Origin of the sequence: Rhodococcus sp. NPDC060176 (genome assembly GCF_042728675.1) — a bacterium.
Classification (GTDB): domain Bacteria; phylum Actinomycetota; class Actinomycetes; order Mycobacteriales; family Mycobacteriaceae; genus Rhodococcus_F.
In genome coordinates, this window is record NZ_JBHWYS010000003.1 from 334,630 (window position 1) to 390,803 (window position 56,174).

The 56,174-nt window shown below is 61.3% G+C and carries 55 protein-coding genes and 2 pseudogenes (2 of these 57 only partly in view); 21 read left to right on the forward strand and 36 right to left on the reverse strand.

Annotated features, from left to right (window positions below; genetic code table 11):
• Positions 1–104, reverse strand: the beginning of a protein-coding gene (locus ACFWEM_RS16480) for a TetR/AcrR family transcriptional regulator (RefSeq protein WP_378448893.1). It extends 460 nt beyond the left edge of the window; only the first 104 of its 564 coding nucleotides appear in the window; the start codon lies at positions 102–104; its stop codon lies beyond the left edge, outside the window.
• Between the two features lie 242 nt (positions 105–346).
• Between ACFWEM_RS16480 and ACFWEM_RS16485 the strand changes: the two are divergent.
• Both ACFWEM_RS16485 and ACFWEM_RS16490 read left to right on the forward strand, forming a co-directional pair.
• Positions 347–1,324: pseudogene (locus ACFWEM_RS16485) on the forward strand (amidohydrolase family protein); the annotation flags it as partial.
• A gap of 100 nt (positions 1,325–1,424) precedes the next feature.
• A complete protein-coding gene (locus tag ACFWEM_RS16490) occupies positions 1,425–2,297 on the forward strand; it encodes an alpha/beta hydrolase (RefSeq protein WP_378535100.1) in 873 nt (290 codons plus the stop codon).
• A gap of 165 nt (positions 2,298–2,462) precedes the next feature.
• Here ACFWEM_RS16490 and ACFWEM_RS16495 read toward each other — a convergent pair whose 3' ends face one another.
• A complete protein-coding gene (locus ACFWEM_RS16495) occupies positions 2,463–3,773 on the reverse strand; it encodes an NAD(P)/FAD-dependent oxidoreductase (RefSeq protein ID WP_378535102.1) in 1,311 nt (436 codons plus the stop codon).
• Positions 3,774–4,025: 252 nt separating this feature from the next.
• On the reverse strand, positions 4,026–5,366 hold the full coding sequence (locus ACFWEM_RS16500) for an MFS transporter (protein ID WP_378535104.1): 1,341 nt from the start codon (positions 5,364–5,366) through the stop codon (positions 4,026–4,028).
• Positions 5,367–5,785: 419 nt separating this feature from the next.
• Between ACFWEM_RS16500 and ACFWEM_RS16505 the strand changes: the two genes are divergently transcribed.
• Positions 5,786–7,003 (forward strand): PucR family transcriptional regulator, encoded by a 1,218-nt coding sequence (locus tag ACFWEM_RS16505; RefSeq protein ID WP_378535106.1) that lies wholly within the window; start codon positions 5,786–5,788, stop codon positions 7,001–7,003.
• Positions 7,004–7,043: 40 nt separating this feature from the next.
• On the opposite strand, the gene ACFWEM_RS16510 is transcribed toward ACFWEM_RS16505, so the two are convergent.
• Together ACFWEM_RS16510 and ACFWEM_RS16515 are read right to left on the reverse strand one after the other, a co-directional pair.
• On the reverse strand, positions 7,044–7,388 hold the full coding sequence (locus ACFWEM_RS16510) for a hypothetical protein (protein WP_378535108.1): 345 nt from the start codon (positions 7,386–7,388) through the stop codon (positions 7,044–7,046).
• A gap of 258 nt (positions 7,389–7,646) precedes the next feature.
• Positions 7,647–9,071 (reverse strand): hypothetical protein, encoded by a 1,425-nt coding sequence (locus ACFWEM_RS16515; protein WP_378535110.1) that lies wholly within the window; start codon positions 9,069–9,071, stop codon positions 7,647–7,649.
• A gap of 251 nt (positions 9,072–9,322) precedes the next feature.
• Here ACFWEM_RS16515 and ACFWEM_RS16520 point away from each other — a divergent pair, with 251 nt between their 5' ends.
• Together ACFWEM_RS16520 and ACFWEM_RS16525 are read left to right on the forward strand one after the other, a co-directional pair.
• Positions 9,323–9,922 carry an RNA polymerase sigma factor gene (locus ACFWEM_RS16520; protein ID WP_378535112.1) on the forward strand — a complete coding sequence of 200 codons (600 nt, stop codon included), beginning with the start codon at positions 9,323–9,325 and terminating at the stop codon, positions 9,920–9,922.
• Complete coding sequence (locus ACFWEM_RS16525) at positions 9,922–11,043, forward strand: CU044_5270 family protein (RefSeq protein WP_378535114.1); 1,122 nt, start codon at positions 9,922–9,924, stop codon at positions 11,041–11,043. The genes ACFWEM_RS16520 and ACFWEM_RS16525 overlap by 1 nt, the downstream gene beginning before the upstream one ends.
• A 64-nt stretch (positions 11,044–11,107) precedes the next feature.
• Here ACFWEM_RS16525 and ACFWEM_RS16530 read toward each other — a convergent pair whose 3' ends face one another.
• The gene (locus tag ACFWEM_RS16530) at positions 11,108–12,409 is read right to left on the reverse strand and encodes a TrpB-like pyridoxal phosphate-dependent enzyme (RefSeq protein WP_378535116.1); all 1,302 of its coding nucleotides are present in this window, start codon (positions 12,407–12,409) and stop codon (positions 11,108–11,110) included.
• 227 nt (positions 12,410–12,636) lie between these two features.
• On the reverse strand, positions 12,637–13,095 hold the full coding sequence (locus tag ACFWEM_RS16535) for a PaaI family thioesterase (RefSeq protein ID WP_378448905.1): 459 nt from the start codon (positions 13,093–13,095) through the stop codon (positions 12,637–12,639).
• 85 nt (positions 13,096–13,180) lie between these two features.
• Between ACFWEM_RS16535 and ACFWEM_RS16540 the strand changes: the two genes are divergently transcribed.
• The 3 genes from ACFWEM_RS16540 to ACFWEM_RS16550 all read left to right on the forward strand — a co-directional run bounded on the left by ACFWEM_RS16540 (position 13,181) and on the right by ACFWEM_RS16550 (position 15,614).
• Positions 13,181–13,756: a TetR/AcrR family transcriptional regulator gene (locus ACFWEM_RS16540; protein ID WP_378535118.1), complete on the forward strand. Its 576-nt coding sequence runs from the start codon at positions 13,181–13,183 to the stop codon at positions 13,754–13,756.
• A 72-nt stretch (positions 13,757–13,828) separates the two neighbouring features.
• The gene (locus ACFWEM_RS16545) at positions 13,829–14,332 is read left to right on the forward strand and encodes an SRPBCC family protein (protein WP_378535120.1); all 504 of its coding nucleotides are present in this window, start codon (positions 13,829–13,831) and stop codon (positions 14,330–14,332) included.
• 31 nt (positions 14,333–14,363) lie between these two features.
• On the forward strand, positions 14,364–15,614 hold the full coding sequence (locus ACFWEM_RS16550) for an NADH:flavin oxidoreductase/NADH oxidase family protein (RefSeq protein WP_378535122.1): 1,251 nt from the start codon (positions 14,364–14,366) through the stop codon (positions 15,612–15,614).
• On the opposite strand, the gene ACFWEM_RS16555 is transcribed toward ACFWEM_RS16550, so the two are convergent.
• Together ACFWEM_RS16555 and ald are read right to left on the reverse strand one after the other, a co-directional pair.
• Entirely contained in the window at positions 15,615–16,490 is an 876-nt protein-coding gene (locus tag ACFWEM_RS16555; protein ID WP_378535124.1) for an aldo/keto reductase, read from the reverse strand.
• A gap of 38 nt (positions 16,491–16,528) precedes the next feature.
• Positions 16,529–17,629: an alanine dehydrogenase gene (gene ald / locus ACFWEM_RS16560; protein ID WP_378448910.1), complete on the reverse strand. Its 1,101-nt coding sequence runs from the start codon at positions 17,627–17,629 to the stop codon at positions 16,529–16,531.
• Positions 17,630–17,738: 109 nt separating this feature from the next.
• Between ald and ACFWEM_RS16565 the strand changes: the two genes are divergently transcribed.
• Positions 17,739–18,260: an Lrp/AsnC family transcriptional regulator gene (locus ACFWEM_RS16565; protein WP_378448911.1), complete on the forward strand. Its 522-nt coding sequence runs from the start codon at positions 17,739–17,741 to the stop codon at positions 18,258–18,260.
• 19 nt (positions 18,261–18,279) lie between these two features.
• Here ACFWEM_RS16565 and ACFWEM_RS16570 read toward each other — a convergent pair whose 3' ends face one another.
• Genes ACFWEM_RS16570 through ACFWEM_RS16580 form a run of 3 tightly spaced genes read right to left on the reverse strand, consistent with a single transcriptional unit; the run spans position 18,280 to position 20,669 of the window.
• The gene (locus ACFWEM_RS16570; protein WP_378535127.1) at positions 18,280–19,344 is read right to left on the reverse strand and encodes a maleylacetate reductase; all 1,065 of its coding nucleotides are present in this window, start codon (positions 19,342–19,344) and stop codon (positions 18,280–18,282) included.
• Position 19,345: 1 nt separating this feature from the next.
• Positions 19,346–20,134, reverse strand: a complete 789-nt coding sequence (locus ACFWEM_RS16575; RefSeq protein WP_378535130.1) for a pirin family protein — start codon at positions 20,132–20,134, stop codon at positions 19,346–19,348.
• 37 nt (positions 20,135–20,171) lie between these two features.
• On the reverse strand, positions 20,172–20,669 hold the full coding sequence (locus ACFWEM_RS16580; protein ID WP_378536160.1) for a VOC family protein: 498 nt from the start codon (positions 20,667–20,669) through the stop codon (positions 20,172–20,174).
• Positions 20,670–20,816: 147 nt separating this feature from the next.
• On the opposite strand from ACFWEM_RS16580, the gene ACFWEM_RS16585 reads away from it, so the two are divergent.
• A complete protein-coding gene (locus ACFWEM_RS16585) occupies positions 20,817–21,287 on the forward strand; it encodes a MarR family winged helix-turn-helix transcriptional regulator (RefSeq protein WP_378535132.1) in 471 nt (156 codons plus the stop codon).
• Positions 21,288–21,349: 62 nt separating this feature from the next.
• The gene (locus tag ACFWEM_RS16590) at positions 21,350–22,168 is read left to right on the forward strand and encodes an HAD family hydrolase (protein WP_378535134.1); all 819 of its coding nucleotides are present in this window, start codon (positions 21,350–21,352) and stop codon (positions 22,166–22,168) included.
• A 1-nt stretch (position 22,169) separates the two neighbouring features.
• Here the strand turns inward: ACFWEM_RS16590 and ACFWEM_RS16595 are convergent, their stop codons facing one another.
• The 8 genes from ACFWEM_RS16595 to ACFWEM_RS16630 form a co-directional block, all read right to left on the reverse strand.
• Positions 22,170–23,057: an alpha/beta fold hydrolase gene (locus ACFWEM_RS16595; protein ID WP_003945464.1), complete on the reverse strand. Its 888-nt coding sequence runs from the start codon at positions 23,055–23,057 to the stop codon at positions 22,170–22,172.
• 225 nt (positions 23,058–23,282) lie between these two features.
• Positions 23,283–23,948 (reverse strand): hypothetical protein, encoded by a 666-nt coding sequence (locus ACFWEM_RS16600; protein ID WP_378535136.1) that lies wholly within the window; start codon positions 23,946–23,948, stop codon positions 23,283–23,285.
• 121 nt (positions 23,949–24,069) lie between these two features.
• Entirely contained in the window at positions 24,070–24,834 is a 765-nt protein-coding gene (locus tag ACFWEM_RS16605; RefSeq protein ID WP_003945543.1) for an SDR family NAD(P)-dependent oxidoreductase, read from the reverse strand.
• 145 nt (positions 24,835–24,979) lie between these two features.
• Positions 24,980–26,032 carry an acyl-CoA dehydrogenase family protein gene (locus ACFWEM_RS16610; RefSeq protein ID WP_378535138.1) on the reverse strand — a complete coding sequence of 351 codons (1,053 nt, stop codon included), beginning with the start codon at positions 26,030–26,032 and terminating at the stop codon, positions 24,980–24,982.
• Positions 26,029–26,994: an acyl-CoA dehydrogenase family protein gene (locus ACFWEM_RS16615; RefSeq protein WP_378535140.1), complete on the reverse strand. Its 966-nt coding sequence runs from the start codon at positions 26,992–26,994 to the stop codon at positions 26,029–26,031. Before ACFWEM_RS16615 ends, ACFWEM_RS16610 begins: the two co-directional genes overlap by 4 nt.
• Entirely contained in the window at positions 26,991–28,151 is a 1,161-nt protein-coding gene (locus ACFWEM_RS16620; RefSeq protein ID WP_378448920.1) for an acyl-CoA dehydrogenase family protein, read from the reverse strand. Before ACFWEM_RS16620 ends, ACFWEM_RS16615 begins: the two co-directional genes overlap by 4 nt.
• Positions 28,151–29,023, reverse strand: coding sequence for an enoyl-CoA hydratase (locus ACFWEM_RS16625; protein ID WP_230814834.1), 873 nt, complete (start codon positions 29,021–29,023; stop codon positions 28,151–28,153). The genes ACFWEM_RS16620 and ACFWEM_RS16625 overlap by 1 nt, the downstream gene beginning before the upstream one ends.
• Positions 29,020–30,561 (reverse strand): FadD3 family acyl-CoA ligase, encoded by a 1,542-nt coding sequence (locus ACFWEM_RS16630; RefSeq protein ID WP_378535143.1) that lies wholly within the window; start codon positions 30,559–30,561, stop codon positions 29,020–29,022. Before ACFWEM_RS16630 ends, ACFWEM_RS16625 begins: the two co-directional genes overlap by 4 nt.
• Positions 30,562–30,616: 55 nt before the next feature.
• Between ACFWEM_RS16630 and ACFWEM_RS16635 the strand changes: the two genes are divergently transcribed.
• The 4 genes from ACFWEM_RS16635 (at position 30,617) to ACFWEM_RS16650 (ending at position 34,549) form a co-directional block, all read left to right on the forward strand.
• On the forward strand, positions 30,617–31,846 hold the full coding sequence (locus ACFWEM_RS16635) for an acyl-CoA dehydrogenase family protein (RefSeq protein WP_378535145.1): 1,230 nt from the start codon (positions 30,617–30,619) through the stop codon (positions 31,844–31,846).
• Positions 31,846–32,658 carry an SDR family oxidoreductase gene (locus ACFWEM_RS16640; RefSeq protein ID WP_214886906.1) on the forward strand — a complete coding sequence of 271 codons (813 nt, stop codon included), beginning with the start codon at positions 31,846–31,848 and terminating at the stop codon, positions 32,656–32,658. The genes ACFWEM_RS16635 and ACFWEM_RS16640 overlap by 1 nt, the downstream gene beginning before the upstream one ends.
• 74 nt (positions 32,659–32,732) lie before the next feature.
• Positions 32,733–33,389, forward strand: a complete 657-nt coding sequence (locus ACFWEM_RS16645) for a TetR/AcrR family transcriptional regulator (RefSeq protein ID WP_378535147.1) — start codon at positions 32,733–32,735, stop codon at positions 33,387–33,389.
• 11 nt (positions 33,390–33,400) lie between these two features.
• On the forward strand, positions 33,401–34,549 hold the full coding sequence (locus ACFWEM_RS16650; RefSeq protein ID WP_378535149.1) for an acetyl-CoA C-acetyltransferase: 1,149 nt from the start codon (positions 33,401–33,403) through the stop codon (positions 34,547–34,549).
• A gap of 53 nt (positions 34,550–34,602) precedes the next feature.
• On the opposite strand, the gene ACFWEM_RS16655 is transcribed toward ACFWEM_RS16650, so the two are convergent.
• Together ACFWEM_RS16655 and ACFWEM_RS16660 are read right to left on the reverse strand one after the other, a co-directional pair.
• Positions 34,603–34,920, reverse strand: a complete 318-nt coding sequence (locus ACFWEM_RS16655; RefSeq protein WP_283307079.1) for a DUF4333 domain-containing protein — start codon at positions 34,918–34,920, stop codon at positions 34,603–34,605.
• A gap of 97 nt (positions 34,921–35,017) precedes the next feature.
• Complete coding sequence (locus ACFWEM_RS16660) at positions 35,018–36,418, reverse strand: cytochrome P450 (protein WP_378535152.1); 1,401 nt, start codon at positions 36,416–36,418, stop codon at positions 35,018–35,020.
• A gap of 95 nt (positions 36,419–36,513) precedes the next feature.
• On the opposite strand from ACFWEM_RS16660, the gene ACFWEM_RS16665 reads away from it, so the two are divergent.
• On the forward strand, positions 36,514–37,101 hold the full coding sequence (locus tag ACFWEM_RS16665) for a TetR/AcrR family transcriptional regulator (protein WP_214886909.1): 588 nt from the start codon (positions 36,514–36,516) through the stop codon (positions 37,099–37,101).
• A 48-nt stretch (positions 37,102–37,149) separates the two neighbouring features.
• Here ACFWEM_RS16665 and ACFWEM_RS16670 read toward each other — a convergent pair whose 3' ends face one another.
• Both ACFWEM_RS16670 and ACFWEM_RS16675 read right to left on the reverse strand, forming a co-directional pair.
• Positions 37,150–38,139, reverse strand: a complete 990-nt coding sequence (locus ACFWEM_RS16670; RefSeq protein ID WP_378535153.1) for an ABC transporter substrate-binding protein — start codon at positions 38,137–38,139, stop codon at positions 37,150–37,152.
• A gap of 103 nt (positions 38,140–38,242) precedes the next feature.
• Positions 38,243–39,121, reverse strand: a complete 879-nt coding sequence (locus ACFWEM_RS16675; RefSeq protein WP_378535154.1) for a bile acid:sodium symporter family protein — start codon at positions 39,119–39,121, stop codon at positions 38,243–38,245.
• A gap of 132 nt (positions 39,122–39,253) precedes the next feature.
• Between ACFWEM_RS16675 and ACFWEM_RS16680 the strand changes: the two genes are divergently transcribed.
• Genes ACFWEM_RS16680 through ACFWEM_RS16690 form a run of 3 tightly spaced genes read left to right on the forward strand, consistent with a single transcriptional unit; the run spans position 39,254 to position 41,468 of the window.
• A complete protein-coding gene (locus ACFWEM_RS16680) occupies positions 39,254–39,526 on the forward strand; it encodes a DUF2277 domain-containing protein (protein WP_003945457.1) in 273 nt (90 codons plus the stop codon).
• A gap of 5 nt (positions 39,527–39,531) precedes the next feature.
• The gene (locus ACFWEM_RS16685; RefSeq protein ID WP_378535156.1) at positions 39,532–40,953 is read left to right on the forward strand and encodes an alpha/beta hydrolase; all 1,422 of its coding nucleotides are present in this window, start codon (positions 39,532–39,534) and stop codon (positions 40,951–40,953) included.
• Between the two features lie 23 nt (positions 40,954–40,976).
• Complete coding sequence (locus tag ACFWEM_RS16690) at positions 40,977–41,468, forward strand: NUDIX domain-containing protein (RefSeq protein WP_378535158.1); 492 nt, start codon at positions 40,977–40,979, stop codon at positions 41,466–41,468.
• 368 nt (positions 41,469–41,836) lie between these two features.
• Here ACFWEM_RS16690 and ACFWEM_RS16695 read toward each other — a convergent pair.
• The 11 genes and pseudogenes from ACFWEM_RS16695 to ACFWEM_RS16745 form a co-directional block, all read right to left on the reverse strand.
• Positions 41,837–42,163 (reverse strand): annotated as a pseudogene (locus ACFWEM_RS16695) (transglycosylase family protein); the annotation flags it as partial.
• 490 nt (positions 42,164–42,653) lie between these two features.
• The gene (locus ACFWEM_RS16700; protein WP_378535160.1) at positions 42,654–43,559 is read right to left on the reverse strand and encodes an oxygenase MpaB family protein; all 906 of its coding nucleotides are present in this window, start codon (positions 43,557–43,559) and stop codon (positions 42,654–42,656) included.
• Between the two features lie 24 nt (positions 43,560–43,583).
• Positions 43,584–44,141 carry a mce associated protein mas1a gene (locus ACFWEM_RS16705; protein ID WP_378535162.1) on the reverse strand — a complete coding sequence of 186 codons (558 nt, stop codon included), beginning with the start codon at positions 44,139–44,141 and terminating at the stop codon, positions 43,584–43,586.
• Complete coding sequence (locus ACFWEM_RS16710; RefSeq protein ID WP_378535164.1) at positions 44,128–45,348, reverse strand: MlaD family protein; 1,221 nt, start codon at positions 45,346–45,348, stop codon at positions 44,128–44,130. The genes ACFWEM_RS16705 and ACFWEM_RS16710 overlap by 14 nt, the downstream gene beginning before the upstream one ends.
• Positions 45,345–46,409, reverse strand: a complete 1,065-nt coding sequence (locus tag ACFWEM_RS16715) for an MCE family protein (protein ID WP_378535166.1) — start codon at positions 46,407–46,409, stop codon at positions 45,345–45,347. Before ACFWEM_RS16715 ends, ACFWEM_RS16710 begins: the two co-directional genes overlap by 4 nt.
• Positions 46,406–47,503, reverse strand: a complete 1,098-nt coding sequence (locus ACFWEM_RS16720; protein ID WP_378535168.1) for an MCE family protein — start codon at positions 47,501–47,503, stop codon at positions 46,406–46,408. Before ACFWEM_RS16720 ends, ACFWEM_RS16715 begins: the two co-directional genes overlap by 4 nt.
• On the reverse strand, positions 47,500–48,555 hold the full coding sequence (locus ACFWEM_RS16725) for an MCE family protein (RefSeq protein ID WP_378536162.1): 1,056 nt from the start codon (positions 48,553–48,555) through the stop codon (positions 47,500–47,502). The genes ACFWEM_RS16720 and ACFWEM_RS16725 overlap by 4 nt, the downstream gene beginning before the upstream one ends.
• On the reverse strand, positions 48,555–49,586 hold the full coding sequence (locus ACFWEM_RS16730) for an MCE family protein (RefSeq protein ID WP_378535170.1): 1,032 nt from the start codon (positions 49,584–49,586) through the stop codon (positions 48,555–48,557). Before ACFWEM_RS16730 ends, ACFWEM_RS16725 begins: the two co-directional genes overlap by 1 nt.
• A complete protein-coding gene (locus ACFWEM_RS16735) occupies positions 49,583–50,806 on the reverse strand; it encodes an MCE family protein (protein WP_378535172.1) in 1,224 nt (407 codons plus the stop codon). Before ACFWEM_RS16735 ends, ACFWEM_RS16730 begins: the two co-directional genes overlap by 4 nt.
• Positions 50,807–50,809: 3 nt before the next feature.
• Positions 50,810–51,667, reverse strand: coding sequence for an ABC transporter permease (locus ACFWEM_RS16740; protein ID WP_095970985.1), 858 nt, complete (start codon positions 51,665–51,667; stop codon positions 50,810–50,812).
• A complete protein-coding gene (locus ACFWEM_RS16745) occupies positions 51,667–52,476 on the reverse strand; it encodes an MlaE family ABC transporter permease (RefSeq protein ID WP_378535174.1) in 810 nt (269 codons plus the stop codon). The genes ACFWEM_RS16740 and ACFWEM_RS16745 overlap by 1 nt, the downstream gene beginning before the upstream one ends.
• 538 nt (positions 52,477–53,014) lie before the next feature.
• Between ACFWEM_RS16745 and ACFWEM_RS16750 the strand changes: the two genes are divergently transcribed.
• Both ACFWEM_RS16750 and ACFWEM_RS16755 read left to right on the forward strand, forming a co-directional pair.
• Complete coding sequence (locus ACFWEM_RS16750; RefSeq protein ID WP_378535177.1) at positions 53,015–54,277, forward strand: TetR/AcrR family transcriptional regulator; 1,263 nt, start codon at positions 53,015–53,017, stop codon at positions 54,275–54,277.
• A 34-nt stretch (positions 54,278–54,311) separates the two neighbouring features.
• Positions 54,312–55,517 (forward strand): winged helix-turn-helix domain-containing protein, encoded by a 1,206-nt coding sequence (locus tag ACFWEM_RS16755; RefSeq protein WP_378535179.1) that lies wholly within the window; start codon positions 54,312–54,314, stop codon positions 55,515–55,517.
• Between the two features lie 246 nt (positions 55,518–55,763).
• Here ACFWEM_RS16755 and ACFWEM_RS16760 read toward each other — a convergent pair whose 3' ends face one another.
• Positions 55,764–56,174, reverse strand: partial view of a Rieske 2Fe-2S domain-containing protein gene (locus ACFWEM_RS16760; RefSeq protein WP_378535182.1) — the final stretch only. 744 nt of this gene lie beyond the right edge of the window; the window shows 411 of its 1,155 coding nt (coding positions 745–1,155); the start codon falls outside the window, past its right edge — the gene reads right to left on this strand; its stop codon occupies positions 55,764–55,766.

Sequence of the window (56,174 nt, forward strand, 5' to 3'; positions counted from 1 at the left end):
GCTACTTGGCGCATCGACAGCTTCGGACTTGGGCCGGTTTCACCGAACTCGTCGAACAGTGCCTGTAACAGTCGCTCGCGACCCTCCCCAACCGGCGATCTCACGCTACCTCCATTGACGGGTTCACCACTGTTGAGTACGGTACCGCATATCGAATTCACCAGTGTTTAGGAGAGTGGTTTCCAATGCTCGGGAGGTCCCTTTGACTGACGTATGGTTTGCCGGCGGCATGGTCGCGGATGGATCGGGCACCGACCCGGTCGAAGTCGACGTGTGCGTGAGCGACGGCATTGTCACCGCGATCGGACAGGCGCCGTCGGGTTCGATCACAGTTGACTTGGACGGCATGCTTCTGACTCCGGGGCTCATCGATGCCCATGTCCACCTGGGCATTTCGAGTCCGATCCGAAGGCAATTCGGGTTCGAGCTCTCGGCAGCCGAACTGGCGGCTGGCATCTTCGCCACCGCGGGCGATGCCCTCGACGCGGGTTTCACCACGGTGCGAGACGTCGGTGGCATCGACGGCGGAGTCGTCGACGTTATTGCGAGCGGCAAGGTGCGTGGTCCGCGTGTCCTCTCGTGTGGTCCTGTGCAGTGCCAGACCGGTGGGCACGGCTACTACGGGGCCGCATGGGAGCCGACCGAGCTGTGGAACATGCACCACATTCCAGGGCTCTGCGCCTTGTCCTTGATGTCGGGTAATGCCGACGAGCTACGACGCAACGTGCGCGAGTCGTTCCGCCGAGGGGCAACATTTCTGAAACTGTGCGTCACCGGCGGTGTCGTCGGAGGCCATGACCGCCTCACCGACACACAGTTCACCGTCGAGGAAATCTCCGTGGCAGTTGAAGAAGCAGCGTCGCGCGGCACCTACGTCACGGTCCACGCGCACAACAATGCGGGCATTCGCAACGCAGTGCGGGCCGGTGTCCGGTGCGTGGAACACGGCACCGACATCGACGCGGAGACTGCCCAGTTGATGCGCGAGCACGACGTGGCTCTGGTCCCCACCTTCGCTGTGGTGGAGCAGTTGACGGACACCGAGAGCATGGACCTGGACCCGGCAATACGAGAGCGTGCAGCCGGAGTGCGTCAACGTATGGCCAGAGCGCTCGAGGCCTCTCGCGCAGCAGGCCTGAGGATCGGCCTGGGCTCGGACCTCATCGGGCCGCACCAAAAGCGCCGAGGTGAGGAGTTGCGCTTGCGCGCCGAGTTGGAGTCGCCGATGCATGCACTCGTTTCGGCCACCAGCGTCAATGCCGACATTCTCGGTATCGGGGAAACTGTCGGGAGGATCCGCGTCGGTATGCAGGCGGACATGGTTGCCTGGCAGCAAGACCCACTCCGAGACGCAAAGGTGTTCGCCGATCCGGACATGGCTGTTCTCGTCGTGAGTCCGGCAATATCGTCAAGGGAGACGTTCGATGAGCGCAATGCTGCACGGATGTTTTGCAGACACGGAGTACTTCGAAATAACGGCGAAGTCGGGGCACAGCTACGGCGTCTGGGTGACCACACCCCCCGGCTACGCGGACTCCACGGATCCCTTACCGCTGATCTACGTGATGGACGGCAACTGGGCTGTAGGTCTTACCGCCCCGCTCATCGTCACGCAGGCAGACCCGTACCTGACGGTCGCCCCGTACATCCAGGTCAGTGTCGGATATGCCGGTGAGGAAGCCGCCAACTGGGCACGGCTCCGCAACCGCGATCTCGTGCCGCCCGGGGAACCGGTAGGCGAAGAAATGACGGCTACTCTTGCCGCTGCTCGCGACTCGGGTGCAATGACCCAGGAGTACGTGGACGCCTACCTCGAGGAGCTGGCAGACACCCACGCGGACGTCTTCCTCGACTTCCTGACCAACGAACTCCACCCTCACCTGTACTCGTCGGAGCTACGTGTCAGCGAGTCCGGGCACGGACTCTTCGGGTACTCGTACGGAGGCCTTTTCGCCCTCTACGCATGGCTGCGCGACGCGCCCCCATTCGCGACCTTCGGTGCGGGTAGTCCCGGAGTTGTGAACGCCGACAGCCAGATCCACACAATGGTCGAGGCCCGGCCGGAGCGCGGCGTGGGCTCAGTTGTGCCGCAGCTGCACGTCACGCTGAACGAAGCCGAACTGACAGGGCCCATTCCGATCTATCGCGGACTGGCACGTAACGTTCTCGCTGTCGTGGAGCAGTTGCACGGCACGGGGTGGTCGCAGGATGTTTCGACCGCGTTGTTGCACGAGACGCATGTCACCGGGCTGCAGGCATCGTTCCTGAGCTACTTGAAAAAATGCCATGCACGGTAGCTGTTCGTCCCGGCGACGATGTGCACGCCGACACGTTCGACGGGCGATTTTCCGTAGACGCCGTTGAAGGAGAAGTCGGCTGTGGGCGTCCACGAGGTGGTGGGCACCCACAGCCGTGTCTATTCAGTTGTCGAGGCTATCGATTCTCTAAGCCGGACAACACTTCTAGCCCATGACGGTCCCGGTCGACTCGGCATTGGGTGCCCGAAGGCGGGAGAATGCGCCGAGATCGATTTCGAGCCCGGTGTGCATCCCGACATAGGTCAGGGGATCAGCGTCGTGATCGTGTCCAGCTTCCACCTGGTCGATGATCCTGGACATGAGGCGCCCGGCGATGGGCGCATTCTTGAATTGGTTTCCGCTGGTGCCCATGGCGACGTAGAAACCTCGTTTATCTGTCTTGTCGTAGATCGGGGTCCAATCAGATGCTGCGTCGTACACGCCGGCAATACCTTTCGGTTGTGACGGGACTTCCAAGCTGGGGAAACGTCTGGCGGCGCGGAAAACTTGCGCTTCGAACCGGGCAACAGTGCGATTCGGGTTCGCGGTATCAGGATCGTCGATCCACTCGAGCGGATCGCAATCCGGTTCGGTCCCGCCGACAAGGAAACCGTTCCCAGGTTCGGCTCGCATGTAGGTTCCGAGATCCAAATCGGCGATCATCGGGCCGAGGATCTCGTCGTCGTTGTACCCAGTGGGTGCGGTGACGTGATGGACCTCCTGACGCAAGGGCCGAACCGAAACCTTGAAGTCGGACCCGACATTCGACAGCTTGTTGAACTCTCCCGACCAGGGGCCGGCAGCGTTGACGACAATCTTGGATTTCACACTTTCCCCGTCGTGGAGCCCTAACTGCCAGATGCCGTCAGACAACTGCTCGACTGCCACCACACGCGTGTTGTACGCGAAAACCGCACCGTGCGAACGTGCTGCCGCAGCAAGATTCGCGGCGGCCAGTTGCGGGTCGTCGACGAACCCCGCCTGAGGTGTGTACAGCGCTCCGAGCGTGGTTTCCGCATCTGCGAAGAATGACTCCGAGTCGACTGGCTTGGGCGGATAGTATTTACCTGCGTCGATACCGGGAATTTTCTCGACGAGTGTCGTTGCGTCCCAGAGCTGGTAGTCGATTCCGATCTTCTCGAATAATCCAATCGTGCGCGCGTGGGGTGCGACGTCGACGTCGAGCAGTGCCATTCCGCATTGCCGAAACTTCGCAAGCGCGCCGTCGACTGTCGCGTTGAGATGCTCGTTCCAGTTTTGCCAGCAATGCAGCGACTCCCAAGCTGCAGCCATACCGTCGAATGTGGAGTAGTTGAACCGGATAACCGCACTGGATGCACTGGTCGAGCCGTAGCCCGGACCGCCAGACTTGTCGATGACCAGGACTTCGTAACCTCGAGCGGCCAGTTCATAAGCGATGGAGCTGCCGATTACTCCAGCTCCGACGACAACTGCGTCGGTCTTGTTGTTAGGCACTTTCGGCCCCTCCTTCTTGTGGCTTCGCCAGGTCGAAAGCGCATCTCTTCGACTGGCGAGCTTGGGTTCTTGGTAAGCCTGACGGCTTCGACCTCCTCTGGAGAGCCGCACCCCGACTTCTCGGAATGGGCTCTGCCTTGCCTGATTTCGCACCTGAAGGCCCAGAAGATCGTCATCCTCAACTCTCGCTCGGCGGCACGCGGAACGCTATCGACAGCTGCGCAAAAAATCGCAACCATGGCGCGCCCATTGTCAGAAATGTTTCGTCGAACTGCTCTGCGTGGCTGACCGGTCTTTCGTTTCCGGAATCCCTCGCCACAGAATGGGAAGCGCGATCAAAGCGATGGCGGTTGCGTAGAAGGCCGGCGACAGATGGCTTCCTGTGGCGTTGACCAACGATGCGCACACCAGAGGCGCAGTTCCCGCAAAGAGCGCATACGCGACGTTGTAAGGGATTGCCGTGCCGGTGAATCGCGCATGCGTCGGCATCATTTCGAGAATTACGAGCAAAGCGGAAGCAAGTAAGGAGAGCGCGACGACCAGAGCGGCCAGGGCAACGGCAATCGCGAAAGCATTCCCGGTGCCGATGAGCATGTAGCTGGGCACCGATACGAAAACTGACATCACCATCCCGATTCTGACGAGTGGCCTCCGGCCGATTCGGTCGACTGTGGCGCCGAAGAAGATGAACAGCGGGACTGCGAGAACCAAAGCGCCGGTTGTCATCAGCAGTGCAACCGTGCTCGGAACATCGGCTGAGAGAACCAGAAATGTCGGCATGTAGCCGAGCAGCATATGAGTAACGACACCGAGCGAGGCGAAGTACACGAAGGACGTGAGCAGAGTCCGCCAGTGATTGCGGAACAGATCTGCCAGTGGGCGGGTTGGAAGGGAATCGTTTTCTTGCATTTCCTTGAACGCCGGAGTCTCCTCGACGGCAAGCCTCATGAACAGACCCACCATGGCGACAACGCCTCCGATGATGAACGGCCAACGCCATCCTCCGTCGGCGAAGTGCTCAGCGCCGACCGAGCTGAATGACAAGACTGTGACCGTGGCCAAGATGCTGCCGACGAACGACGAAGAACTGATTATCCCTGCGTACAAGCCTCGGCGGTGGGACGGCGCATGCTCGACGACGAAGGTGGCAGCTCCGGTGTATTCGCCCCCGGCCGAGAATCCTTGAACCAATCGGCACAGCAGCAGCAACAGCGGTGCGGCAACACCGATCGAAGCGTATGTCGGTAGGAGACCGATAGCCGCCGTCGAGCAGCCCATGAGCGTGATTGCCAGGGACAATGATCTCCGTCGGCCGAGACGGTCACCCAGTCTTCCGAAGAAGATGCCGCCGGCAGGTCTGGCCAAGAATGCGACTCCGTAAAGAGCGAAGGTGGCAAGCAGTGCGCCACTGCCGAACTCCGGAGGGAAGAACACTGTCGCGAGAACTGCGGCTGTGAATCCGTAGATCGTGAAATCGAACCATTCGACGATGTTGCCTGTCGCGCCGGCAATCAGGGCCCTACGGCGCGCGGATCGACGTTCCGGTGAAGTCGCGGTCTCCTGCTCTACAGGAGCATTTGCTGTGCCGGTCATACTGATTCCTCTCGGGATATGCTGAATGGCAACGTTTTTGTGACGTCACAGTCGTCATTCGAGGTATTCGAAATTGAAAGAGGTCGGTGGGATCCGACATTGAACTGGTGAACGTAGGGCATTGTCGATTTCGGGTCGGAGGCGACTTTGCCAGAGGGAATTCGTGCCGGGCGGGCCTCGGGCTCAACTTTGCAAATCTCACGGCTGCAACAGATCTCGTCGCTGCTGAACGTCCGACCTCTCGATGCCACGTCTGCCGGGTCGCAGACCGAGTGAAGACGTTCCGGGTCTCGAGTGCTTCGGCATGAAGCGAGCTTATGGTGCGAAAGTTAGTTGCATCACTGGCATTTGTGCAAAATGCCGACGATAGATTTGGTCATTTGTTGCAAAAAGGAGAGCGCAACTCGTACAGTTCGACCATGGCCGGAGAACTACAGCATTTGGTGGACACCACCGGGCGCCGTCTCGACCGTTCCGTTGCGATCGATGATGCACAGATCCGTCTACTCGCGTACAACTCCCATGACAGTGCCGTTGATCCCGTCAGGATGAATTCCGTTCTACAGCGGAATGTTTCACGTGAGATCGTAGACTTCATTTTCTCGAGTGGAGGCCGTGAAGCCCTTGATGTCTTCGCTGTTCCCGTCAACGAGGAACTAGGGCTGACCCTTGGCCGGGTCGGGATGCCGATCCGGTACCGCAATGCGCTGCTGGGCTTCGTCTGGCTGTTGACTTCGGAGGGCGACGTTGACGAGGATCAAGCCGAGGTCTTGAGGCGCACGGCTGACGCGGCAGCAACGATCCTTCACCGAGAACAGCTACTGGACGAGTTGTCTCGAAGTCGGGAGCGGGAACTTACTCGTGACGTACTTTCCGGCGAGCGGTCGCTCCGCGAGGACGCGGCAAACAGGTTGGCCGAGGGGGGCTTGTTGGCAGCGGGTCCAGCAGTCGTGGTCACTATGTTGCTCCGTCCTGTCGACCGGTCGACATTGACCGAAAGAGATCGTCTGAGTGTTGCCGTCGGCGTCGATCAGCTTCGGCGGAGGCTCCCGCGGAACAGTGCAATCCAACTCGACCGCCCCGACCACAGTCTGCTCATCGTATCGGTGGCCGAACGCTCGACGCATACCCATCTGGACTCGCTGATCGTTGCAGCCCAAAAGCGAATCTTGTCTGAAAGTGGGCGTCAGAACCTGGACTGTTGGGTTGGTATCGGTGAATCGCGAACCTCGGTTGCAGACGTGCGCGAATCCTACGAAGAGTCCAGGCGTTCCGCAGATGTGGCCCAGGTCGTCAAGGTGCTCGGAAATGTTGTGCGGTATCGGGATCTCGGTGTCTACGGCCTTCTGGCCGAACTGTCGGAGGATCGGCTCGAGAACAGTATTCATTCTGGGCTGCAGTCCTTGCTCAGCCATGAGGACACCAAGAGTGAGGCCCTACTCGCGACGCTGGAGAGCTTTTTGGACAATGCCGGTGACGTAAAGCGAACGTCCGAGGCGCTCTGTGTGCATCGGGGGAGCTTGTACTATCGGTTGCGGCGAATTCAGGAGATAACACGCGCAGACCTGGCAAACGGCGACGACCGGTTGGCCTTGCATTTGAGCCTGAAAGTCGCGCGACTGTTGGATCTCCGATGATCCCGATCCGAGAAGAGGGACAGCGGAAGAATCCAGCGGCTCAACGTAGTTGGCGGCTTTCGATCATCAAGCGGGATGGTTCAGGGGGTGGGAAAGGCAGCGCGTCGTTCATCGGCCGGGATGAGTCGGCTTGACCTGCTGAGATGTTCATACGTTTGATCGGGCATCTTCTATTTTCTTGTCGGCAGATGCGGCGGAGTGCAACTTTTTCGGGCATTGAAAGTGCAGAATCGTCGAGATGAGTGTCGAGCTGTGTGAAGAACGCGCGTTTTTGCAAACCGAAATGACGACGAATTTGGTCTGAGTCCGGTCCTCCAGTACGCAGATGTTTGCGCGCAAACTGGACTATTTTTTGCCGACTGCGAACAGAGGATTTCGCGTCCATTCCCGTTGGCTCCCTTTATGGTTGGAGTGGATCAGGCACCTTAGTCGGAGCGATGTGTACGCACCCCTTCACTGCAGGTCTGGTCTGATCTTTCCGAAGTTGGAGTCGCGGAGATATATGCAGTTGTCCGAGATCGTTCCCCCGATATTGAACAAATGCGCAAGATCGGATTGTGGACGTTGATTGCTGCACGTCTATCCACTTGCTTGTTGGTGAGCAGGCTGGTCAGTACGACACGGTATCGGTGATGTTGCCGGCCTATCGCCAAACGGTGAAATGGTTCTGCCAGGAGAACGACACGTTTTTGCCGGCATTCGAGACGACAACTCCGCGCGGATCGACTTCTGGCGGAAGGGGAACCGACCACATCATCTTTCCGTCGCGAGCCCGGATTGCGTGCATGCCGGTGTAGTCGCTGAAGACGAAGTGGTCGCCATCGGTCGCTCCGTTTCGAACCCAGTACGCGTCTTGCCAGGGTGTCTGCCCCAGCTGTCGACCACTCTCGACGTCGAGACCCGAGATTGTGCGGGTCTCCGGTGAGGTGACCAGGATTGTCTTTCCTACCACTGCGGCAATGGCGCTTCCCGTCCCGGCCATCTCGGTATTGACGATTTGTGAACTGCGCCAAAGTTCGTCACCGGACTCCGGGTCGTAGGCGCCGTCGCCGAGAAACATCGGCACCGCTGTCGAGGGCTTACTCGGGTAGGACGACGATGAGGAAGAGGGAATCGGTATCGCACGAATCGTGGATCCGTCGGAAGCCAAAAGGTTTTGGGTTCCTACATAGCCTGATCTGCCACCGACACTGGTGAGGAACAATCCGTTCCCGGCAGGGACGAGCGAATCACCCTCGAATCTGAATCGTTCTGCGCCGGAATCCAGATCGTAGATTCGATAGCGGTACTGTGGGTCCCCGCCATCGCCCTGTTCCATCGCAATGACCGTGTTGGTGCTCGGGATCGTGTAGACCGATCCGAACCTTTCACTTGGTTCGAAGGTGCGAACGAAGTTGGCCGTCACATCGGTGGTGTTGCCGCTGGCAAGAATTCGTGTGCGAACGGTTCCGTCCACTCTCTCGCCGGACGTGTACACAGTGTCTCCGGTGATGGCGGCACCACTGAGATCGAAGTCGGTTCCGAGGTCGGACAACAGAGTTCCGGTCGCGGTATCGACAAAGATCATTCGTCGATCGCCCCAGCACGCGATGATCGTGGACTCGTTCTGTTGGCTGCACTGGCCGATGACTCCGCCGATTCGTGTTTTCCACAGCGGACTTCCGTCGTCGGGATTCACACCGACCAGTGAGACGTCACCGACTCCCTGGCCCGACGAAGACTCGTCGGTCTTGGGCAGGGGATAAGCCGTCGCGGCCACCAGCACGTCACCGACCTGGTACGTGTTTCCGTAGCCGTAGTAGCGATCGAGGCCGGAAGGCATCGACAACAACACGTCGCCGGAGTTATCCGTGAGGGTTCGGACATCGAGTTCCCAGGCTTGTTGCGGAGGATCGGAGAGGTCCACGTCGACAACGCCCTGCTCGACGATTGGACCGCCTGACTTCTGCTTCGGCGAGGCCGCTTCAGTGGAGTCGGAGAGTGCCGATACGACGATGAACGCGATCGCCACGATCAACGCCAACCCGAGGGCGACCAGTTTCCAGTGTTCCTTCAACCGAAGCTGCATCGAAAGACCGTAACCGATCGAGCAAACTGAACGGTTCGTTTCGCTGCCCGCCGGGCTTGATCCTGGCCGCGAGATCGCTCCCAAGGCCTACCTCGCGTCAGTGCCGGGTAGCGTTTGGTCTCCGACCAAGAGACTGAGGACCGACTGCTGCGCATGGTGAAAGCTCGGGAGAAAGTGCGGATCGTGGGTCGTCATCGCTACCCGTTCCGCCACCCCGGGGACGCTACGGGCCGCACCGACCAAGTATCACCGTGACATCTTCGAACCCGCCCGGTGATCGCGCCACACCGGACCCGGACCTGCACGGCCCGCGCGTGGCGGAGGTCTTCGCTCAGCTCTTCGACGCCCATGCCGCAGATCTTCGCCGGTACGTGTGCGCTCGAGCCGGCGAACATCACGCCGACGACCTCGTCGCTGAGGCTTTTGCCGTCGCAATCGATCGTCGATCCACCTACGACGCTGGTCGGGCTCCCGTTCGAGCTTGGCTGTTCGGCATTACCCACACCCTGCTCCGGGCACACTTTCGTTCCCAGGATCGCGCCGAACGCGCACTCGCGCGGGTACATGGCGAACGCGTCGTGTCCGAGACTGCGCCGGAAGACCTTGTCACGGCTCGGGTGGACGCGTCCCGTCGCCTCGAGGTGATCGCGTCGGCCCTCGCCGAGCTGACCGAGGACGAACGCGACGTGCTCCTCCTCTCGTCCTGGGCCCATCTCGAACCGGCCGAGATCGCGGAGATCCTGTCCGTGCCGGCCAGCACTGTCCGGTCCAGGCTGCACCGCACGCGTACTCGCCTGCGGACTTTGCTGCTCGACTCCGAAAACCTCCAACAAGCCTCGGGAGAGAACTGATGCCGAATCCTCGGACCGATCCCCTGGACGACACGTTGCTCGAACTCCGCGATGCGCTCGACAAGCCGGACGTCGACGCGTTGGCAGCGATCCGGAATCGGGTCCTCGCCGACGCGGAAGCGGCGGAAAGTTCTCCGCCGGTACCCAGTCGCAGGTTTGCTCTGCGGCGCGTGGCCGCTTCGGTCTACGCCGGTGCCGCGGTGCTCATGGCCGTCTGCCTGGCTGCGGTGCTGGTGCAGTTCACACCTGCAGAGCAGACAGGCACTACGGGTGGTGCGTCGCTGCCGGTGCCTTCCATCGAACTCGCCTCCGCCGAACACGTCCTACAACAAGCCGCGCGCTCGCTCGAATCGATCGAGATGACCTCCGCTCGACAGGGACCGTTTCGACTCGTCGAGGAGCACGCGTGGGTCCAACAGGGGATGGAGTTCGGATCTCCCTACGAAGCAGGTCCCGACGCTCCACGCAACGGCTACACCTACCTGCTCGAAACCCGTTCGCAGCTATGGATTCCGGCAGACGAAACACAAGAATGGCTCGAGCGGCGGTCAACTGGCCAGTCGCGGTGGCTCGGCGGCACGACGCCGGAGAGTGAATCAGCTCTCTACATCGACGAAACCCGAAACGGGGAATGGCGTGCCCGCTGCGGCAGATTCTTCGACGACAATCGCGACAACATCAACTGCGTTCCGGACGACTGGGACGACCCCAACTTCTATCGGTCGCTGCCCGCTGACCCCGAGGGGTTGCTTCGATGGTTGCGCGACTACACGGCGCCGCGCGGTTCGACGCCGGAAGCGATGTTCCACATCGCGATTGAAATACTGAGAGCCGGCATGATGCCGCCAGATGTCAAAGCGCAGTGGTATCGCGCGATCGCCGGAATCGATGGTGTGGAGACCGTGGAACAGACCACCCTCGACGGTCGGGTCGGAATCGCACTCGGGCTCAACGGCGTTCGCGAGCGTCGCGACTTGATCATCGATCCGGGTACCGGCGAGTTCATCGGCGAACGACGGGTCGCGGGCGCCGCTCCGGAAGATCCTTGGATAGCCCCCGGTACCGTGTTGGGGACAAGTTCGATCACTGTCCGGTCCGTCGACGAGCTGGGATACGAATAGAGAACGTGCTCGGTGTGACGAAGTGTGGTGGCCTCGTACACACGAGTCCACCACACCGGCGGCGTCAGACGTAGGGCGAGTACGCCGGGAGATCCAACTGACCGTTGCCCGAAAGACCGATAACGATCACCTCCGGTTCGGTGACGGCACGAGCGTGAGCGATGGCGCCGGCAACTGCGTGGGTCGATTCCGGAGCCGGGATGATTCCTTCGGCGCGGGCGAAGATCAGACCGGCCTGGAGTGCGTCGTCCTGATCGACGGCAATCGCATCCATGAGTCCGAGGTTGACCGCATGCGAGACCATCGGCGACATACCGTGGTAGCGGAGGCCACCGGCATGGATCGCAGGGGGAACGAAGTCCTTGCCGAGAGTGTGCATCTTGAGCAGCGGCGTCAGACCGGCGACGTCACCGAAGTCGTAGCGGTACTCGCCCTGGGTGAGGGACGGGCATGCCGAAGGCTCGCAGGCGACCAGACGAGTCTTGGTGCCTTCGCGAAGGTTTCGTCCCAGGAACGGGAAGGTGAGTCCGGCGAGGTTGGAACCGCCACCGGCGCAACCGAACACGGTGTCGGGGATGGCGTCGCCAGCTTCTTCGAGCTGGACCATTGCTTCCTGACCGATCACGGTCTGGTGCAGCATGACGTGGTTCAGCACGCTACCGAGTGAGTAGTGCGTGTTCGGATCCTGCGCGGCAACCTCGACGGCCTCACTGATGGCCATACCAAGTGAGCCGGTGGTGTCTGGATGCGACTTCAGCAGTGCGCGTCCGGCTTCCGTCAGGTCGGAAGGCGACGGGTGACAGATTCCGCCGTACGCCTCCATCTGGATGCGTCGGTACGGCTTCGAATCGAAGGAGGAGCGAACCTGCCACACCTCGACGTCGAGTCCGAGCAGTGCGCCCGCGAACGACAGCGACGCACCCCACTGGCCCGCACCGGTTTCGGTGGTGAGCTTGGTGGTCCCCTCGATTGCGTTGTAGTACGCCTGCGCGACAGCAGTATTCGGCTTGTGTGAACCGACCGGGCTCACACCTTCGTACTTGTAGTAGATACGGGCGGGTGTGCCCAGAGCGCGCTCGAGTCGGTGTGCACGGAACAGGGGAGAAGGCCTCCACATGCCGTAGATCTCGCGAACCGTCTCCGGGATCTCGATGTAGCGCTCGGTTGCGACTTCCTGCGCAATGAGATTCATCGGAAACAGCGGCGCCAAGTCCTCGGGGCCGAGCGGCTCACGTGTGCCCGGATGCAGGTGCGGGGGAACAGGCTCGGGGAGGTCGGCCGCCAAGTTGTACCAGTGCGTCGGCACTTTCGACGGGACAGAAACGCCCAAAGGCTCGAGCGAACGGTTGAGTGGGGTGGTGGTCAACTAACTCTCCTTCGTGGATTCGGTACCTGATCTTGGCGGTCGCAGCGACGACGCGTACGGCATTTGCCGGATCGGGGATCCTGAGAGGAGCCTGCTGGACCACCCGATATCGGTCCGGGCAGCACGCAGTTGCGGCTGACCGTCAGCGGTCGGGCCACCAGAGGTGCGCAGTGAGCAGGGTCACGAGTTGATCGTACATCGACACTCGCGCCCTGCTCACGTCGGGCTTAGCGAAAGATCATGCACGTCGTGGTTCCATGCGCCACCAACTTGCCGTCCTTGTCGAGTACCTTGCCCTCTGCGGTCGCGGTACGCCCACCCACATGAATGACACTGCCGTGTGCGGTCAGTTCATCGCCGTCGAGAGGCACGGTGCGGATGTAGTTGAGCTTGAGTTCGAGGGTCGTATATCCGACGCCGGCCGGAAGCATGGTGTGCACAGCGCAGCCCATGACCGAGTCGAGCAGCGTTGCGCAGATGCCGCCGTGGACCGTGCCGAGGGGATTGCTGAAATCAGCGCGCGGCGTCAGAGCGAAGCTCACGGATCCTTCGTTGACCTCGCGCATCTCCATCCCGAGGAGGCGCCCGATGCTCGGGCGATCGTTGACCTGTGTCCCCATCCAGCGGAGAAGTTCGAGGCCTGTCATCTGCGCCGGATCGACGGTCGCTGTTGTCTCGTCACTCATTGTTTCATCCCATCACTATGTAGGTCGTCATACATAACGTAGCGTATGAGTCGACAGGTGTACCGACGGCCGAAGGATCTGTGACATGGCAGAGCTGAGCTCACGTGATCGCATGATTCGCAGTGCGGTTGAACTGATCAGCCGCAACGGTGTCGACGCGACGTCCTTCAGTGACGTCATCAAGCACAGCGGCGCACCCCGTGGGTCGATCTACCACCACTTTCCTGGCGGTAAGACCGAGTTGATGGTCGAAGCCGTGCGCGCGGCCGGTGCGATCATCACCAGACGGATCAGCTCGGCTGCGGCTAACGGTTCCACTGCCGACGTGATCGAAGCGGTCGGCGACATCTGGCGACTCAATCTCACGCGCTCGGACTTCGCGATCGGCTGTCCGGTGATTGCCGGCGGATTGGCTCGTGCCAGTGAACCGGAGGTCGCGGAAGTGGCAGCTGAAGTCTTGCTGGGATGGCAGAAGTTGATCGAATCACAACTCGAAGCCGCGGGTTATCCTGCAGTGCAAGCAAAATCGATGGCAAATTTGACGATCACGTCGGTCGAAGGTGCCGTGGCTGTATGCCAGACGACTCGAAGTATCGAACCGCTCGAACAGGTCATCGCTTCGCTGCAGGGGCTTTCGCGTTCGCAAGCGTGGTCGAGCTGAGCGCTCGGGGGTTGACTTCGGTCGTCGAGTATCCGTAACTTCATGTAACGGCTAATTGGGCAGGAGCGGGCGATGACACATTGGTTCGACCTCGAACCGGTCGGTGTCGATTTCTTCGACACGGCACCGCATATCTTCACGTACTCGATCGATCTCGCCGCCGAACCGGATGACGTCTGGGCCGGTCTGACTGCGGATGAACCGTTGTCGTGGTGCCGGCTGCTCACGAAAGTTCACTGCACCTCGCCTCGCCCGTACGGTGTCGGCACACGGCGAATCGCGGAGGTGGGCGGTGGTGCGATGCAGATGCGCGAAAAGTTCATCACCTGGGACGACGAAACACGTCGGCACTCGTTCTACGTCGAGCAGTCGAATGTTCCACTGTTCCAATCCTTCGCCGAGGACTACCGCGTCGACGAACTTGCAGTGGGCTCGAGACTGCAGTGGACCTTTGCATTCTCACCGCGTCCGAAGCTGTCGCTCGCGGTACGCGGCGGTCTGCCGGTCAACTCACTGATCTTCTCGAGCTTCGTGCGCGATACCAAGCGGCACTTCGGTTCTGCGCCCCGCCGTTGACCTTCTTCCCCCATTCACGCGAGAGGCATTCATGACCACGCTCGGAGAATCGCTGACTTTGCCCTGTGGGCAGATACTGCGAAATCGGACCATGAAAGCTGCGCTCAGCGAGGCTCTGGGGGACCGGACACATGGACCGTCCACCCGACTGGAAACTCTGTACGGTCGTTGGGGCAGCGGCGGATTCGGGTTGCTGATCACCGGCAATGTCATGGTCGATCGATCTCAGATCGCCGAACCGGGCAACGTCGTGGTCGACGACGATCGAGATGCCGAAGCGCTGACGGCTTGGGCCAAGACTGCCAAGAACGGCGGCGCCGAGATCTGGATGCAGCTGAACCACCCAGGGCGACAATCCAACCCGATTGCCAGCAGGGGCCGCCCGGTCGGCCCGAGTCCGATCGCGCTGAAGATCCCGGGAATGGCTGCGCCGCGAGAACTCTCGACCGCCGAGATCGAAGACATCATCAACAGGTTCGCGGAAACCGCTCGCGTCGCCGAGTCCTCGGGATTCGGAGGCGTACAGATCCACGCAGCGCACGGTTATCTTGTTGCGCAGTTCCTTTCGCCGTTGTCCAATCAGCGCACGGACGAGTGGGGTGGAGATCCCGAGCGTCGCCGACGCTTTCTGATCGAGATCGTTCGGCGCATACGTTCGGCGGTCGCGCCCGGATTCGCGGTCTCGGTCAAACTCAACTCGGCTGATTTTCAGCGCGGTGGGTTCTCCGAAGACGAGTCGCGAGAAGTAGTGCGCGCGTTGACCGAAGAGTCGGTGGATCTCATCGAGATCAGCGGTGGCAGCTACGAGTCGCCGGCCATGATGGGTAAAGCGCAGAAGCAGAGCACTCGTGACCGAGAAGCATATTTTCTCGAATATGCCGAGACTGTCCGGGCGATCGCCGGCGACATTCCGTTGGCAGTCACGGGCGGCTTCCGCTCGCGATCGGCGATGGTCGAGGCACTCGCTTCCGGCGCGTGCGACGTGATCGGCCTCGGCCGGCCGACGATCACCATTCCCGACGCGGCAAGCGTTCTCCTGGAATCGGATCGGGAACGATTGAACGTCCCGACTGTCGAGTTTGGAGCGCGGAAATTGTTGGGGAAGGTTGCCGACATCTCGATGCTCGACGGTGCACTCGACTTGCAGTGGCACACCGATCAGTTGCACAGAATGGGCGACGGCAACGAGCCGGATCCAGCTCGTCCGTGGTGGAAGACCCTCGGAACCATGGTGAGGCGAAACGGAATCGATGCGCTTCGCCCCACCAAACGAGCGGCTTGATCAGCTCGGCGCACCGATATTGAGTTCATCGGGATGCGCGCCGACGCGCGTGCCGTCGTCGAGAGTGTCGATTTCGCTCAGATCGAGATCAGTGAGTTCGAAGTCGAATACGTCGATGTTCTGAGCGATCCGAGCGTCGTGCACTGATTTCGGGATGACGATCAGGCCGTTCTGAAGGTGCCAGCGGATGAGGACCTGTGCGGCAGTCTTGCTGTGGCGGTCACCGATTCGAGTGATGATCGGATCGGTGAGCAGCGTGTTGGGCTTCGAAGCCTTACCCCAACCTGCGTTGCTGGTGCCGCCGAGTGGGCTCCACGATTCGACCTTGATCCCGTGCTCGGCTGCCTTGTCCCGGATCGCGTGCTGCGTGAGGTGCGGATGCAGTTCCACCTGATCGACGGCGGGCAACATTCCGCCGCGATCGACAAGAAGCTGCAGATGGTGCGGCTCGAAGTTGCACACCCCGATTGCCTTGGCACGGCCCGATTCCGCGATCTTTTCGAGCGCCTCCCAAGTGCGGAGAAGGCGGTCGTTGTCCTGCAGCGGCCAGTGGATCAGGTAGAGATCGACGTAGTCGACGCTAAGCTTGTCGATACTGGTGTCGAAAGCCTTCAACGCCGGCTCGTAGCCCTGGTCCGCGTTCCACAGCTTCGTGGTGAGGAAGATGTCCTCTCGCGCGACGGACGAGTTGGCGATACCTCGTCCGACGCCCTCTTCGTTTCCGTACGCGGCTGCAGTGTCGATGTGCCGGTAGCCGGCCTCGTCGAGTGCGAACCGCACTGCATGCTCGGTTTCGTCGTTGGTGGCCTGCCAGACTCCGAGGCCGAGTTGCGGGATCGTGGTTCCGGAATTCAGCGTGATGTCAGGATTGCTCATGGATCAAGGCTAGCGATCTCCAGCCTTCCTCGCCGGGGTCAGAGCGTGGCAGCCGAGTACCCATGTGCTGCTGCAACACTGTCCGACAAGAGCAGACCGTCGTGTGTACTCAGTCCCGATTCCAGACCGGGAACAGTCGCGACGGCGTCCTTCCATCCCTTGTCGGCCAATGCGACGACGTACGGAAGTGTCGCGTTGGTGAGCGCGTACGTCGATGTGCGGGGAACGGCGCCGGGCATGTTCGCAACGCAGTAGAAGACCGAACCGTGAACCTGGTACGTCGGATCGGCGTGGGTGGTCGCGTGTGAGTCCTCGAAGCAGCCGCCCTGGTCGATGGCGATGTCGACCAGTACCGAACCCGGCTTCATGCGCGCGACCAGGCTGTTGGACACGAGAGTGGGAGCCTTCGCCCCTGGGACCAGCACTGCGCCGATGACGAGATCGGCGTCGAGAACTGCCTGTTCCAGTTCGAGGCTGTTGGACGTGATGGTCTTGACCTGGCCGTGGTACAGCTCGTCGATTTCCCGCAGACGCGCGATCGACAGATCGAGAACGGTGACGTCGGCCTGCATGCCGTAGGCCACGGCGATGGCGTTCTTGCCGGAGACTCCCGCACCGATCACCACGACCTTGGCAGGACGTACTCCCGGCACGCCGCCCATCAGCACTCCGCGTCCGCCGCCGTGACGCATCAAGTGGTAGGCGCCGGCCTGCGGTGCAAGGCGTCCGGCTACTTCGCTCATCGGGGCGAGGAGCGGCAGTGAACCGTCGGAACCGACAACGGTTTCGTAGGCGATGGAGGTGGTCTTCGACGCCAGGAGCGCGTCGGTGCATTCCTTCGACGCCGCCAGGTGCAGGTAGGTGAAGAGCACCTGATCCTTACGGAGCCGCGAATACTCCTCTGCAATAGGTTCTTTGACCTTGAGGAGCAGATCTGCGTCCGCCCAGACCTGATCCGCGGACCCGAGGATCTGTGCGCCCGCAGCCTTGAAATCCTCGTCGCTGAAGGAGGAACCGACGCCTGCACCCGTTTCGATGACGACCTCGTGCCCTCGGCCGACCAGTTCGTGCACGCCTGCTGGGCTGATGGCCACGCGGTACTCGTGGTTTTTGATTTCGCGGGGGATTCCGACCTTCATGACACGGCTCCGAACTGAGTCTGTTGTTTCTTCGAATGTCAGGTGCCAAGCATGAAGTTTCGTCACCAGATAGTGAAGAGAAGTGAAGATAATTCTCTATGCTGTATTCATGGTGCGCGAAAGTTCAAAAATCGGTATCCAGACGGCTGCCTCACCGAAGCATGTTCGGGCAGCTATGAAGTTGGACGAGGTCGACCGGGTTCTGCTCGAAGAGCTGGCGAAAGACGCGAGGATTCCGAACAATGCGCTGGCCGCGATCGCAGGAATTGCGCCGTCGACGTGCCTCGGACGTGTGCGTGCCTTGGTGGACAACGGCGTGATCAGGGGATTCCACGCGGACATCGACCCCGCTGCTCTCGGAATGGATCTGCAGGCGATGATCGCAGTTCGACTGCAGGCCAACGCGAGGTCACACCTCAACCGACTCGGTGACGACTTCGCCAAGCTGGACTCCGTGCTCAACGTGTATTTCGTGGCCGGTGTCGACGACTACATGTTGCACGTCGCAACGACGGATTCGGCGCAGTTGCGGGACTTCGTCGTCAACAACCTCTCGGCCCATCCGGCGGTGGCCGCGACCGAGACGATTCTGATCTTCGAGCACGTCAGGCCTCGTGGCGGCACTGCCTGATTCGTTCTCACCCGCGTTCTCACAAAATGACGGGGCGACGCCCGGACCAGGCGTTCTCGAGGAGTTCGCTCAGGCCCGGCGCGGTGATCTCACGCGGATTCGGATAGGCGGCGGAGGTCGCGAGTTCGACTGCACGGCCGATCTGATCGTGACTCATTCCCACCTCTCGCAGAGACGTCGGTCCGCCGCTCGCGGTGACGAGGTCGAATACGCCGCTAGCGGCATCGGATACACCCAGAGCGGTTGCTATTCGCGACATCACTTCCGGGACGGCAGCCGCGTTGAACGCCATTGCATGGGGGAGGACAACGGTGTGGGTGGGGGCGTGCGGCAAACCGAAGCTGCCGCCGAGGGTGTGGCACAACTTGTGATGAAGTCCCATGCCGACTGTGCCCAAGCAGGTTCCGGCCAACCAGGCAGATTGCAGCAGGTCGGCCCGGCCTTCTACATTTCTCCGATCATCGACGACGATCGGCAAAGCACGGGCGATCCCGGAGAGTGCCTCGATTGCCATCGAGTCGGTGATCGGATTGGATTCGGCGGAATACAACGCTTCAACCGCGTGAGCCATCGCGTTGACGGCGCTGGTGACGGTGGTGTCCAGCGGCAGATCGAGAGTGAGGTCGACGTCGTAGATGACGGTTTCGGGTCTGATGCGGGGTGACGAGCGAGTTGTCTTGCGTCCGTTCTCGGTTTCACCCAACACCGGAGTGACTTCTGATCCCGCATACGTCGTCGGAACGATGATCTGATCGAACCCCGCTCGCAGTGCGAGTGCTTTGGACAACCCGGTTGCCGAGCCGCCGCCGATCGCGACGACGGTGTCGACGTGATGGTGCTGGGCAAGTTTCAGCGCGGCTGTCGTGACTTCGATCGGAGTGTGCATCACGGCGCCGTCGAAGCGCACGACGGCCATGTCACCGAGAGATTCGGTGACGTCGGCGGCAAGCGCGTCCAGTCGACGGCTTGCCAGCACCATCACTCGGCTACGGCCGAGCCGTCTCACTTCTTCGGTGATCGAGCCGATCGTCCCTTGGCCGAAGACAATTCGAGCCGGTGAAGCGTCGTACGAGAAGGACTTCATGTCATCCCTGCGAAACGGTGGCGTGCATTTCCCAGACGATGACCTCGGCGCCGGTATCGGAACTGACCTGCTGGCCTCCGCCGCCGGACACTCGTACCGCGTCACCTTGTTCGAGCACTCCGACGCCTTCCATGGCCGCCTGACCGTCGGCGACAAAAACATGCAGGAACGGTGCGTCCGGCAGGGTCACGGGCTGTCCGGGTTGCAGACGCGCGACGTGCATCGCGGCGTACTTGTTCTTGATCCGGATTGCCGAGTGATCGGCGTACGCGTCCATTCCCGAGGCGACGGGAACCAGTCCACCGGTAAGCAATTCGGCGTCGATCTCCAACTGCTCGTAGCCGGGGGTGATTCCGGCTTCGTCGGGGATGACCCACATCTGGATGAAGTGAACCGGGTCGCTGTGCTTGTCGGAATGGCTGCCGGCCACGTCACCGAGTCGCCACGAGTCGTTCTTCTCGGAATGCAGGATGCCAGTTCCGGCGCTCATCCGTTGGGCAAGTCCGGGGTAGATGACCCCCGAATGACCCATCGAATCCTGATGCACGAGAGAACCTCTCAGAACCCAGGTGACGATCTCCATGTCCTGGTGCGGGTGGGTGTCGAATCCCATTCCCGGCGTGACGATGTCGTCGTTGTTGACCAGGAGAAGGCCGTGGTGAGTGTTCTTCGGGTCGTAGTGATTGCTGAACGAGAAGGAGTGCTTCGAGTCCAGCCAGCCCGCATTGGACTTGAAGCGATCGCCCGATCGGCGGACGTCGAAGTTCGGTAGCGACAAGGTGGAGGTCATGGGGTGCCTTCCGGATGGTGTGGGGGAGAGCAAGTTTTCAGAGGACGTGATTGCCGTACATCTCGCCGAGGGGATCTGCGATCAGTTCGAGTCGAGCGCCGTCGGGATCGCGGAAGTACAACGACACCTCGCTGTGCTCGATCAATTCGACGCCCGCCTCGGTGAGTCTGGTGCGCAACGTCGCCCACTTGGCCGGCTCGACGCTGATCGCGATGTGGTGGAGGCCGCCGAGTACCTCTTGGTACGGGCCCACGTCGAGGCCCGGGAAGTCGAAGAAGGCCAGGAGGTTACCGTTGCCGATGTCGAAGAAGAAGTGCGAAGACCCGGGATAGTCACGGTTCTCGATCAGTTCGGTGAGAGGGAAGCCGAGGATATCCTGATAGAACTTCACGGTTCGCTCGACGTCACTGCTGATCAGGGCCGTATGGTGCAGACCGCGTGCCATCGACGACGGTCGTTTGTCGGCAGGGATCAGATGTCGATCCCTTATCTCGGCACGGCGTTCCTCGAACTGCACTGCGTTGTCGGCCTGCATTGCTTTGTCGACCTGCACTGCGTTGTCGTCGCTCATGGCGCCCGCCTCTCGGTTGAATCTTCTCTTCGAACAAGTAGTTGACTGATCAACTACATTGAGAATAGCTCATTTGATTTCGTTGTCAACTACTTCGGATATGCTGGCGTGATGGAATCAACGCGATGGTTGACCGACTCGGAGCAAACGGCCTGGCGGGCGTACCTGGATTCGACCCGCCTGCTTCAGCGCGTCCTCGATCAACAGTTGGTGCACGACTCCGATATTTCCTTCACGGATTTCGAACTGCTGGTCGCGCTGGCCGAGGCGCCCGGACGACAATTGCGCATGAGTGAGCTCGCTGACGCCGTGATGGCAACCCGTAGTGGCGTGACCAGGGCGGTCAATCGACTGGTCGGCGTCGGTTGGGTGCGCAGGGTCGAGTGTGTCGACGACAAGCGTGGCGCCAATGCGGAGCTGACCGACCAGGGCGCCGAGAAATTGGCGTCGGCAAGCCCGGCCCACGTCGCCGCAGTACGGGAGAACATGTTCGATCTGCTGAGTCCGCGAGATGTCGAGCGTCTCGGTGTGGTGTTCGGTGAGATGCGCCGCCACCTTCTCAAGGGCCGGTCAGGTAATTGACAGAGCAACGGCCAATGTCATGTAGTTGGTGAGGACTGCGAACGGACTGCCATCATGGTCTGGTGACCCGCATTCGTATGTTCGCGACCGACCTCGACGGCACCCTGCTGCGCTCCGACCGAACGATTTCGACGCGCACCGCGCAAGCCATGGAGAACGCGCGGCTGGCGGGTATCGAAGTTGTGTGGGCGACGGCCCGCGCTCGACATTCGGTACATACGTTGGCGAGCTCGTGCGGATTTCGCGGTAAAGCTGTGTGTGCCAACGGAGCTGTCATTCTCGACCTCGCCGATGGTACTCCGAAGATCGTCGACACCGTTTCGATCGAAATGTCCTTGGCGGCAACGGCTATGGAGCAAGTTCGCGCACTGGTCCCAGGCGTCGTGTTCGCGAACGTCGGACCCACTCAGTTCTTTGCCGAGCCGGAGTATGCCGCTCTGTGTGAGTTCGCGGACCATCACCGGCACCTGCACGAGATGGTGCTGGCCGACACCTTGCCTCTCGACGTCGAGCCGATGGTCAAGATCGTGGCTCGGCATGCGGAAGTTCCCAGCGCCGACCTGTACCGAACTGCGGTCGCTGCGGGCATCGAGGGTGTGGAGTTGACCCACTCCGGGGCTCCGTACATGGAAATGGCCGCGGCGGGCGTCTCGAAGGCCAGCGCTCTCGCGCAGTTGTGCGCGATCGACGGCATCGACGCGTCGGAAGTTGCGGCAGCCGGCGACGCGTTCAACGACGTTGCCATGCTGACCTGGGCCGGAACGGCTCTGGCGCCCGCCAACGCCCGAGCTGAGGTCATCGAACTAGCCGACCGAATTCTGCCCACGAACGACGAGGACGGAGTGGCAAGCTACCTCGAAGAGTTGGTTGCGGGGAGCTAGTTCAGCTGCTGACGGCCTTGGGCCCGGTGCCGATACCGACGCCGCAGTCCGTCATGAATTCGGAGAAGACACGGTCGAAGCGATCCGGATAGTCCAGGTGGGGGAAGTGTCCGGCGCGCTTGAAGATCTCGACCCGCCCGAGCGGTAGCTCGGCGCGAGCGTTCTCGGTGTGGGCGTTGGGGATGATGGTGTCTTCCTCGCCCCATACCAGTAGTGCCTGCAAGTTCTTGAAGTTGGCGAAATGCGGAGTGGCATTGACGGTTTGACCGTTGTAGTTGATGACCGATCGTGCAGTCGCCAGAAATGCCTGACGTGTCGACGCGTCCGATACCGAAGCAAAGCTCTTACGAGCCTCACTCGCGCTGGCGCCGAGCTTGAACAGGCCGATCTTGTTGAAAAGTCCGAGCGCTTTGTCGGTCACATCGGTCAGCGTCCGGGACGCGAGGACGGGAAGCACCAGTTCGCTGCCTGGCAGAGTCGCTGCGCGCAGGAGTGGGCTGACCTCGGGGCCGAGTCCGCCGCTGGCCACGAGGCACAGCCGTTCCACGCGGTCGGGGAACAGATAGAGCGTCTGCATCGCGATCCCGCCGCCGAGTGAGTGACCGACCAGGGTGGCCGACGGAATGTCGAGGGCTTCGAGAAGATCGCGCACAGTGGCTGCGTGAGCGCTGAGTGAGTAGTCGCCGGCAGGCTTGTCCGACGCACCGTGTCCGAAGAGATCAGGAGCGATGACGCGGTAGTGGCGTGAGAGCGTCTCGATCTGAGGCTCCCAGTTGGAGTGCGCGCCCAGCAGGCCGTGAATGAGCACCACAACGGGGCCACTGCCTTGGTCGACGTATTTGAGCTGGTCGCCGTGCAATACAACCGTCTGTAATTGGTCGGTTGCCATGATTGAACCTTTCGGAGCCGCCAGTGTCTGTGGCTGCTCGCGTGTTGTCGGACCGCACCCGCCCCGACGCGGATCCACGGGTATTTGTGACCGGGAGTAACCCCAGTTCCCTCAGTATGCCCACCGAGCGGCCCGATGTCGTCGCCATCGGGCGTGTTGTGACGAACCGTGAGCCGTCGGCTGAGGGGAGACGTACAACTCACCGCCGCTTGTCGGGGCGGTTGATCAGGCGAAATCAACCAGTTTGCCGAAGGTGAGGTTGATGTCCCACGGTGTGACGCCCCAGGTCTCGATAGCTGATACTGCGAAGATTCCGGCGGCCTCGATGGTGTCTTGCGAGGCTGGCGCCGAGACCGAAACACCGGTTTGGCCGTTCGGAACCTCCGGCCAGACGCCTGTGCCCACGGGTGCCGGGGTGGCCTCCATGACTGCATTGGCCAGGCCCAATTCGTCGACGGTCGTGAAGAGGCAATTCGGCTTGTGGGGAGAATCCCACCCGCCGAGTTCCGCGAGCCAGAATTCGCCGCGTCCAGCAGCGGAGATCGCGATGGACGCTAGTAGCGATTCGAGATCTTCCCAAGCGTCGCCGGTCGGGGAGGACGCGTCGCTGAGCTTGAACGGTGCGGCGAGGGCAGTGCTGTCCGGGGAAGCGAAGCGCGGCTGCACAGTGAGGGTCTGCGTCAGGGCGTCGAAAAATGCAACTTCTCGGAACTTGTTGTCCGGCAGAGCAGTACGGGAAACAGTGCCGCGTCCAAGCAACGCGCCGAGCGCCTCGGGATCGTCGACACTCCACAGGCGGGTCTCGTCCTCGGACCACGTGCGAATCATTCCGCCGACGACGGGACTGATCAGCACGGGCTCGAGGTTCGTACTGCCTGTTGACTCGCTCACCGCTGGCTCCCACCGCACGTCGTACCGCCGGACCGGTTCCGAGCGACCAGACAAGTATGCCGCCTCGCTGCTGTGCGCCTTTGTTAACCGCGGGCGGTTAATAAAGGCGCACAGCAGGTGGTCACATATGCGTGCCGCCGTCGATGCGGATTTCCGTTCCGGTGACAAAGGAGCCGTCCTCGGAAGCGAGCATCGCGATCACGCCGGCGACCGCGGACGGGGGAGCGAAACCCTCACCGATCGCCGGGGCCAGCTTGCCGAGCAGCGTGAAGTCGATGTCGGCCGGGAATCCGGGATCGGACGTCATGCCCGACGCGATGCTGCCGGGTGCGACGGCCACGGCGCGGAGGCCCTGCTTGCTGTACTCGAGAGCGAGTGCGTGCGTGAAGGATTGGATTCCACCCTTCGACGCTGCGTACGCCGTCATGTAGGGGTGGGCGAATGTCGCCGAAGTGGAACTGAAGTTGACCACGACGCCTGCTCCGCTTTCGAGCAGTGCCGGCAGGGACTCCCTCGTCATGAGGAACGTTCCGGTGAGGTTGACCCCGATGACGGTGTTCCAGAAATCGAGTGTCATCTCGTGGGTGTGCGCGGAGCGCAGAATGCCCGCCGCGTTGACCAAAACGTCGAGACCGCCCAGAGCCTTGATCGCAGCGCCGACCTGTTCGCGAACAGACTCTTCGCTGGAGATGTCGACCTTCACCGTGGTGAGGCGATCGGAATGGCCTGCGTCCTTCGCTGCGTTCAGCGTTTGTTCGAGGCCGGTCTCGGAAATGTCGGCGGCGACGACGGTGCCACCTTCTGCCAGGATGCGGGCAACGGTGGCCTGGCCGATTCCGGATCCTGCGCCGCTGATGAGGACGCGCTTGTCGTCGAATCGATTCACGAGAAAACTCCGGTCTGTGGGATGGACAGCTGTCTGGTTTCGATTCTGCGCGATCCAGAGCTATTAATCTGCTGGGCATTCCACTGACTGGGCACCATTGGTGCTTGTTCGCTCGCAATCCCGAGCGAACAAGCACCGACGTCTCCTAGAGGCCCGCTGCCTGCGCGAGGCTCGGCAGGTAGGTGCTCGGCTGACCGAAAAGCTGAGCGCTACCGTGTGCACGCTTGAAGTACAGCTGAGCGTCGTGCTCCCAGGTGATCGCGATTCCACCGTGCAACTGAACCGCTTCGGAGGTGATCTGCTGCAACGCTTCCGAGCAGTAGACCTTCGCCACCGCCGCGTCGTCGGCCGACTGCGTCGCCACTGCGGCGTAGGTCATCGACCGCGCCGTCTCGACCAACGTGTACATGTCAGCCATCCGGTGCTTGAGTGCCTGGAAAGAACCGATCGCGCGACCGAACTGCTTGCGCGACTTGGTGTATTCGACGGTCTGTTCGACGATCGCTGCGGCTGCGCCGACCTGCTCTGCAGACAACGCGATCAGGACGACGGTTCGGATTCGATCGACCAGATCTTCTGACCACTGCAGTGGTCGACCGCGAACACCGGAGAACGTGACCTCCGCCAGCGGTCGTGTCGGATCCATGGTGGGGACGCGTCGGCGGGAGACGCCCTCGGCGGCGGGATCCACTTCGTAGAATCCGTCGGCAGTCAGAACGAGCAGGGTGTCTGCGACGTGCCCGTCGAGGACGTACGACGCCGTGCCGGTCAACGCATCCTCGGTTGCCTCGACGCCGAAGGTGCTCCAACCAGCGGCACCCGCCCAGCACAGGGCGAGCGTGCTCTCACCGGCCGCGACACCGGGCAGCAGTCGCGAGCATGCGTCGTTGTCACCGGAAAGCAGCAGTGCCTGTGCGGCAAGAATTGCGGAACCCAACATCGGTGAGGGTGTCAGCGTGCGGCCCAGTTCCTCCTGGACCACGTGTACCTCGCCCAAACCTGCTCCCACGCCGTCGAACTCCTCGGGAATCGCCAGCGCGGCGACGCCGATCTGCTCGCACAGCTTGCTCCACAACGCGGCGTCGTAGCCGATCTCGGTGTTGATGGCGGCGCGGACGGCAGCGGAGTCGGAATGCTTGCTCAGGAGATCGCGTACCGACGCACGCAGTGCTGCCTGGTCTTCGGTGTCGATGCTCATGATGCAACCAGTGCTTCGACGACGCGTGCGCGGTGCTCGGACGGCGTGCCCCACGCGGTGAGCAATGCTCGCACCTTGGTGAGCCACAGGGAGAGGTCATGTTCCATCGTGTAGCCGATGGCGCCGTGAACCTGGAGTCCGACGCGGGCGGCCTTGTAGGCGGCATCGCCGCACGCGACCTTGGCGGCTGAAATGTCACGCGAGGCGTCTGCGGACTGATCGCGAACCGACAGTGCTGCACCGTGCAGCAGGGGGCGAGCCATTTCGAGGGAGACGGCAACCTCGGCCAGGTGGTGCTTCATGGCCTGGAACTGTCCGATGACCTTGCCGAACTGCTTGCGCTGCTTAGCGTATTCGGTGGTGACCTCGAGCAGTGTCTGGCCGAGACCATGCAACTGCGCGGCAGTGGCAAGAGCGCCAATGTCGAAGGCTGCCGAGAAGTCTGCGGAGCCCAGCGATTCGCCGGCGGAAACCTCGTAGAGCTTGCGGGAGAGATCCACCGACGCCTTGGCCTCGCCGGGGACGCCGAGCGAGACGGAACCGTCCTGTGCAAGTAGCACCAGGTCCACTGCATTGGCGTCGAGCGCAAACGGTGTGTGCGGGGGAGCGGCGACGGTTGCGAGCGCACCCTCAGCGAGAGCAGAGAGACGTTCCGGTGCAACGGAAGCCAAGAGCGTCGGCGCCACGGCGATCGTTTCGACGACCGGTCCGGGTACTGCGTGGCGACCGAGCTGTTCGAGCGCAACGACCAGGTCGACGGCGTCGGCGCCGAGCCCGTCGTGCTCTTCGGAGATGACGAGGCCGTTGACGCCGGTCTCGGCAAGGCGCTGCCAGAGCTTCTTGCCAGGCTCGGTGTCACCGTCGTTCCACGAACGGATGACGGCGGGCATGTCGGACTTGGTCAGCAGCGCATCGATGCTTGCAGCGAAGTCCTGGTGGGAGGAGTCGAGCGCGAATCTCATCGGTCCGCCTTCGGTAGGCCGAGCAGACGCTCAGCGATGACGTTTTTCTGAATCTCGTTGGTGCCTGCGTAGATCGGGCCGGACAGGGAGAACAGGTATCCGTCCATCCAGTTGTCGGCCAACTCGGCTTCAGGGCCCTGAAGTTCGAGAGCAGTCTCGTGGGTGGCGATATCCCACTCGGACCAGAAGACCTTGTTGATCGAGGACTCGGCGCCGAGCTGTCCACCGTCGGCCAGACGGGTGACGGTGCCGAATGTGTTGAGTTGGTAAGCGCGAGCGCCGATCCAGGCGTCGGCGACCTGGTTGCGCAGCGCGCTGTCGTCAGTGCGTCCGCTGGACTTGTACAGCTCGAGCAGGCGGTCGACTGTCGCGAGGAAGCGGCCGGGGCTGCGCAGCGAGAGACCACGCTCGTTGCTTGCGGTGCTCATCGCGACGCGCCAACCTTCGTTGACGTTTCCGATCACACCGGACTCGCCGGGGTTGGACGGGTCGTCCGGAACGAAGACGTCCTCGAGGAAGATCTCGGCGAAGCCGGGCTCACCGTCGAGCTGATCGATCGGGCGAACGGTGACACCCTTCGAGCGGAGGTCGAACATGAAATACGTGATGCCCTTGTGGCGCTGCGCATCCGGATCGGAGCGGAACAAGCCGAAGCCCCAGTCTGCGTAGCTGGCGCGCGAACTCCACGTCTTCTGGCCGTTGAGCAGCCAACCGCCGTCGACCTTCTTGGCGCTCGAACGCAGGCTCGCGAGGTCGGAACCGGACTCGGGCTCGGACCAAGCCTGTGCCCAGATGTCGTCGGCACGAGCCATACGCGGCATGATGCGAGCCAACTGCTCGGCATTTGCATGCTCGAACAGTGTGGGAGCCAACAGGAAGATGCCGTTCTGGCTTACGCGACCGGGCGCACCCGAGCGGTAGTATTCCTCCTCGAAGACGACCCATTCGAGCAGGGACGCGTCGCGGCCACCGAGTTCCTTGGGCCAGGAGACGACGGCGTAACCGGCGTCGGCGAGGGTGTGTTCCCACTGCCGATGTTCTTCGAAGCCCTCGGCCGTGTCCATGGACTTGAGCGGAGTGGCGGGGACGTTCGCCTCCAGGAACGAGCGGACCTCGTCACGGAATGCGGTTGTGGCGTCGTCAAATACGAGATCCACTAGTTTGTTCCTTCCTGCGGTGTGCGAGCACTGGCAGCCATAGCTTTGGCGTCGAGACCACCAAGCGAGTCTTTGCCTACCTCGGCGTTGTGAGCGTGAGCGAAGTGATGCAGACCGAAGACGGAATCGATGCCGTTACGCATCCCCATCTGGTCCTCGCACTGATTGACGGCTTTCTTGGTCAAAGCCAGTCCGAAGCGCGGCATCTCGGCGATACGTCCAGCGAGCTCGAACGTCTCCTTCTCGAGGTGCTTGCGGGCGACGACGCGGTTCACCATGCCGATTTCATAGGCACGTTGCGCGGTGAACCGATCGCCGGTGAAGAGCATTTCCTTGGCGAATCGTGAACCGACCATCCATGGGTGCGCGAAGTATTCGACGCCGGGGATGCCCATGCGGACAACGGGATCGGAGAAGAAGGCGTCGTCGGACGCGACGATCATGTCGCAGACCCAGGCGAGCATGAGTCCGCCGGCAATGCAGGCGCCTTGCACCATCGCGATGGTGGGTTTGGGGATCTCCCGCCAGCGACGGCACATGCCCAGGTAGACCTCCATCTCGCGGGCGAAACGCTGGTCACCGCCTGGCTTGTCGACGTGATCCCACCACATGGTGGCCTTGTTCTCGTACTCGACGTGATGGTCGCGTCCCGGGGTCCCCAGGTCGTGACCGGCACTGAAGTGAGGTCCGTTGCCTGCCAGGACGATCACCTTCACGTCGTCGTCTTCGACGGCGCGCTGGAATGCCGCGTCGAGGGCATACGTCACGACCGAGTTCTGGGCGTTGCGGTAATCGGGACGATTCAAGGTCACGACGGCGACCGAGTCGCGAACCTCGTAGGTCACGACGTCGGCTTCGAAAGGAACGGTCATGACTGTTCCTCGCGCAGAACCGTTTTGAGGACCTTGCCCGAAGGGTTTCGGGGCAGGTGATCGACGAAGCGCACCTCGCGGGGCACCTTGAAGCCGGCGATCTTCTCTTTGAGGAACGCGATCACCGACTCTTCGGTGAGGCCGGCACCGTCGAGTTGGGCGATGTAGACGCGGCCCACCTCTCCCATCCGGTGATCGGGGATGCCGATGGCAGCCGATTCGTGGACACCGGGCAGGCGAGCCAACATGCCCTCGATCTCGGCGGGGTAGACGTTGAATCCGCCGCTGACGTACATGTCCTTGAGACGGTCGGTGATGTCGAGATATCCACGCTCGTCGAGGGTTCCGATGTCTCCGGTGTGCAGCCAGCCGTCGGCGTCGATTGCCTTGGCGGTGGATTCCGGGTCGTCGAGGTACCCGAGCATGACGTTCGGTCCACGAAGCAGGATCTCGCCCTGGTCGCCGATCTTGACCTCGAAATCGGCTGTCGCGCGGCCGGAACTGGTGGAGACGGTGACCGGATCGTCGTCGGTGCGGCACATCGTCGCAACGACCGCCTCGGTCAGGCCGTATGCCGTGAGGACGGCGTCGAAAAGCTCTGCCTGCATGCGCTCGACGAGAGCAACCGGCACGGGTGCGGCGCCGGTGATCGCGATGCGGAGCGAGGACAGGTCGTACTCGCTGCGGCGGGGGTGGTCGAGGATGGTCTGGTAGATCGTCGGGGCGCCGGGCAGGATGCTGATCTTCTCGCTGTTGACCAGTGCGAGGGTGTCGTCGATGTTGAAGACGGACACCGGCACGATCGTCGCACCGTTCAACAGACAGACCAGGATTCCGGCCTTGTACCCGAAGGTGTGGAAGAACGGGCTGATGATGAGGAAGTTGTCGTCAGCGGTGACCTCGGCGCATTCGCCCCACGACTTGGCAACGGCGATGGACTGACGATGCGCGGTGATCGCGCCCTTGCTGCGTCCCGTGGTGCCGGAGGTGAAGAGGATGTCGCTGACGTCGTCGGGCTGCACCTTCGCAGCACGCGAATCGGCCTCGGTGCGGGCGGCGTCGGTGGCGAGCGCGAGGAAGTCCTCGAACTCGATGACGCCGTCACGGTCGTCGTTTCCGTCGATCGGTACCTGGATGACGGTGGGGATCGACAGGCTCGGGTTGGCGTCGAGCAACTGCTGGTACCGATCGGCCTTGAGGAACGTGCCGACGATGACCAGAGCTGCGGCGTCGACGCGCTCGATGATGTCGAGAGCTTCGGTGCCGGTGTATCGAGTGTTGATCGGAATGATGGCTGCGCCGGCGTACTGAGCGCCGAGCAGGGCGATCACCCAGTGGTATGTGTTGGGCGCCCAGATGACGACGCGGTCGCCTGCGTTCACCCCACGGTTGATCAGTGCGCCGGCGAAATCGCGGACACGCTGGTGTAGCTGTGCGAAGGTCGGTCGGGTGTCGCCATCGGCGATAGCCGTGCGCTCACCGAACTCCTCGGCGGCCCGGATGAGGGCTGATGGGATGGTTCTCGGTTGTTCGGTCACTGGACTCCTACCTGACACGCTACCTAGCAAGTGCTTGGTAGGTTATCTTACATATGTGGACCAGAGCGAGAGCCCGGACGGGCAGATGACGGACGACGAGTTTGCGACCACGGTCGCGCAGTGGTTGGCCGAGAACTTGACGGGCAAATTCGCCCAGCTCAAGGGTAAGGGCGGCCCCGGCAGCGAGCACGAGTTCTTCGAGCAACGACTCGAGTGGGACAAGCACCTCGCAGCCGCGGGATGGACGTGCCTCGGGTGGCCGAAGGAATTCGGCGGACGGGGAGCAAGCATCGCTCAGCAGGTCATCTTCCATCAGGAGTACGCGAAGGCCGGCGCGCCCGCTCGCGTCAGCCACATCGGTGAAGAGCTGCTCGGCCCGACGCTGATCGCGTACGGCACCGATGAGCAGAAGCGTCGATTCCTTCCGGGCATCAACACGGTCAGTGAACTGTGGTCGCAGGGCTACTCCGAGCCCGGCGCCGGTTCCGACCTCGCGAACGTCTCCACCACCGCACGCCTCGAAAACGGCAAGTGGATCATCAACGGCCAGAAGGTGTGGACCTCGCTGGCCCACGTCGCGCAATGGTGCTTCGTGGTCTGCCGCACCGAAGTGGGCTCCAAGCGTCATCAGGGCTTGAGCTTCCTGCTGGTCCCGTTGGATCAGCCCGGTGTGACAGTTCGGCCCATCCAGCAGCTCACCGGTACGTCGGAGTTCAACGAGGTCTTCTTCGACGACGCCGTCACCGACGTCGATCTGGTGGTCGGGGAACCCGGCGAGGGCTGGAAGATCGCGATGGGGCTGCTCACCTTCGAGCGCGGTGTCTCCACGCTCGGACAGCAGATCGGATTTGCCCGCGAGCTCCAAGGCGTCGTCGACCTGGCGAAAGCCAATGGCAGTGACCAGGATCCGCACATCCGCGAAAAGATCGCGCGCGCCTGGGTCGGTCTGCGCGTGATGCGCGCCCACGCGATGCGTACTCTCGACGCGGTCGACGTCGGAACCGGTGGTGGAGAAGCGTCCGTCGCAAAACTGTTGTGGGCCAACTGGCATCGTGATCTGGGACAGCTGGCGATGGACGTGCAAGGTGCGTCGTCGTTGGTTGCGCCTTGGGCGGATTCCGAGGGCAATGCCTCGGACATCACCGACCCCGAACATCTCGAGCTCGACGAGTGGCAACGCCTCTTCCTCTTCACCCGCGCCGACACGATTTACGGCGGCTCCAACGAAATTCAGCGCAACATCATTTCCGAGCGCGTGCTCGGTCTTCCCCGAGAGGCTCGTTAATGTCTGACACCAAAGCCGCGTCCCCGCTTTCCGTTGCGCCCGAGGAAACGCCGGGTCACGGACTGCTCGCGGGCAAGAAGGCAATCATCACTGCCGCGGCCGGAACCGGCATCGGTTTCTCAACTGCGCGCAGGGTGCTTCTCGAAGGCGGCGACGTTCTCGTCTCCGACTTCCACGAGCGTCGTCTTGGTGAGACGGTGGAGAAGCTGAAGGCCGAATTCCCCGGTCAGCAGGTCGAATCGATCATCTGCGACGTGTCGAGCACCGAGCAGGTCGACGCGCTGTTCGTCGGCGCCGCCGAAAGGTTGGGGCGCATCGACATCGTCGTCAACAACGCGGGCCTGGGCGGCGAGACTCCCGTCGTCGACATGACGGACGATCAGTGGGATCGCGTTCTCGACATCACCCTCAACAGCACCTTCCGTTCGACGCGCGCCGCGCTGCGGTACTTCAAGAGCGTTCCCCACGGCGGTGTTCTGGTGAACAATGCGTCCGTTCTCGGTTGGCGGGCGCAGCATTCCCAGGCGCACTACGCCGCAGCCAAGGCCGGTGTCATGGCGCTGACTCGGTGCAGCGCAATCGAAGCAGCGGAGTACGGAGTCCGTATCAACGCGGTCTCGCCCTCCATTGCGCGTCACGCGTTCCTGGCGAAGGTCACCAGTGAGGAACTGCTCGACCAGTTGGCTTCCGGCGAGGCCTACGGCCGCGCCGCGGAGGTCTGGGAGATCGCAACGGTCATCGCGATGCTCGCCAGCGATTACTCCACCTACATGACCGGTGAGATCGTCTCCGTTTCTTCACAGAGGGCTTGACCCCCGTGCGCGGTTAAGGAGTCCCTGGACTCGCTGACCGCGCACAGGGGAAGGCCCTGGATAGGATTGAATACATGACGCCACCTCGAAATTCCGACGAATCAAACGGCAAGTCCGGGCGCCGCGACGAGCTGCTAGAGATCGCGGCGGGGCTCTTCGCCGATCGCGGAGTGCGCGCGACGACCGTCCGCGACATCGCCGACGCCGCCGGGATCCTGTCCGGCAGCCTGTATCACCATTTCGATTCCAAGGAGTCGATGGTCGACGAGATCCTGCACCAGTTCCTCGACGAACTCTTCGGAAAATACCGCGAGATCGTCGCGGCGGGGTTGGACAGTCGCGCGACGCTCGAAGCACTGGTCGTGACGTCGTACGAGGCCATCGACGCCTCACATTCGGCTGTGGCGATCTACCAGGACGAGGTCAAGCATCTCGTCGGGAACGAGCGCTTCGCTTACCTGGCCGAGCGCAACACCGAATTCCGGGACCTGTGGGTCGGCGTCCTCGAAGCCGGCGTCGCGGACGGTACCTTCCGTTCCGACATCGACGTCGAATTGGTCTTCCGATTCATGCGCGACACCGTGTGGGTCGCGGTTCGCTGGTACCGCCCGGGTGGATCCCTCTCCGCTCACGCCGTCGCGGATCAATATCTCGCGATCGTGCTCGACGGGCTCTCCGATCCGGCAACTGTTGAAAAAACTTCAAGAATTATTGCTGCACAACGAAACTAGGAGCTAACGCTATGTCCGAGGTTTACATCGTCGACGCCATTCGCACACCGATCGGCAAGAGGGGCGGCGCGCTGTCCGGCGTGCACCCCATCGATCTCGGTGCGCACGTCGTCAAGGCACTGGTCGAGCGCACCGGTATCGACCCCAGTGACGTCGACGACGTGATCTTCGGTTGCGTCGACGCCATCGGCGGCCAGGCCGGCAACATCGCCCGTATGTCCTGGCTCGCAGCGGGATTCCCGGAGCACGTTCCCGGGGTGACCGTTGACCGTCAGTGCGGTTCGAGCCAGCAGGCAGTGCACTTCGGCGCTCAGGCCATCCTGTCGGGCACCGCGGATCTGATCGTTGCCGGCGGCGTTCAGAACATGAGCCAGATTCCGATCTCGGCAGCGATGATCGTCGGTCAGCAGTACGGATTCGACACGCCGACTTCGGGCTCGGTCGGTTGGACCGAGCGCTACGGTGACCAGGAAGTCTCGCAGTTCAAGGGCGCCGAAATGATCGCCGAGAAGTGGGACATCAGCCGCGAAGAGCTCGAGAAGTGGGCACTGCAGAGCCATGAGCGCGCCAAGGCTGCGATCGCCGCGGGTCGTTTCGACAACGAGATCGTCGCCATGGGTGACGCGACCGTCGACGAAGGACCCCGCGAGACCAGCCTCGAAAAGATGGCGACGCTCAAGGTTCTCGTCGAAGACGGCCGCATGACCGCAGCAGTGGCAAGCCAGATCTCCGACGGCGCGAGTGCGCTGCTGCTGGCGTCGGCGGAAGCGGTGGAGAAATACAACCTCAAGCCCCGCGCCCGGATTCATCACCTCAGCGCACGCGGCGACGACCCGATCTTCATGCTCAGCGCGCCGATACCGGCCACGAAGCATGCTCTCGCGAAGGCTGGTCTGAGCATCGAGGACATCGACATCGTCGAGATCAACGAAGCTTTCGCCCCGGTGGTCCTGGCCTGGATCAAGGAAATCGGTGCAGATCCGGCCAAGGTCAACGTCAACGGCGGCGCGATCGCACTCGGTCATCCGCTCGGCGCGACCGGCACCAAGTTGATGGCAACCCTGCTCAACGAACTAGAGCGCACCGGCGGACGTTACGGCCTGCTGACCATCTGTGAAGGTGGCGGCACCGCAAACGCGACGATTATCGAGCGTATCTGATCCCTGCTGTGCGCCTTTATTAACCGCCGGCGGTTAATAAAGGCGCACAGCAGTTAGTTGTTCGGCACATCCGCAACCTTGATGTCGAAGTTGGCGCTTTCACCGTCAACGCTGGTCACGGTAGCTGTGACGTCGTATTCGGTGCCCTCTTCGGTCAGGATGCAGGTGATCGTCGCGCCGACTTCGGCGTCAAGGTTCTCCGGACACGTCACGTCGTCGGGTGGCTCGCCGATCTTCTCCGCGAGTTGAGTGGAGATCTGACTCGCGACTTCGGACTTGTCCACTTGCGGCGTCCCGACGCTTGCCGAGCACGCTCCCGTGGCCAATGCCACCGAGAGTAAGACGATTCCCACTGCAGGCCTCTTTGTCATGTGAACTCCCAGGGTGCGCCGGTGCTCGCTGCTGCCAGCTCTGGGATTACCGCATTTGGGACTGTTCAACCGACTTACTCGACGCAGTTTTTCGAGGTCACCGTCGACGGACCGTCAAGTTGAAGCCTTCGGGCATGAGGGTGAGCCGTTCGGCCACCTTCAGTTCGTAATCCGGATCGGCCTCGATCGTGTATTTCTGCAAAATGGTGCCCAACACGAGAACCGCTTCGTGAATGGCGAATTGTCTTCCGATGCAGGCACGTTCACCCGTTCCGAACGGCTTGTACACGTGCGCCGGCCTGGCCTTGATATTGGCAGGCAGGAAACGATCCGGATCGAAAGCCTCGGGATCGTTGCCCCACACCGGATCACGATGAAGTGACGGGATGAGCACGAGCATCCAATCGCCCTTCTTCATCGGATACTTCCCGACGAGCGTGGTGTCTTCGAGTGCCGCGCGGCCGTATGCCGGTGCTGTCGGCCACAGACGCAATGATTCGTCGAGGACGCGTCGTACGTATCGAAGTTTCGCGATCTTCTCGAATGCGGGCTCCTCGCCCTCCCAGACCTTGTCGACCTCAGCTTGCGCCTTGGCCAGTACGTCAGGGTTTTGCGAGAGGTAATACAGTGCGAACGACAAAGCGCCGGAAGTTGTTTCGTGCCCGGCGACGAGGAACGTCACGACCTGATGGCGGATGTTCAGTTCGTCGATACGGTTGGGATCGTTTTCGCGAGCCGCCCGCAGCATCAGTTCGAGAAGATCTTCGGGCCCCGGCTCGGTACTTGTGCGCCGGGCACGGATCACCTCGTCCACAACCTCGGCCATGTACGCCTTCCGGACCTCGTCACGTTGATCGGCGCGGCGTGCGAGGATTCGCCCCAGGGCAGTCGACTTCAGGAATGTCGTGCGCTGTGAATGGGAGAGCGCTCCGACCATTGCCTTGACGAACGGATGCTGCTCTTCGCGTTCGAAAGAGTCGAACGAGTAGCTGAATCCAGTGCGTCCGATGGTCTCCAGCGTCAGCTTGGTCATGTCTGCGGAGACGTCGATGGGGGAGTCGCTCTCACGACTGTCCCAATGGTCGACCAACTCGCCGGCCACGTCGAGCATCGTGCGGTGGTACGAGCGCATCGCTGTCTGGCTGAACGCCGGTGCCAGGAGATTGTGTGCCTTGCCCCAGTTGGGCTCGTGGTTGTAGGCAGTGAACAGTCCGTCGCCGCCGATTCCGCGTAGCGCCTTCACTCCGGGTGCAAGGTGTTTTGCGAACCGGGACTCGTCGGACAGTTCTGCCACCATGTCTGCGCCCGAGGCGAAGACGAAGCGATTTCCCAGGACATTTCTCTCAAAGATCGGGCCGAGTTCGCGGCCGATGCTCACGGAGTTCTGCAGTGGCGTTCGAATGTTGATCCCGAGGACGTCGCCTAGGACTGGCAGGCGCCACGCCGGATGCGGGATCCGAGCATCGGTCGTCGCCTCTGGAGTGGTGTCGACGCTCATGATGTGTCCCCCGGGTGAGATCGCTTACTGAATTGGTGTCTAGTACGCAAAGTACGCCTTACTGAATCGGTGTCAAGTAGTAATCTGACTTGCCTATGGTCGCACCACGAAAACGCCTGGACCGAGAGCAGCGGCGCACGCAGTTGCTCGACATCGGCGCGCAACTTTTTGCCGACCGCTCGTACGAGGACGTCTGGATCGAAGAGGTTGCCGAGATCGCAGGCGTCTCGCGCGGGTTGATGTACCACTATTTCCCTACCAAACGAGACTTCTTCGCGGCAATCGTCGAGCGCGAATCGCAGCACTTGCTCGAGGTGACCGCACCGGACGCGACGCTACCGGTGCGCGAACAGGTGGCAGCCGGGTTGGATGCCTACTTCGCGTACGTGAAGTCGCACAGTAGGGGAGTGCGCGCCATCAACGTCGGGACGCTCTCGGCTGAGGCAGGTATCCGAGCAATCGTCGAACGGGAACTCGAACAACAACAGATTCGGATCCTCGACGCACTCGGATTCGAGGGCGAAGAAAGACAGATCGCTGCAGTCGCGGTGCGGGGATGGATCGCATTCGTCCGGGCCGTGTGTCTCGACTGGCTCGACCAACCTTCCATACCTCACGAGGAGTTGAGGGTGATATGTCTGCGAACCCTCTCCGGAGCGTTGGGCATCGACCTCGAAACGTGAAAATGCCGACCGCGTGGGAGCGGTCGGCATTTCCATGGACAAGTCCGACTAGTCGAGCGTCGAATATAGTTCGTCCCAGCCCTTGGCGACGTACATGTTGGTGTAGATGGACCCGTAGTACGTACTTCCTTGCAGAACGGTGACGTTCCCGGCCTGCACGGCCGGAAGTCGTTGCCACAACTTGTTGTCCGAGAGTTGATCGAAGGTGGAGTCGCTGCTGTCGGTGACGGAAACCATGAACGCGTCGCAGTCTTGCAGACGATCCACCTCTTCGATGCTCAGTCGCCCCTGATTATCGAAACCGGTTGTGTTCAATGTTCTTCCGCCGATATCGGCGAGCGTCATGTCGGTGGGTTGACGATTCTTCTTTCCCGTTTCCTCCGACACGGGCAGGCTGTCGATGTAGATCGTGGCCTTGTCCGGGCTGTAGGACAAGCTCGCGACGGTCTTTCCCGCGATCGCCGAAGCGTGTCGAGAGCGAATGTCCGTGATCAGAGCGTCGTAATCGGTGATCAGGCGATCCATGGTGGGTGTTCGGCCCAGCCAATCGGAGAGCCGGGTCAGGTTCTCCCGCCACGTCTGCTTCGATTCCGTGGTCAAGACCGGAGCGATGGCTTGGAGTTTTGCAGCGGGCCAGTACTCGTTGTCGGCGTTGACGCAGATGATGAGGTCTGGTGTGAGTGCCAGTATCTGCTCCAGATTGGGCTTGTCGCTGAGGTATTCGGCCGAGCCGTCGACGGGAACCCACTCGGTGGCAGGTGAGATGTTGTATCCGAAGACCGGTAGTTCCAAGGCAATGGCGAGCTCGAGGTCGGTTCGGGCGTCGACGGCCAAGACCCGCTTGGGGTTGGTAGGTATGTCATAGGTCCCCAACGGCGTGGTGACGGTGCGCATTTGAGCGTCATCAGCGGTGCCTGAACCGTCGCTGGAACTGCAGGACGACAGAATAGTTGCTACTGCTGCCATCCCGGCTCCGATGCCGAATTGGCGACGGGTAAGTGCGTCGACTAGCTCTTGCCAGACGCGTTCGTCTGGCACGGTAGGTGTATTGGTCAGCATTTTTTCGATACCCTTCGGTCTGAGTCCGTATCGATCGTAGGGTTGGCAATACCAGATCACCTATATCGAAAACCGCCTGATATTAGTCGATTTCGGCCATCGTCCGTGACTTGCGGGTGATGGTGGCGCCGAAGGCAGCGGCGAGCGGGAACATGAGAACGCCGTACACCGCGGCCGGTACTGCCAATTGCACGTTGTCGAGAAGACTGACGGCGATGGTGATCGCCAACGTGCTGTTGTGGATGCCGATTTCCATGGAACTGGCGATGGCCTGACGGTCCTCGATGCCGAAGATTCGGGGAACGATGTAGCCGATCGAGAGGCTCAGCAGGCAGAACAATGCAGCGACGACGCCGATGTCGACGAGGTAGTCCGCGATGTTGTCGCGCTCGGATAAAACCGTTCCGACGATCACCAGCGCGAGAACAATCGCGGATCCGATGCGGACGGGCTTGTCCATGCGCTCGGCAAAGGCGCTCGAGCGCAACCGAACCCACATTCCGAGGGCGACCGGAATCAGGACGACGGCAAAGACCTGGAGGACCTTCGTGAACTGAAGCCCGAGGGTGCCGTCCGCGTCCTCGGGTTCGAAGTAACCCAACGCGAAGTTGGTAATCAGGGGGAGAGTGACCACCGCTATCACCGAATTGACCGCAGTCAGTGTCACATTGAGGGCAACGTCGCCGCGAAACAGGTGGCTGAACAGGTTTGCCGTGGTGCCGCCCGGTGATGCGGCGAGGAGCATCATGCCGACGGCGAGTAGTGGGTCGAGGTCGAACAAGGTGACCAAGCCGAAGGCTGCGGCCGGCAGCAACAGCAATTGACAGATCAGAGCGATCGAGACGGCCTTGGGCGCTTTTGCCACGCGGGCAAAATCTCCGACTGTCAGGGAAAGCCCGAGGCCGAACATGATGATGGCGAGTGCGGCGGGGAGACCGACCGAGGTGAGTGCTGAGTCCATGAGTTAGTGGCTACTTCCAGTCACTGGGGGAATTTCACTGAAACTACCGTGATGCCCGGATCTGCGTGGCAGTTTGGATACATTGATGTATCGAACCGTGACGGCGTCGGTGAGCAGGGTTATCGTCGAATTATGTGCCGAAACATCACTGAACTTCGTGGACTCGAGCCCGCAGCTACGCCGGAGGAAATCGAGGCAGCCTCTCGCCAATACGTACGTAAGGTGAGCGGAATAGCCAAGGTGTCCGACGCCAACCGAGATGCCTTCGAACAGGCGGTGCGTGAGGTAACCGAAACGACGACGCGCCTGCTCAGCGCCCTGCCGCCTCGTAGGCAGCCACCTCAGACGGTCCCGCCGTTGCGTCGTCCGGAAGTACAGGCTCGGATCGCAGCTCGCTCGTCCTGACTCGAGTGGATCTCACAGATATCGACGTATGGGACGTCGAAGCTTTGGACCAGCTGTCCGCTGGGCTCGAAGGCGTTCTGGTCGCTCATCGCGTCCGCGACATCCGTCGACGGCTGAATACGCTGCGCAAAGAAGCCGTCGCCGACGACTTGCATATTCGCCAGGACGGAACCGTCTCTGCGGTTGCGCCCATCGCGGACGGCCACCCGCTCCACGTACACGCCCAACTGCTCGAGGTTGCCGTTCGAGAACTGATCGGTGAGGCACTGCTGGTCAGCGCGGATCTTCATCATGCGTTGTCGCTTCGGTCCCAGGTCGGCGCCGACCTCCGTGACAAGGCTGTGCGCGTGGGAGAGGAGTGGCGAGCATTCAGCCCTGATCGGCAGCGTCAGATGTTGCGCCATGCACCCAGTCTGATTGCCAACCTCGACGGCATTCCCGCAGCGGTGCGAAGTCCCGCCAATCTCGATCGGATTCAATCAGAACGAGCACGGCTGCAAGATGATTCAGTGCGAATCTCGCAAGAACTTCACCGGGAGTTCTTCGGCGGCAGGCTGAGTAACACCGGGGCGGGCCAGTGGTATGCCGAACGTAAACTCGAGGATTTGGACGCGCTCGACGAGTTGTTTCACGCCGAACCTTGTCGACGGTTACTGCTCATGGATATGCGCTCGGGTGAACGAGGATTTGCCGCGATTGCGATCGGTGATCCGGACACAGCGGATCACATCTCCGTGACGATTCCCGGATTGAACACCAACGTCAAGGACTCGATGCGCGGAATGGTCGGCGAGGCAACACGATTGCGAGCCGAGGCGATGCGCCAACTCGAACTGGCCGGTCGAAAGGAAAGCGTGGCAACGATCGCCTGGATCGGATACGACGCGCCACAGGTCATCGGGCCGGGAAAGTTCGACATCGGTCGCGCGAGCTTCGACGTCAGTCGATCGTCCAAGGCAGGCATAGCCGCCGACGCATTGGGCAGCTTTTTTCACGGTCTTCGTTCTGCGTCGGTCAACGAACGCGTCCATATCACCGCGTTGGGGCACTCTTACGGATCGCTTGCGACTTCTCTTGCGTTGCAACGTGGTGCCAGCGCTGCAGTCGACGACGTGGTGTTCTACGGTTCACCCGGAGTGCGGGCCAAGGTGGAGTCAGATCTCGGTATCGCCGACCGTCATGTCTACGTCATGAAAGCGGAAGGCGACAGTATCGCGGGGTTCGGCCGTTTCGGCGGCGATCCGACGCGCACCGAGTTCCATCGGTTGTCCACGGCCGAAGGGATCACCCCGGATGGAGTGAAGCACGAGCGGGCGTTCGGGCATGCGGAGTACGCGAGGACCGGAGACAACGGAGAACTGCGGATGTCGGGTTACAACCTCGCGGTTGTGGTTGCCGGACTGCCGGAGCTTGCCGTCATCGCCTGACCTGCTGCCTTACAGTGGCACTCATGCGTCTGCGACACTCGGCCAGGGGGTTGGTCGTTGACGACCAGTCCCGCCTTCTGCTCTACCGATTCATCGCGCCAGGAGGCGGGCTGACGGTGTGGTGTCCTCCAGGCGGCGGCTTGGAAGGAGACGAAACCTCGCCCGAGGCGCTCGCGCGCGAATTGGACGAGGAGATCGGATTGCGCGACTACGGCGCCGCCACACACGTGTGGCATGAGGAGATCCGTGATCCGACGATATTGCCGGGTTGGGACGGGGCGGTCAATGACTATTTCCTCGTGCCGGTACCGGTCGCATTCGATCCTTGTGGATCGTTGGGGCGCGAAGCGCTGGCCGCGGAGTTGGTCGAGCACTTCGAGTGGTGGAGCGTTGACCGCCTTCTGTCACACTGCGGTCGAGAAGTATTCGGGCCACGCGATTTACCCGACCGATTCGCACGCCTGGTCAAGGATGGGCCGCCGAGTTCGCCGGATCGATTTGTTCGGACGCTGTGAGGGATGCGAGATAGTGGTTTCAATCCTGGATTTGGGCATCGAAAGGCGGCTACGCTGGGCTTATGGAGCACTACGTGCGCAAGGAACCCATCCCGTACGCGTCTACGGCAGCACCGGTCAGTTCTCGCGGCCGGTTCAGAAGGATGCTCCAAAGGTTGTCGATGATTCTTCGCGGGATGATGGGGGATCGGAAGGCGAGTCGATATACCTCGCTCGCTCCGCGTCATCCCGACGGATCACGCACCGCCGTAACGTCTTTCAACAGTAGTGGTGGTGGGAAGTAGGTATCGGTGTACGACACTGCCCGGTAGCCGTCGAAATTTCGACGAGCACCGGGCAGTGACGCACTAATCGAGCTGAGATCAGCGGAGGTACTGTCCGCAAACCGGCCACGCGCCGACGCCCTGACCTGCAAGGACGTTCTCCGCGACGCGGACCTGTTCTGCCTGGCTGGCGTTGGCTGCAGTGCCCGCTCCGCCGTAGGCCGCCCACGTGCTCTGGCTGAACTGGAGGCCGCCGTAGTAGCCGTTTCCGGTGTTCGCAGCCCAGTTGCCCGAGGATTCGCACTCAGCGACACCCGACCAGTCGTGGGTGGCTGCGGATGCGGTGCCGGCGCTCAGTCCAATGGCTCCGGCTGCGAGGGCTCCGGCTGCGGCGACAGAAGCAAGGGCGCGGGTAACGGTGGTCTTGGTCATTTGGGTAAATCCTCTCGAGTCACGCCGGCGGAGGACGGCGACCGTCTCAGCTCCGCTCCCACCACTAGGAAAGTTGTCGAATCCGAACCGCGGGGTGGGACTGGCGGTGGCGATTCGGTAATGCCCGGTTGATCGGGCTGTCACCAACCATAGGAGATGATTACGGATTGGTCACGGGTCGGCGTGTCGACGCAGGTTCGTGCAACAGAAATGCATCAAAGAGCGTCTTCCCAGGTCGCGCGGCGATATGCCAACGCTCTCGGCGTTACATAATCGAGATAAAGTGTGATACAAGTCACCAATAAGGCGCCGTAAAAGCGTCGTTATGCAGCGAATGTGCCGCCCGATTGGCTCGTTTTGCCGACTTTTCGACCCCAGTTTTTTGTCGCGCCGAAGCTCAAATCGAGGCTTGATGTGTTGTCGACCGACCGCCCCGATTTACCTGTGGGGCAGCAGAATTGATACGAGTATCGAGTTTCCGGCTCTACGATCAGACGAGATTCTTGCTCGCCTTGATCCGGCGACGGATGTCGCGCATCTGAATGGTGTTTCCGGCCTGACGGATGGAGCGTGGGATGAACCTGTTGACGAACGACACGAAGATGAAGAGGTGCTCGAATCGACGGCGGTCGTCTTCGGTCCACTCGAGGTCGAGTTGGTCGCGGTAGATCGGCGGAAGGAATCCGACCGTCAGGAACCGCAACAAGTTTCGGAACACCAGGCGTATTGGCCACGCGATCATCTGTAGATTGACCAGGTCGATCAGATATTGCTTGGTGCGTTCGTCTATGACGACGCGTTCGCAACCGAGATTCCAGTAGCGCTCGAAGTCTGCGCGGGTGGCCGGCCACATCTCTTCGGTGACCTGCAGTGTCGTTCCCAAAGTTGACGCGGACTGATAAAACGATTCCGCCTGCTCTTCGGACATCTTGCCGTGCAACAACTGATGGCTGTCTTCGAAGCCGATGAACAGGCAAGCGGCAACCCATAATTGGAGTTCGCGATTGAAGGCGTTGTACTTGACCGGGCTGTTCGCATCGGACTTCACGTGCCGGTGCACCGAGTTCACGGCCTCGCGGTAGGCCTTTCGCTCTTCCTCGTTGCCCAGGATTGCGACCGTCAGGTACTGCGTTGTGGTCCGTGCGCGCTTCCATGGATGCGCGGTCAGGGCACCCGATTCGACTTTGCTTTCCATGACGCCGTACGCCACCTCGGGCCAACCGAGTTGCAGGACGACGTTGGCGGCGGCCCCTGCGAATGACCAGAAATCGAGTGCGTCGGTGATGTGTGCGGGTTTGCGGGCCCACCGCTTACGCTCGGCCGTGATGGTGATGCGTGTCTGATCGGTTCGAAGAGACGACTCGGACTTTCCCGAATCCAGGTAGTGAGTGGGCATCGATCCTCCTCCGTGCGCGGTGAATTACTTGGTCTCGACGTTGCTCACGAGCCAGCGGTCGTCCGAACGAACCAGGGACACGACCATCCGGTACTTCTGTGTATTGCCCTCTGGTGCAGCAATGTTCTTGGCCTGCTGGTCGACGAAGACAAGCACCTTTGCCGACGAATCTTCCAGTGACGTGATGCCGACGTCTGTTGCCGTCGCACTCGCCTGACCTTGGCCTCCAGCGACAACCTCGCGCAGTGAATCCACCATCGTTCGGTAGGTGCCGGCAAACTCGTCGGTCGACATCGACGCGATGGTGTCCTTGTTGGCGTCCAAGTTCTGATAGTCGAAGGAGGACATGATGATCGAGTAATCCCGCGCGGTGTCCAGCGCTTCCTGTCGCAACGTGTCCTCCTCATTCACCGAATACAGGTGAAATCCGAGCACCACCAATGCTGCGACCAGTGCTACCGCCAACAGCGAGATCAGTGCGTTGCGAGGCTCTTTCAGCCGACGAAAGAACGACGGGGGAGTCGGATGTTCGGTCACCTCGGTTTCTGCTTCGTCGAGGAGTGTGCTCTCACCGTGTGCCATTTCCCAGTCCTTCCAACATCAATCTCCAATAGTTCAAGGCGTCGACTCCGGTCGGAATCAGAATCGGATCCGCGACGACCTGCGGTCCGATCGGAGTGCCGGGGACAGTCGAGTTCTGCAATCCGAGGTCGTTCGGCCTCGGAGCATTCTGTGCTCCGCGTTGGACCAGGTCGTCGGCGGGTGGGCAGTACATCGCCAGACTCGGACTGGTGGGGGAGAGATCGCCTACCTCTCGTCTGGGGGTATCGTAGTTGCACACCGGCCCCTGCGTGGCCACCAAGGCGAAATCAGCTCGATCGCCTTTGACGATGGATGCCAGCTTGGCGAGACCGTCGGGGATCGTGACGAGTCCGGTTTCCAGGGCATCCGTGCGGTCGGAGATGATCGGAGCGACCGTGACGAGATTGGCCAGCACCGCTCCGAAAGTGTTGTGGTACTTGTCGAACAACTGCTGGGCGCTATTGAGAGCGGCGGGTGAATGGTCGGTGAGATAAATCAGTACGGGGGCGTTGGACTCGAGTTGTTCGGTGAAGTTCTTTGCTGCCGCCATTCCTCGGACGAACGAATCCGATTGTGTCGCCATGGAGTCCATCAGCGTGGAGGTCCGCGACAGCAGCGCGGCGAGTTCGGCCGACTGGTCGTTCAACTGCGCCGACATTGTCCCGCCGTTGTCGATCATGGTCGCCAAGCTCGGACCGAGCCCGTTGAACGAATTCCCCAGTTCGGTCCCGATGTCGCTGATAGCTTGCGGATCAATCCCTTCCAGGACGCCGGACGCCTGAAGCATCAACTGGCTCATCTGAACTGGCTGCTGATCTGCGGGCATGGCGATCTCGTCGCCGTCCCGAAGATACGGGCCGTGATCGGTGTTGGGGTAGATGTCGACATTCTGGATTCCCGCGGCAGTTCCCATCGTCACCTTGGCGACGCTGTCGGTGGGTATTTCGGTTTTGTCGTTGAGTGAGAGTTCCACGCGAGCGGATCGGGTGCTCGAATCGAGGACAACATCACCGACTTTGCCGACCTGCACTCCGCGGTACGTGACGACCGTGCCCTTGGTCAATCCGAAGGCGTCGGACATGTTGGCGTGCAATCTGATCTGACCACCGAAACCTTGAGGGCCCACCACGTACACGATTCCGAAAGGGATGACGACAGCGGCGATCAGAGCGAACAGGACAAGTTGAACAAGCGCAAGGCGACTCAACGTGGACCTCCCTGAAGTAGATCGGTGAGAGTTCCCGCCGGCGCGATCGATTGTCCGGCCATACCACCGGTCCAGAGTTTGTCGATCGTTCCCGGAATATCGAGGGCGCCGTCAAAAACGAGGTAGTCACCCTGGACTGCGCCGGTGAAGTTCTCGAGCAGCCCGTTCATGTTCGCCAGCGTCTGACCGATCTCCGAGTTGAACGAATCCAGAGTCCCCACAACGGTTGACGCATCGTGCAGCATCGAGTCGAGCCCGTTGGGTGAGGAGTCGAGAATGGTGTTTGCGTTGGTGGCGAGCTGAACGGTCGAGTTCAAGAGGCTCGCAATCTGATCCTTCTGTCCCACGAGAATCGACACCACCTGTGGAACGGAATCGAGGTAGTTGTCGACGACTTCTTGTTGTCCGGCCAACTGGGAGGAGACCCGGGCAGCGAGGTCGACGGCCTCGTCGAACTCGTTTCGGTGACTGCTTGCCTCTGCCAGGAGCGAGGTCAGGGTGTCGGTCAGAGAACGAACTTCACCTGAGCGCCCGGAAAACGCGGTGTTCAGTTCGCGTACGACGGTATCGAGTTGATCGATGCCGCTCCCGGTCAGAACCGTACCGAGGGTGGCGAGTGCACTTTCGACCTGCGGACCGATCTCGGTGCGAGACTCCGGAATTGTATCGCCGTCGCTCAGCGTAGAACCTGACGGAACCTCCGGCAGCAGCAGTCGAATGAACGGGTTTCCCAGTGCGGACGGGAGTTCGACGGAGGCCTTGACGTTGTCCGGCAACTGCGTCGCAGCGTCCAGACTCAGTGTCACGTCGGCTCCGACGACGTCGGCTGACAGTGCGGATACTCGACCGATGACTTTCTGGCCGCTGCGTACGTCTGCTCCCAACACCAGGCCGTCAGCGCCGGCCAGTTGTAGCGACACGGTGTACGCGTCACCGTCGGCCGAACGACCCAGCGGAAGGTCCTGAATGCCTGCACTGCAGCCACCGAAGGCGAACACAGCCGCACAACCCATACCGATGATCGCGACGCCGGCGACTATCCGAACCGATTGCCTCGTCAATTGCCACCTCCGGGGACGGCGCCGCCGGAAATCGCGGAGGCGATGCCGAGCGGATCAGAAGTGCTGAGGGGGAGGGAAATCGGATTCGTGAATCCGGCACCGGTGCAGATCGGCAACTTGTACGCGTCGCACAGCGGCTTGGCGACGGCGAACTGAGTCAATGCAGTCGAGACATTGAGCCGAATGCGTCCGCGCTGATCAGGGCCGATAGTTTGGGAGAGGTTCTGCATCATCAACGGCACCAGGTCCATGAACTCGGCGAGGCCAGGTTGTTTGGCAGCCAGAGTGTCACCGAGAACTCTCACGTTGTCGGCTATGGCACCGACATCGTCGCCGTGAGTTGTCATGAAGCTGTTCAGTTGATCGAAGACGACCTGCAAATCCTGCAGCGGTTGGGAGATGTCCATGTTCTGGCTCGCCCACTGATCGCCCAATTCGCCGAGGTCACCGACAAGTTCGTCCAAGCTGACCTGCCGAGTGTCCAACGCATTCATCAAGGTATTGAGATTGTCGACGAGTGCACCGATGTCTTCCGACCGAGCGCCGACAACTCCGGTGGCCGTGCTGAGGTTGCGAATGGCGGTGTTGAATTGATCGCCCTGACCCTGCCACCCGGCGGCGCCGCGGCTCACGAGATCGCCGAGATTGCCACCGTCCCCGGCAAATGCGTCGGCCAAGGTGCTGACGCTTCCGATCAACCCGTCGAAATCTATGGGGGAGTAAGCACGTTCGATCGGAATCTCGTCGCCGTCTTCGAGCGTCTCTCCACCGGTGTACGCCGGACCGAGTTCGATGTGGCGATCGCTGATCACCGACGGATTGAGAACATAGGCCGAAGCGTCGGCGGGCAGATCGACGGAGTTGGGCATCGACATCGCTACTCGAACAGAAGTTCCGCGAGGTTCCACCGACGTGACCGTCCCGACGCCGACCCCGAGGACGGTGACCTTACTTCCCTCGTAAATCCCACCGACGTAACTGAAATCGGCGTACACAGTCTTGGACTGATCGGTTCGTCCGAAGATGTACCAACCGGGCAGGGCGATCGCCAGGGTCACGACCAGCATGGCGGTGACGGCTTTTCGTGTATTCACTTGCAGCCCTCCATGATGCCGAGCGCGCAGAGCAGATTGTCCGGGATCACGGCTGCCGGGGCGTTGACATCGGTCCAATTGCCGGTGCCGGTGGAGTCGGTGACCGAACGCAGAGCGGACGGAAGACGAGTCAACAGCAGGTCGATCTGATCGGCGTTGTACTTCAGCGTGGCGGTGACTGCGACGAGGTTGTCGGTCATTGCCCCGAACTCGTCCTGACGGTCTGTGAACGTCGTCGAGAGCTTCGAGATGATGATTGTCAGGTTGTCGACCAACTGAGTCAGCGCGTCCTTGCGGACGGCCAGAGTACGCACGATCGTCTGAGCGTTTGCGGCGGTGCCGACAATCGAATCGGTTTGTGCCACCGCCATGTCGGACAGCTCGCGGGACATCGTGAGGATCTGGTCGATCTGTTCACCATTCTGCGCGAAAGCCGCCGAGGCTCCACTGATTCCGGCCAGAGCCCGCCCGACTTGATCGGAATCCGTCGGAATCACCTGCGAAAGGGTGTTCATCATGGACTCCATCCCCTTTAGGTCGACGCCGGTGGCCGCGTTGGTGGCATCACTGCTGACTTCATCGAGGCTGTACGGCACCGTAGTGCGGGAAAGCGGAATGACCCGCCCATCGGAGTCGTCGCCCACTCCGGCCGGCACGATCTCGAGGTAGCGCTTGCCCAAGACTGTCTTGAGCCTGACCGTCGCCGTGCTCTGGTTTCCCAAGGGCTGATCCTTGTCCAGGCGGAAGTTGACGACCACGTGGTCGCCGGCAAGGTCGATCGAATCCACGCGGCCCGCGGGAACTCCGGCCACGTAGACGGGATCGGTATCGGAAAGCCCGCTGGCATTGGCGAACTCGGCTGTGTACGCCGACGTGCGGGCGTTGTACCAGAGTTTCGGAATACCCAGTGCTGCGGCGAGTCCCACCACCAGAACGAAGATTCCGAGACTACCCAGAGCGAGAGCAGTGCCGCTACCGCTGCGTCGGCGATCCCCTTTGAACAGGAAGAGCATGATGCCGACGAACACGTCGATCAGCTTGACCAGAAACATCATGAGCACACCGGCGAATGCGTCGGACCGAAGATGTTGGCTTCCATGTCGCCTGCCTTCAGAGTGAAATTACACAGATACAGGCTGATGAAACTTCCGTAACTTCCGATACGGTTGGCGGCGTCGGCGAACTGGGGAAGGTTGGCGAGAAGTCTGTTGAACTCGTCGGTGCTCGCAATCCAACTGCCGGTGACACTTTCGAGTTGTTGCACGGTCTGACCGAATGCGCCGTTCGACCCGGCCATGATCTGAGCCAGCGACGAGACAGTGCGGTTTCCCTGATCCAACAGCGAGACCAGTTGATCGTTCTGCCCGACGACGGAGGTGCTCAGGCTGTTCAAACCGTCCAGCAGACCTACCAATTCGGGTTGACGCTCGTCGACGGCAGTGAGAAGAGTGTTCATGTTCGTGAGTAGTTGCGCGAAGACGTCCTGACGGTCGACCAGGCCGGAGCTCATGGTCGCGATCTGGTCGAGCAGGGTGGTCATTGCCCGGCCCTGGCCGTTGAAGGTTTCGACAAAACTTCGTGTCAGAGTGTTCACCTGCTCGGGTTGCAGTGCGGCGAACAACGGTTTGAAGCCGTTCATCAGTGCGGTCAAGTTGATCGGCGGTGTTGTCTGCGCCAGCGGTATCGTGCTACCAGGTTCGAGCCGTTGTGCGGATACCGTTGCCTCGCTGTCATCCTGGGTCAGTGCCAGATATCGAGCACCGAGCATGTCGCCGTAGCGCACGGCAGCACGGACGTCCGACTCGAGCGAATATTGCGACTCGATGTCGACGTCGACGATCGCCTTGCTCGTGCCGCCGCCGTTGTCGGCAAACGCAACCGAGTCCACGCGGCCGATACGCACACCCGACATCGTTACCGGATTACCAGGGTTGAGTCCTTCGACGTCGGTGAACTCGAACGAGTACGAATCAGTGCTTCCGCGCACCGGGACCGACAGCGTGTTCGCCACGAACGACGCACAGGCGACGCCGGTGATGCAGAAGAGTGATAACCGAATGACCTGGCCAGGACGAACCTTCACGGGACGGTCACCTCGTTACCTCTGATCATCGGCCCCAACATCAGTGTTGTTGCCGGGTTGGGGGCGTCCGACTGCTCCGGCGAGCTGCCGAGTAGTTGATCTTCGAGGAAACGCAGGGTGGCGGCTTCGGCTTCGCCACCAACGATTGGGGCACTGGCGGGTTGTGCAGGCGTGAGGTTGGAGCCGGAACACTGTGCCCCGCGCGAATTCCCGTACTGCGGGCAATCATCGCCTGTGTACGGGAGCGGTTCGGCGAACGTGGCAACTGCTGTGATGTCGAACTTTCCGGTGGCGAAGACTCGCGCACCGGAGGCGCCGAACGTACTGGCATTGGCGAGGGTGGAACGCAGTCCTCCGGGATTGGCCGCGGTGGTTGCGAGTATCTTTCCGGCGGAATCGATCACGGTGATGATGTTGCTGTTGTTCTCTGCGACAAAATCGTCGACGGTAGCGGCGAAGACTGCGGCCGCGCCGATCGAGGTCTCGAGATTCGCTCTGTTGGCGACCATGCTGTTCGAGACGTTTGTGGCGGCTGCCAAGGTATCGAGAATGTCGGGGGTTGCGCGGTCCAACGCGTCGACGACCGACTTGAATTCGGGTGTCGATTCGAGGAATTGGTGTGCCGCGGGTGTCAATATGCCGGACGCTGCACTGAGATTGTCTATCGTGGTACCGATCTCGGCTCCGTTTCCGTCGAGTGCCTGGCCCAGCGCAGTCAGGGCTGTCTGCAACTTCTCGGGCTGCATCGCGGTGAGGACTCCCACCAATTTGGTGTACACGTCGTAGAGCGCAACGGCTTCGGGTCCGTCGTCCATGCGGATCTCGTCTCCGTCCGCGAGAGTTGTTCGGCCGTGCGGCGCCGGGTTGTCCACGAGCTGCATGTAGATGTCACCGAAGAACGTGCGTGGAACAACGCGAGCCATCACGTCGGCGGGAATCTTCGATGCGTCCTCAGTCTGTATCTGTAGTTGCACCACGGATTCTGTGGTACCTGATTCGATTTCGCCGATTCGGCCGATGTTGACCCCGTGGTACCGGACCGGTGCCTCGCCGCTGATCAGGCCCGCCGTGGCTGGAACAGCCACGAACACGTCGGTGCTCTGCTCGAGGTTTCCGGATCCACGCAGCACCATCGTTACTGCTGCTACGACGGCCACCACGACGGCGATCGCGCCACGTAAGGCGTAAACGATCTTCGTGCGTGTAGTGAGTCTGTCCACGGCTCAGATCCCCATTCCCGGGATCTGGGGGACGAGGCCCCACAGGCCGAAAGTCATCAGCACGTCCAGGATTCCGATCGCAAGGATGGCGGTCCGTAGCGCGCGGCCCGCAGCCTGCCCGACGCCCGCCGGTCCGCCCGAGGCGTAATAGCCGTACGCGCAGTGCACGAGCGCGACGACGGCGGCGAAGACCACTGCCTTCAGGCCCGAGTACAGGAGGTCCTGCGGCGAGATCGCCAGATGGAAGAAGTAGTCGTAGGTACCTGCCGATGCACCGTTGAAGAACACGACGACCAGTCGGGTCGAGAGGTAGCTGGCCAGCAGTCCGATCATGTAGATCGGGATGACGCAGATCATGGCAGCGATGACCCGCGTACCCGCGAGGAAGGGAATCGATCTGATAGCCATCGAGTCCAGTGCGTCGATCTCGTCGGAGATACGCATTGCGCCGATCTGGGCGGTGAAACCCGTCCCGACCTTGGCGGCCAACGCGATAGCGACGACAACAGGGGCAAGTTCGCGTGTGTTGGCAACTGCGGAAAGCATGCCGGAGAGTGAGGTCATCCCGACAAGTTCGAGTCCGCGATGCGTCTCCACGCCCAGCATCATCGCGGCTGCAAGAGACATCGCGAACACGATGCCGATAGTGCCGCCGCCGGACAACAGCGAGTTCGTTCCGAAGCTGACTTCGCTGATCTGGCCGAGTACATGTTTGCGGTACTTGGTGAGAGCAAAGGGGATCGAGGCGATAGTGCGGATGTAAAAGGTGACATGCTGACCGAGCGACACCAAGCCGTCGCCTGCGGTCCGCAACGGTCTGCCGGCCTGCCGCGCTCGGATCCGGAGATCGACGAGCGACATCAGAATTCACCGACTGCCGGCACGATCACGGTATACAGCGCGGACAACACCGTGTTCACGATGAAGACGAGGGCGAAAGCGATGACGACTGCTTCGTTGACTGCGTCGGCAACGCCGCGTGGGCCGCCTTTTGCATGGAGACCTTTGAAGGTGGCGACCAAAGTCGAAGCGAGACCGAATATCGCAGCCTTCACCAAAGCCATGACGAAGTCGGAAGATCGCCCGTACTGACTGAACGTTGCCATGAACGTTCCGGCCGGAAGGTGCTGGACGTAGATGTGGTACAGGTAGCACGCGATCACACCGCCGAAGGTGACCATCGAACAGAGTGCAAGGGAGACGATCACTGCTGCAACCAATCTCGGTGCGACCAGGCGCTCGATCACGTCGATGCCCATCACTTCCATCGCGTCGATTTCTTCCTGGATCTTTCGTGAACCCAGATCCGTGCAGATCGCCGATCCTGCGACACCGGCCATCATCAACGCGCACACCAGCGCCGCAGCCTGACCGACGATGATGAAAGCCACGACTGCTCCGGAGTATCCGCCGGCACCGATCCGGCCGGCCAGTTCACCGACTGACACGGCGATGAAAACACCGATCGGAATCATGAGAAGCAACGACGGGCCGGTGCTGACACGACCGATGAACAGGGTCTGAGTAATAGTCTCGTGCAACGAGAGTCGCCTGCGGAGGATTGCCGTGAACAGGCCGAAGAGTGCCTGAACCGAGAATCCGATCAGATAGCCCCCCTGTAACGCTACGTCTCGCACCGGGCCCTTCGCGGCTGGTAGCTCGTAGGTCATCTAATTGAATTCCTTTGCAGATCAACAGTGTTCGGCACGGAGTTCGAACTGTTCGAGCGCTGGCGGTCGAGCGAACTGCCTGTGAAGCATCTCACACATATATGTGTCCAAGCAAGCATTATGTGAACCGAGATTCTCGCTGCGTGTCTAGCGGTGTTGGTTGAGTTCGCGCAATTGACGTGCCAGTATTGGAACTGTTCGAATCCATACCCGGTGTATGTTTACGAATATTCCGGATCTGTCAGCCTGGTTGAGTCGCGGTTGTGTAGCGGATGCTTCGAGCGGTGACCCTACCCATCATCGGCGCCCTCAGGCAACGTTTTGTTAACGCAAATTCTGGTCGGGGATCATGACGATCAACGCCGAGGGGCGGTTTCTTCTTGCGATCGATAGGCTCTTGAACTGCCACGATTGTGCTGCAGGCGGGCGAAGTGATGAAAAAAGTGTATGAATTCCCGGGATCATGCTTATGCTGATTCTCGTTTGATGGACAGGCGGATAGAGGTGCGTCGAGCGTGTGGGCTGGAGAGTGGGGTACATGGTGAGCCTGGGCGATCAGTTCGTCGACGCGCAGACGTCGAATGGGATTGTTCGGCAGGTGAGGTCCGACTCCGTCAAGAGGCGCCCGAAGGATCGCAAGGCTCAGATCGCGGCAGCTGCGGCAATCGCGTTCAGTGAGCGCGGATATCCTGCTGTCAGTGTCGATGACATCGCGTCGGCGGTGGGTATTTCGGGTTCGGCGCTGTATCGGCACTTTCCGAACAAGTACGCGATGTTCCGTCACGCGGCACTGGAGTTGACCGAAGCGCTCGGTAGTGCGCTCGACGACGTCTCGGTTGCCCCAGCAGCGACCGATGCGGACCGATTGCGCGAAGATCTGATTGCAGTGATACGAACGACAATTCGCAATCGGCGCACGGCCGGAATCTATCGTTGGGAGAGTCGGTTTCTCGATGCTGCCGATCGGAAATCCGTTCGAGCACAGGCCGACGCGGTCAATAGTCGAGTGGCCCGGAATCTTTCGCGCTCCGATCCGGCGATGACGGCGCGGGACGAGACCCTTTTCGTGGTAGCGATGTTCAGCGTGATCGGCAGCATCACCGTCCATAATCTGTTGCTGCCTCAGCGGGCGATGGAACAGGTTCTGCTCGACGCGTGCCTGGCGATAGATCAAGGTGAGGGTGCAACCACCGCAAGCCGCTTGGAGCAGTCCTCGCTGCCTAGGACCGTGACCACGAACAAACGTGAACGTCTCTTGCAGGAAGCGGTGCGGCTCTTCGACTCTCGCGGATATCACGACGTCAGCATCGAAGAGATCGCCGCGGCCGCCGGCTTGAATGCTTCCGGTATGTACCGCTACTTTCCCAGCAAGGCCGAGCTTCTCGGCGCCGTGTTCTATCGAGCTGCAGATCGCTTGGACTTGGCGACGGCAGCGGTCTTCGATTCCGCGACGTCGCACGAAGAAGTACTCCGGGCACTGGCGGCGATGTACGTGGAGTTGTCGTTTGCACAGCACGAATTGATGTCGGTCTACTTTTCCGAGATGAACAACCTTCTGCCGAGTCATCGAAGCGATCTGAAGAATCGCCAGAAGCTTTACGTGGTCGAATGGGCGCGAGTTCTCCGCGAAATCCGTCCGGAGCTTTCGGCGGTAGAGGCGAAGTTCGTTGTTCATGCTGCGCTCAACCTGGTTCCGGATGTCGGACGCATGGTGAAGTTCGACGGGGCCGCAGAAAATGCGACCAGACTGCAGATGTTCATGTCGGCAGTTCTGTTCGGCTGTCACACTTCGCCCTCCTGAAACGTGTCGGAGGGTGTGCGTACTCTGACCCGCTATGAGCGAAGTCGTGTCTCCGGCAGCTGCCCGTCGCATAGCGCTTGCCGCTCAAGGATTCGGCAGATCGCACCCCACAACGGTGACGCGTCGCAATCTGGTCAGCGTGATGGACCGGCTGCAGGTGCTGCAGATCGACTCGGTCAATGTCTTCGAACGCAGCCACTACCTGCCGGTTTACGCTCGGCTGGGCGCGTACGACAAATCCAGGCTCGATCAGCTCGCCTTCGCCCCCGGCTCGGGGTACCTCGAATACTGGGGCCACGAGGCTACGTTCCTACCGGTGGACATGTGGCCGCTGTTCCGCTGGCGGATGGACCAGTTTCGCGCCAAGGCGTTGAGCGACAAGGGAGGATGGGCTTCCGATCGAAGTGTCTTCCTCGATTGGTTGCGGCAGGAGTTGCGCGACAACGGTCCGATGGCGGCGAGCGAGATCGAACACGAAGCGAACACACGACGGGGTCCGTGGTGGGGGTGGTCCGACGTGAAAGTCGGCCTCGAGACGCTGTTCCGTTGGGGCGAGGTGGTGTCGGCAGGTCGAGCCGGCTTCGAGCGTCGTTACGGCCTGGCCGAGCAGATGCTTGCACCCGAGATACTCGACGCACGGGTCGAGCGGTCGGAGGCGATACGCGAGCTGGTGGTGCGGGGAGTGCGGGCGCATGGTCTTGGCACACTCGACGACATCGCCGACTACTTTCGTCTGCCCAGCGCAGAAGCACGAACGGCATTGCAGGAACTCGAAGATGCCGGCAGTGTGCGCCGGGTGTCCGTCGACGGCTGGGAGCGTCGAGGCAAGGCAAGGGAGGTGTGGATCGATCCGCGAGCGAAGCGTCCCAGGTCCATTCGTGCGGAAGCGCTGTTGTCACCCTTCGACCCGGTAGTGTGGGCACGCGATCGAGCGTTGCGGCTCTTCGACTTTCACTACCGGATCGAGATCTACACTCCGGCGCACAAGCGAGTTCACGGATACTACGTGCTCCCGGTCTTGATCGACGACAAAATCTGCGCCCGAGTCGATCTCAAGAACGACCGTCAGAACGCTCGACTGCTTGTCCGCGCGGCATGGGCCGAACCCACCGCGGACGCAGAGACTGCGCCGCGGTTAGCGGAACTCCTTCGCAGAACTGCGCATTGGCAGGGCTGCGACACCGTTGAGGTGGAGAACAAAGGTACGTTGTCTCAGGAGTTGGCCGCCGCTATGACGTGAGCCTTCAGGGTCGCGAGGACGATTGTCATTCGGGAACTGTTATGCGTCCGTCGGTCGCTGCCTGATTGATGGAATTTCTCAATGCGGAACAACTTCCGGATCGAATTCTCGGCGGTGCAGCATCGTCGCGGTACTCCAAACATGCGGTGCGCGAATCTGATCGCCACTGGGTCGAAGTGTGATGCCAGCTGTTCTTCTCCACGAGGACGTATGTTCCGCACCGCTCGCAGTCCAGCGGCTCCATGGTCATTGCGGCGCTCCTGCTGCGGCTTTGCGTGCAAGGTTGTCCGCAACTTCTTGGTGCCACACTTCGGTGGGCTTGCTTGTGTCGAACTCGAATTCGAAGCGGTCGACCATGTCCGGGGTGATGGCGGCGACGTCCACGTAGAACTGTTCGTACCAACGGCGCAGTTGGTAGACCGGGCCGTCCTCGCTGCACAGCAGAGGATTGTCGATGCGAGTCTTGTTCTTCCACACTTCGATGTCCTGCTCGAATCCGACGCCGATATATCCGATCATTGCGTCGACAAGTTGAACCGCGAACTCGGCGGGCATCTCCTCGGACTTCTGGACGGTAATGCCGTACATGAGTACGAATTTGTTCGGGCTCACCGGGTAGTGGCAGTTGATCAGCACAGAATCGGTCGTGAAGTTCTC

Bases quoted from the DNA above. Each gene is read 5' to 3' on its own strand.
- ACFWEM_RS16490 (WP_378535100.1), top strand. From the start codon at position 1,425: ATGAGCGCAATGCTGCACGGATGTTTTGCAGACACGGAGTACTTCGAA.
- ACFWEM_RS16500 (WP_378535104.1), bottom strand. From the start codon at position 5,366: ATGACCGGCACAGCAAATGCTCCTGTAGAGCAGGAGACCGCGACTTCA.
- ACFWEM_RS16505 (WP_378535106.1), top strand. From the start codon at position 5,786: ATGGCCGGAGAACTACAGCATTTGGTGGACACCACCGGGCGCCGTCTC.
- ACFWEM_RS16510 (WP_378535108.1), bottom strand. From the start codon at position 7,388: ATGGACGCGAAATCCTCTGTTCGCAGTCGGCAAAAAATAGTCCAGTTT.
- ACFWEM_RS16515 (WP_378535110.1), bottom strand. From the start codon at position 9,071: ATGCAGCTTCGGTTGAAGGAACACTGGAAACTGGTCGCCCTCGGGTTG.
- ACFWEM_RS16525 (WP_378535114.1), top strand. From the start codon at position 9,922: ATGCCGAATCCTCGGACCGATCCCCTGGACGACACGTTGCTCGAACTC.
- ACFWEM_RS16535 (WP_378448905.1), bottom strand. From the start codon at position 13,095: ATGAGTGACGAGACAACAGCGACCGTCGATCCGGCGCAGATGACAGGC.
- ACFWEM_RS16540 (WP_378535118.1), top strand. From the start codon at position 13,181: ATGGCAGAGCTGAGCTCACGTGATCGCATGATTCGCAGTGCGGTTGAA.
- ACFWEM_RS16545 (WP_378535120.1), top strand. From the start codon at position 13,829: ATGACACATTGGTTCGACCTCGAACCGGTCGGTGTCGATTTCTTCGAC.
- ACFWEM_RS16550 (WP_378535122.1), top strand. From the start codon at position 14,364: ATGACCACGCTCGGAGAATCGCTGACTTTGCCCTGTGGGCAGATACTG.
- ACFWEM_RS16555 (WP_378535124.1), bottom strand. From the start codon at position 16,490: ATGAGCAATCCTGACATCACGCTGAATTCCGGAACCACGATCCCGCAA.
- ald (WP_378448910.1), bottom strand. From the start codon at position 17,629: ATGAAGGTCGGAATCCCCCGCGAAATCAAAAACCACGAGTACCGCGTG.
- ACFWEM_RS16565 (WP_378448911.1), top strand. From the start codon at position 17,739: ATGGTGCGCGAAAGTTCAAAAATCGGTATCCAGACGGCTGCCTCACCG.
- ACFWEM_RS16570 (WP_378535127.1), bottom strand. From the start codon at position 19,344: ATGAAGTCCTTCTCGTACGACGCTTCACCGGCTCGAATTGTCTTCGGC.
- ACFWEM_RS16575 (WP_378535130.1), bottom strand. From the start codon at position 20,134: ATGACCTCCACCTTGTCGCTACCGAACTTCGACGTCCGCCGATCGGGC.
- ACFWEM_RS16580 (WP_378536160.1), bottom strand. From the start codon at position 20,669: ATGCAGGCCGACAACGCAGTGCAGTTCGAGGAACGCCGTGCCGAGATA.
- ACFWEM_RS16585 (WP_378535132.1), top strand. From the start codon at position 20,817: ATGGAATCAACGCGATGGTTGACCGACTCGGAGCAAACGGCCTGGCGG.
- ACFWEM_RS16595 (WP_003945464.1), bottom strand. From the start codon at position 23,057: ATGGCAACCGACCAATTACAGACGGTTGTATTGCACGGCGACCAGCTC.
- ACFWEM_RS16610 (WP_378535138.1), bottom strand. From the start codon at position 26,032: ATGAGCATCGACACCGAAGACCAGGCAGCACTGCGTGCGTCGGTACGC.
- ACFWEM_RS16615 (WP_378535140.1), bottom strand. From the start codon at position 26,994: ATGAGATTCGCGCTCGACTCCTCCCACCAGGACTTCGCTGCAAGCATC.
- ACFWEM_RS16625 (WP_230814834.1), bottom strand. From the start codon at position 29,023: ATGACCGTTCCTTTCGAAGCCGACGTCGTGACCTACGAGGTTCGCGAC.
- ACFWEM_RS16640 (WP_214886906.1), top strand. From the start codon at position 31,846: ATGTCTGACACCAAAGCCGCGTCCCCGCTTTCCGTTGCGCCCGAGGAA.
- ACFWEM_RS16645 (WP_378535147.1), top strand. From the start codon at position 32,733: ATGACGCCACCTCGAAATTCCGACGAATCAAACGGCAAGTCCGGGCGC.
- ACFWEM_RS16650 (WP_378535149.1), top strand. From the start codon at position 33,401: ATGTCCGAGGTTTACATCGTCGACGCCATTCGCACACCGATCGGCAAG.
- ACFWEM_RS16655 (WP_283307079.1), bottom strand. From the start codon at position 34,920: ATGACAAAGAGGCCTGCAGTGGGAATCGTCTTACTCTCGGTGGCATTG.
- ACFWEM_RS16660 (WP_378535152.1), bottom strand. From the start codon at position 36,418: ATGAGCGTCGACACCACTCCAGAGGCGACGACCGATGCTCGGATCCCG.
- ACFWEM_RS16665 (WP_214886909.1), top strand. From the start codon at position 36,514: ATGGTCGCACCACGAAAACGCCTGGACCGAGAGCAGCGGCGCACGCAG.
- ACFWEM_RS16675 (WP_378535154.1), bottom strand. From the start codon at position 39,121: ATGGACTCAGCACTCACCTCGGTCGGTCTCCCCGCCGCACTCGCCATC.
- ACFWEM_RS16680 (WP_003945457.1), top strand. From the start codon at position 39,254: ATGTGCCGAAACATCACTGAACTTCGTGGACTCGAGCCCGCAGCTACG.
- ACFWEM_RS16690 (WP_378535158.1), top strand. From the start codon at position 40,977: ATGCGTCTGCGACACTCGGCCAGGGGGTTGGTCGTTGACGACCAGTCC.
- ACFWEM_RS16700 (WP_378535160.1), bottom strand. From the start codon at position 43,559: ATGCCCACTCACTACCTGGATTCGGGAAAGTCCGAGTCGTCTCTTCGA.
- ACFWEM_RS16705 (WP_378535162.1), bottom strand. From the start codon at position 44,141: ATGGCACACGGTGAGAGCACACTCCTCGACGAAGCAGAAACCGAGGTG.
- ACFWEM_RS16725 (WP_378536162.1), bottom strand. From the start codon at position 48,555: ATGTTTCTGGTCAAGCTGATCGACGTGTTCGTCGGCATCATGCTCTTC.
- ACFWEM_RS16740 (WP_095970985.1), bottom strand. From the start codon at position 51,667: ATGTCGCTCGTCGATCTCCGGATCCGAGCGCGGCAGGCCGGCAGACCG.
- ACFWEM_RS16745 (WP_378535174.1), bottom strand. From the start codon at position 52,476: ATGACCTACGAGCTACCAGCCGCGAAGGGCCCGGTGCGAGACGTAGCG.
- ACFWEM_RS16750 (WP_378535177.1), top strand. From the start codon at position 53,015: ATGGTGAGCCTGGGCGATCAGTTCGTCGACGCGCAGACGTCGAATGGG.
- ACFWEM_RS16755 (WP_378535179.1), top strand. From the start codon at position 54,312: ATGAGCGAAGTCGTGTCTCCGGCAGCTGCCCGTCGCATAGCGCTTGCC.